Origin of the sequence: Rathayibacter sp. AY1D9 (genome assembly GCF_002932395.1) — a bacterium.
Taxonomy (GTDB): domain Bacteria; phylum Actinomycetota; class Actinomycetes; order Actinomycetales; family Microbacteriaceae; genus Rathayibacter.
Genome location: NZ_PSVQ01000011.1, coordinates 1 through 55434 on the forward strand (window position 1 = coordinate 1; position 55434 = coordinate 55434).

Sequence of the window (55434 nt, forward strand, 5' to 3'; positions counted from 1 at the left end):
AGGCCGGGGTATAAAATTGGCATTGAACATAGTGCACGCTGTTGAGTTCTCAAGAATCGGACACATCCCGCCTCCACACCAGAACGGTGCTTCACAACGGAAGTGATCGAAGAATTTGTTGCTTGCGTCATACGCGTCTTCTCGGTAGACTAGGAGAAGTTTCTTTCTCCCTGTCGCCGTGGCAACTTGTCTAACTTAGCACATCCGCAGGCCGTGTCAAATCCGGCTTCTTCGCGATGTCGTCACGCTCGTAGGCGCTCCGACGTTGCTCGGTTCAGGACCTGAGTCCTGCGCCGGGCGGCGAAGTTGCTGGATCCGAGGGATCCTGCGAAGGCTTTACATCCGTGCGGCAGACCTGCTCCGAAAAGCTGTCTTGCCGAGTGGATGGTCCCGATTGAGGCCGGGACGTAGGAGCTGCTGCTCTTTCCGTTTCCCTGCGGCCTTTGTGGCGACTCGGAATAAGTTACGCAGCGATCGCGGTGCTGTCAAACGACGGGCCGAAATCGCGCATCCCGGGCGTGTCGGGATCGGGGGTCCTCCCCGTCGGCGCCCGGTTCCGCGGGCGGATCCGGGGTCCGAGCCGGCTGCACCGGACCGAGGCGGGCACCCGCGCGCGGGATCCGACTCCACCGAGTGGAAGGACCCTCCCCGGAAACGACGAGGAGCGCGCGGCCCGGATCGCTCCGGTACCGCGCGCTCCTCGAGTGGATGCCGGGACTACGCCCCGATGCCGACCGCCTCGGGGGAGACGTCCGCACCGGGAGCCGAGGGCTCGAGCGCCTCGGCGACGCGCTGCGAGAGCGACGAGTCGACGTTCGCCCAGTACTGGAGCACGCGCTGCCGCAGCTCCGGACGGGTGACCTTCGACACGTGGCCGGCGATGTTCGCGACCAGGCGGGCGCGCGCGTCGTCGTCGAGGACCTCGCGGTAGAGCGTCCCCGCCTGACCGAAGTCGTCGTCCTCCGGGTGGAGGGTCGCCGCGGCGCGCGTCAGCTCGCCGTCGGTCTCCCAGCCGGCCGACTCCGCCGCCCGGGCGGGATCGGCGTGGGCGCCGCCCATCGTGTTCGGCGCGTAGACGGGCACCTCGGACTTCTGGAAGTCGAACCGCATGGGGCCGTCCTTCGAGTACGAGTGCACCGGCGACTTCGGCGCGTTCACCGGCAGCTGCGCGTGGTTGGTCCCCACGCGGTAGCGGTGCGCGTCGGCGTAGCTGAAGATGCGCGCGAGGAGCATCTTGTCGGGGCTGGCCGCGATCCCGGGCACGAAGTTCGAGGGGGCGAACGCCGCCTGCTCGATCTGCGCGAAGTAGTTCTCGGGGTTCCGGTCGAGCGTCATGGTGCCGACCTCGATCAGCGGGTAGTCGGCGTGGGGCCAGACCTTGGTGAGGTCGAACGGGTTGAACCGGTAGCTCTTCGCGTCCTCGTACGGCATGACCTGCACGGACAGCGTCCACGAGGGGAAGTCGCCGCGGTCGATCGCGGAGGACAGGTCGCGGATGTGGAAGTCCGCGTCCTCACCGGCGATCTGGTCGGCCTGCTCCTGGCTCAGGATCTCGACGCCCTGGTCGGTCTTGAAGTGGTACTTGACCCAGAAGCGCTCGCCGGCGGCGTTGATCCACTGGTAGGTGTGCGAGCCGAAGCCGTCCATGTGCCGCCACGAGGAGGGGAGGCCGCGGTCGCCCATGAGCCACGTGACCTGGTGGGCCGACTCGGGCGAGAGGGTCCAGAAGTCCCACTGCATGTCGTGGTCGCGCAGGTGGCTGCCGGGCAGGCGCTTCTGCGAGCGGATGAAGTCGGGGAACTTGATGCCGTCGCGGATGAAGAAGACGGGGGTGTTGTTGCCGACGAGGTCGTAGTTGCCCTCGCTCGTGTAGAACTTCAGCGCGAAGCCGCGGGGGTCGCGCCAGGTGTCGGGCGAGCCCTGCTCGCCGGCGACCGTGGAGAACCGCGCGAGCATCTCGGTCTCGACTCCGGGCTGGAAGAGCGCGGCACGCGTGTAGGCGCTGACGTCGGCGGTGGTGGTGAAGCGTCCGAAGGCTCCGCCGCCCTTGGCGTGGACGACCCGCTCCGGGATGCGCTCGCGGTTGAACTGGGCCAGCTTCTCGACGAGGTAGTGGTCGTGGAGCGCGAGGGGTCCGTCGGCTCCGACGCTCAGCGAGTGGTCGTCGCTCGCGACCGGTGCTCCGGAGTTCGTGGTGGTGAATCGTTCCTCGGTCATGTTCCTCCTGTCGGCGAGGGGCACGGGGCCCGCCGCTGCGGTGTAGCGGATGTCGGTCAGTGGGCGAGGGCCAGGCAGTCGGGGCAGGTGCCCCAGAACGTGACGTCGGCGGTGTCCACGGCGAAGCCGCTCGCGGTCTGCGGATGCAGGCACGGCGCCTCCCCGACGACGCAGTCGACGTCGGCCACGGCCCCGCAGCGCCGGCACACCACGTGGTGGTGGTTGTCGCCGACCCGCAGCTCGAACCGGCGGGGGTGGCCCTCCGGCTCGATGCGGCGGACGATCCCGGCGTCGGTGAACGCCGAGAGCACTCCGTAGACGGCCTGGGCCGAGGCCTCGGGGAGGCCCTCGCGCACTCGGGCCAGGACCGCGTCGACCCCGGAGTGCGGGTGCTCCTCGAGAGCGAGGAGCACCGCGCGCCGGGTGGCGGTGACCTTGAGCCCGGAGGCTCGGAGCCGCTCGTCCACTGTCGTCATGCCGAGGACACTACCCGAGTTGTCTTGAGCGGATCAAAACAACGGGCGGCGTGGCGCGCTCGTCCGGGTGAACGGCCGGGAACGCTCCGGCGGCCCCGCGGAGGCTCCGATCAGGCGACCGGACCCTCGACCAGCACGACCTGGGCGGAGCGGGCGGCGCCCGCGGTGTCGGTCCACGAGATCGTCACCGACTCCCCGGGCTCGCGCTGCGCGAGCGAGGCGGACAGCTGATCGGCCGAGGCGACGGCGACCCCGTCGACCGCGGTGACGACGTCCCCCGCCTCGAGGCCCGCCTGCGCGGCCGGCCCGCCCTCGACGACTCCGCCGATCACGGCGCCGGACGCGGTGGTCGCGAGCGCGCGCGAGGTCGGCGACGCGGTGTCGGAGGAGAGGGAGACGCCGAGGAAGGCCGGGTAGCCGATCTCGACAGTGGCCGTGTCGGCGCCCGCCTCGATGGTGGCCACGATGTCCAGGGCCTTCGAGATCGGGATCGCGAAGCCGGTGATGTCGGCCGTCCCGCTGGAGGCGGCGGTGTCCATCCCCACGACGCGGCCGGCGGAGTCGACGAGCGGGCCGCCGGAGTCGCCGGAGACGATGTCGGCGTCCGTCTGGATCAGCCCGGTCAGCGTCTCGGCGGAGATCCCCGACTCGGAGCGGGTGGTGATCTGCTGATCGAGACCCGTGACCGTGCCGGTGGCGGCGACCAGGTCGCCCGTCCCTCCCGCGTTGCCGACGGCGGTCACGGTGTCGCCCACAGCGACCCCGTCCGTGTCGAGCGAGGCGGGGGTGAGGCCGGAGGCGTCCTCCAGCTGCAGGACGGCGACGTCGTTCGTCGCGTCGGTGCCGACGACGCGGGCGGTGTAGCTGCGGCCCGTCGACTCCACCGTGACCGAGATCGCGGTGGCGCCCTCGACGACGTGGTTGTTGGTGAGGATCACGCCGTCGGAGGTGAGGATCATGCCGGTGCCGGCCGAGCGGGCGCCCTGGTAGGTGAGCTCGGAGGCGATCGTGACGACGCCGGCGGTCTGCGCGGTGCTCGCGGCCACGGCGTCGGTCGCGCCGGTGGCCGGCTCGGCGGCGGAGGAGCCGCCCTGCGTCGAGCCGTACGGGGAGGAGCCGCCCTGCGTCGATCCGCCCCAGGAGGGGACGATCACGTACCCGCCGCCGAAGGATCCCCGCGAGCCGCCGGGGTAGGCGATCGTGGCGGCGCCGGCCGAGGCGGAGGAAGCCGCCTCGGTGCGGCCGGCGGTGGCGACTCCGCCTGCTGTCACTCCGATCAGCACGGCGAGGCCGAGGCCGCCGGCGATCAGCGCCCGACGACGACGACGACGGTCGTCCGCGCGCAGCGCGCGCACCTCGTCGGCGCCCGTCGCCTCGGTGGTGGCGGGCTGGTCGGTGAGCTCTCGCTCGTCGGATTCGTGTCGCTCGTTCATGGTGTCGTCCTCGTGCCGGGGCCGCCCCTGACGGCGACCGGTTCCCATTCCACGCCCGGCCTCCCGGCGCCGCCTGGACGATGCTTATGCGGTTCCTATGAGCGCTCGCCCCTCTGAATGGTTGTAGCTTCAACCAAAAGCGGGTAGCGTCTCCGCCGTGACCACCTCCTCCCCCGACCTGCTCGCTCCCGACACCGCGATGGGCGCGGTGACCCTCCGCGTCGCCGACCTCGACGGGATGATCGCCTACTACCGCGACGCCGTGACGCTCGAGCTGCTCTCGCACGACGGACCGGTCGCGGTGCTCGGCCGCGGCGGAGTGCCGGCCGTGATCCTCCAGCACGCGCCCGAGCTGGTGCACGCCTCGCCGCGCAGCGCCGGCCTCTTCCACACGGCGATCCTCTTCGAATCGGAGGCGGCGCTCGCCGCGGCCGTGTACAGCGTCGCGACCCGGCACCCCGGCTCGTTCACCGGCAGCTCCGACCACCTGGTCAGCAAGGCCTTCTACTTCGACGACCCCGAGCACAACGGCGTCGAGCTCTACTGGGACCGCGACCGCACGCAGTGGTCGTGGACGCACGGGCGGATCGAGATGAGCACGCTCTTCCTCGACCCGAACGCGTTCCTGCAGGAGCACCTCACCGAGGAGTCGATCGCGCAGCCGCGCCTCGGCGGCGCCTCCGTCGGCCACGTGCACCTGAGCGTGGGCGACGTCGCCACCGCGAAGGAGTTCTACGTCGACCGGCTCGGCTTCGAGACGACGATCGCGTACGGCGGGCAGGCGCTCTTCGTCTCGGCGGGCGGCTACCACCACCACATGGCGATGAACACCTGGAACTCGGCGGGCGCCGGACGCCGGCAGCAGGCCCTCGGCCTCGGACAGGTCGAGATCGTGGTGCCCGGCGCCGACGACCTCGGCGCGCTCGGCGAGCGGCTGGCCCGCTCCGGAGTCGCCACCCGCGACGACGGCCGCACCCTCGCCTTCGAGGACCCCTGGGCGAACGCGATCCGCGTCACGACCTCCTGAGCGCCACCGACCGCGGGGACCCCCGCGGGTACGATGGTCGCGCGGAAGACCGCACTCCCCCGAGACTCCGGAGAACACGGTGCCCACGATCGTCGTTGAAGTCATGCCCAAGGCCGAGCTGCTCGACCCGCAGGGGAAGGCCGTCGCCGGCGCGCTCGCGCGGCTGGGCCACTCCGCCCTCCACGGCGTGCGGGTGGGCAAGCGCTTCGAGATCACCGTCGACGAGGTGACCGACGAGGTGCGCGCCTCGGTGCAGCGCATCGCCGACGAGATGCTCTCGAACTCGGTGATCGAGGACGTCGTCGGGATCCACTACCCGGCAGAGGCCGCCCGATGAGGATCGGCGTCATCACCTTCCCCGGCTCGCTCGACGACCGCGACGCCCAGCGCGCCGTCCGGTTCGCGGGTGCGGAGCCGGTCGCGCTGTGGCACGGCGACCACGACCTCGACGGCGTCGACGCGATCGTCCTGCCCGGCGGCTTCTCCTACGGCGACTACCTGCGCTGCGGCGCCATCGCCTCCCACTCCCCGATCATGCGCGAGGTCGTCGACGCGGCGAACGCCGGGACCCCGGTCCTCGGCATCTGCAACGGCTTCCAGATGCTCACCGAGGCGCACCTGCTGCCCGGCGGCCTGATCGCGAACGACATCGGATCCTTCGTCTGCCGCGACCAGCGCCTGATGGTCGCGAGCACCGAGACCGCCTGGACGAACGGCTTCGAGCCCGGCCAGGAGATCACGATCCCGCTGAAGAACGGCGAGGGCGGCTACATCGCCTCGGCCGACACGCTGGTCGAGCTCGAGGCGGAGGGACGCGTCGTCGTCCGCTACCTCGGCCACAACCCGAACGGCTCCATGAACGACATCGCCGGCATCAGCAACCGCCGCGGCAATGTGGTGGGGCTCATGCCGCACCCGGAGCACGCCGTCGAGGAGGGCTTCGGGCCCGACACGGCCGCCGCGATGCGCTCGGGTGTGGACGGGCTGACGTTCTTCACGTCGGCGCTGAAGTCGCTGCTCGCCTCCGCCTGACGCATCCGGTCCGGGCGGCTCCGCCCGCCCGCGACGCACGAGACCCCCGGTTCCGGCCGGGGGTCTCGTGCGTGATGGGCGATGTTCACGGAGCCGCTCAGGGCCCGGTCAGGACCTCGGGCTCGGGGGTCATCGAGATGGTGGGGATCGAGGCGGTGATCACGGTGCCGTCGGAGCGGCGGGTGCCCTCGATGTCGGACGTGGTCGGCGCGCCGTGCAGGCGGCGGCCCTGGTGCGTGAGCGGGACGCGCACGGGGCTGCCGGCAGCGACGTGCACGCGCTCGTCGCGGACGGTGATCGCGGCGGAGTCGCCGGTCTCGACCGTCAGCAGGACCTCGGTCTGCGTCACCTCGACGCGCACGCGCGTGCCGTGGAGGGTGATGCGGAAGGCGAGGCGGTCCCAGTCGTCGGGCAGGCGCGGGTCGAGCGTGATCCGCCCACCGTGGTCGCGCATCCCGCCGAAGCCGTAGACGAGGGCGCTCCAGACGCCGCCCGTCGAGGCGACGTGGATGCCGTCCGCGGTGTTGCGGTGCAGGTCGGCGAGGTCGACGAACAGCGCCGACAGGAAGTAGTGGCGGGCCAGGTCGCTGTAGCCGACCTCGGCGGCGATGATCGACTGCACGACGGCCGAGAGGGTCGAGTCACCGGTGGTCAGCGCGTCGTAGTACTCGAAGTCGGCGCGCTTCTGCTCGGCGGTGAACTCGTTGCCCTGCAGCAGCAGCGCGAGCACGACGTCGGCCTGCTTGAGCACCTGGAAGCGGTAGATCACCAGCGGGTGGAAGTGCAGCAGCAGCGGGCGCTTGCTCGCGGGGGTGTTCTCGAGGTCCCACAGCTCCTTCTCGAGGAAGGCCGCGTCCTGCGGGTGGATGCCCGCCCGCGCGTCGAAGGGGATGTGCATCTTCTCGGCGGCGCGCGCCCACTCGAGCACCTCGCCCTCGTCGAGAGCGAGGCGGTCGGCCATCCGCTCGTACGCGGCGGGCTCGACGGCCTTCAGCAGCTCGACGGCGCGTGCGGCCGAGCGGAGGTTCGCCCGGGCCATGACGTTCGTGTACAGGTTGTCGTTGACGACGGTCGTGTACTCGTCCGGCCCCGTCACTCCGTGGATGTGGAAGTGATCGTCGCCGTTGCTGCGCCAGAAGCCCAGATCGGCCCACATCCGCGCGGTCTCGACGAGGATGTCGATCGCTCCGCGGGCGAGGAAGTCGTCGTCGCCCGTGGCACCCACGTACTGCATGAGCGCGTAGGAGATGTCGGCGTCGATGTGGTACTGAGCGGTGCCGGCGGCGTAGTACGCCGACGACTCCTGACCGTTGATGGTGCGCCAGGGGAAGAGCGCGCCGCGCTGGTTGAGCTCGGAGGCGCGCGCCCGGGCGGCCTCGAGCATGTTCTGCCGGAAGCGCAGGGCGTTCCGGGCGACGAGGGGCGCCGTGTAGCTGAGGAACGGGAGGACGTAGACCTCGGTGTCCCAGAAGTAGTGGCCGCCGTAGCCGGAGCCCGAGACGCCCTTGGCCGCGACTCCGCCGCCGTCGGTGCGGGCGGTGGACTGGGCGAGCTGGAAGAGGTTCCAGCGGGTGGCCTGCTGGATCGCGGGCTGGCCGTCCAGCTGCACGTCGGAGCGGGTCCAGAAGTCGTCGAGCCACTCGCGCTGCTTGACGAACTGCTCCTCGACCGGCGTCTCGCGGGCGCGGTCGAGCGTGCGGTCGCAGCGGTCGGCGAGCTCGCGCACGGGCACGCCGCGGGAAGTGTGGTAGGTCAGCGTCTTGACCAGGCGGACCGGCCGGCCGGCCTTGGCCTTCACGCGGTAGACGTGCTTGGCGAGGTCGTCGTCGATCTGGGAGGTCTGGTCCCACTCGTTCTCGGTCTCGAGCTGGTGCTCGGCGCCGCAGGCGACGGTCATCTGGGAGTTGGTGGTCCGGTAGCCGAGGAGGTAGCGGGTGCCGCTGACGCGCTTGAGGCGCGGCTGGAGCACGCGGTCCTCGAACGACTCCGCCTTGCGCGGGTCGAAGCCGGCCCCCTCGCTGCCGGAGGGGGCGTGGTACTCGTCGACGCCGTCCTGGCGGTTTAGGATCTGGCTCGAGATCAGCACGGACGCGTCGTGGTCGAGCATCTCGACCTCGTAGTCGAGGATCGCGAGGTGCCGGTCGGTGAACGAGACCAGGCGGCGCGAGCGGATCAGGACGCGCTTGCCGGAGGGGGTGCGCCACTCCAGCTCGCGGGTGAGCACGCCGTTCGCGAAGTCGAGGCGGCGCGAGTAGGCGAGGACGTCGGCCTCGCTCAGCACGAAGGGCTCGTCGTCGACGTAGAGGCGGATGATCTTGGCGTCCGGCACGTTGACGATGGTCTGGCCGACGCGGGCGAAGCCGAACGCCTCCTCCGCGTGGCGGATGGGCCAGGTCTCGTGGAACCCGTTGATGAAGGTGCCGTAGGCGTAGCCGTCGCGCCCCTCCTCCACGTTGCCGCGGAGGCCGAGGTAGCCGTTGCCGGTGGCGAAGAGCGTCTCGGTGCGGCCCTGCAGCTCGGAGGCGAACTCGGTCTCGACGAGGGCCCACTCGTCGATCGGGAAGCGGTTCCGGTCGAGCGGGTCGGAGGTGATGGGGTTCATGCGGCGTCCTCGGGGGCGGGAGCGGTGGGGAGGAAGGGGAGCAGCTCGGCCAGGTCGTCCACGACCAGGTCGGCGCCGTGCTCGAGCAGGGTGTCGGCCCCGACTCCGCGGTCGACGCCGACGACGAGGCCGAAGCCGCCCGCGCGGCCTGCCGCGACTCCGGAGTGCGCGTCCTCGAGGACGGCGCACTCGGCGGCCGGGAGGCCGAGGAGCTCGGCCGCGTAGAGGTAGGTGTCGGGCGCGGGCTTGCCGGCGATCGAGCGCTCGGCGGCGAGGAGCCCGTCCACGACGACCTCGAAGCGGTCGCGGAGGCCGGCCGCCTCGAGCACCGGCACGCCGTTGCGGGAGGAGGTGACGACGGCGACCTGCACGCCCGCGGCGATCGCGGCGTCGACGAAGCGGAGCGAGCCCGGGTAGGGAGCGACGCCGGTCTCGGCGAGGGTGCGGTTGAAGGCGTCGTTCTTGCGGTTGCCGAGCCCGCAGACGGTCTCGAGCGACGGGTCGTCCTCGGGCGCGCCCTCGGGGAGGGTGATGCCGCGCGAGGCGAGGAGCGCCCGGACGCCGTCGTACCGCGGGCGTCCGTCGATGTACCGGAAGTAGTCGGCGTCGGTGTAGCCCTCGGCGATCCCGCGCGAGGAGAGGTACTCCGTGAACAGCCGCGACCAGGCCTGCATGTGGACGTCGGCGGTCGGCGTGAGCACGCCGTCGAGGTCGAACAGGAGCGCGCGGACGCCGCGGAGGGCGGAGGCGTCGGGGCGCGTCGGGGATGCAGTCACGGCGGGGAGGACCTCTGATCGGGGGCAGGCGTTCGGCGGTTCCGCCGATGACGGTCGTCCGCCGCGGACTGCAGGTATCGTATACGCCCCCCGGCCGCCGTGTGGAACCGTTTACACGTCCGTCATCTGCGCGCCGCCGGGGGCGTCGATCCGCTCGGGGGCGAGGCGGTGCCGCCCGAGGGGGAGCATCAGCGGAGTGCCCGAGGTCGGGTCGGTGATGATGCGGCTGTCGAGGCCGAACACGGCGAGCACCGTCTCCTCGGTGAGCACCGCGGCCGGGGTGCCGGAGGCGTGCACCGCGCCGTGCGCGATGGCCACGAGGTGGTCGGCGTAGCGGGCGGCCAAGTTGAGGTCGTGCAGCACCATCACCACCGTCGTCCCGCGGGTGCGGTTGAGGTCGACGAGCAGGTCGAGCACCTCGATCTGGTGGCTGACGTCGAGGAACGTGGTCGGCTCGTCCAGCAGCAGCACGTCGGTCTCCTGCGCGAGTGCCATCGCGATCCAGACGCGCTGGCGCTGCCCGCCGCTGAGCTCGTCGACGGAGCGGTCGGCCAGGGCGGCGGTGTCGGTCGCGTCGAGCGCGGTCGCGACGGCCTCGTCGTCGTGCGCGCTCCAGCGGCTCAGCATCCCCTGGTGCGGATGGCGGCCTCGGCCGACGAGATCCGCGACGGTGATGCCCTCCGGGGCGATCGGCGACTGCGGGAGGAGGCCGAGCGTGCGGGCGAGCTGCTTCGCCGGCGTCCGGTGCACGGCCCTGCCGTCGAGCAGCACGGCGCCGGAGCGGGGCGCGAGCAGGCGCGACATCGAGCGCAGGAGCGTCGACTTGCCGCAGGCGTTCGCTCCGACGATCGCGGTGATGCGGCCGGGCGGGACGACGAGGTCGAGGCCGTCGACGACCGTCCGGTCGCCGTAGCCGAGGGTGACCCCCTCGGCCGTCAGTGTGTGCGCGGTGGTCACAGTGAGCCTCCCGCTCTGTTGCTGCGGACGATGAGGTAGACGAGGTACGGCGCCCCGAGGACGCCGGTGACCACTCCGACCGGGTAGCGCAGGCCCAGCCCGAACTGCCCGACGAAGTCGGCGACGAGCACGAGCAGCGCGCCGACGAGGGCCGAGGGGATGAGGAGCGACGCGCCGGGCCCGATCAGGCGGGCGGCGATCGGGCCGGAGAGGAAGGCCACGAACGCGATCGGGCCGGCGGCGGCGGTCGCGAAGGCGATCAGCCCGACCGCCGCGACGATCACGACGAGGCGGTTGGCGTTCACGCGGATGCCGAGCGCGGAGGCGGTGTCGTCGCCGAGCTGCGTGGCGGAGAGATCGCGCGAGCGCGAGAGCAGGACGGGGGTGAGGACGACGACCGCGGCGAGGACCGGCACGACCTCGCTCCAGCTCGCGCCGTTGAGGCTCCCGGTGAGCCAGCGGGACGCCTCCTGCAGGTCCCACGCGGCGGCCTGCGAGAGCACGTAGGCGGTGAGGGAGTCGAGCATGGCGGCGACCCCGATGCCGATCAGGATCAGCCGGGTACCGGCGACTCCGCTGCGGTAGGACAGGGCGTAGACGAGCAGGGCGACCACGAGTCCCGCGACGATCGCGAGGGCCGAGACCTGCGCGGCCCCGAGCGAGAGCGTCACGATCGCGAAGGCCGCGGCGGCGCTCGCCCCGGCGCTGATCCCGATGATGTCGGGGCTGGCGAGCGGGTTACGGAGCATGGTCTGGAAGCTCACTCCGCCGAGCCCGAAGCACAGGCCCACCAGCAGGGCGAGGACGGCGCGCGGGAGGCGGAGGCGCCCGACGGTGAAGCTCGCCCCGGGGACCTGCTCGCCGAGGATCACGCGGAGCACCTCGTCGGGCGAGTAGACGGTCTGGCCGACCAGCAGGGAGACGGCGAGGACGGCCGCGATCAGGACAGCGAGCACGGCGACGACGATCCGGCGGCGGGCCCCGCGGCGGCGGCGGCCGGCCGCGACGGCGCGGGCGGTGGCGGAGGGCGCCTCGACCAGCGCGGTCACAGCTCGCGCACCTTCTGGCGGCGGACGATCGCGATGAACACCGGGGCGCCGACCAGCGCGGTGACGATGCCCACATCGATCTCGCTCGGGCGCGCGACGACGCGGCCGACGATGTCGGCGGCGATCAGGAGCACGGCGCCGGTCACCGCCGAGAACGGCAGCAGCCAGCGGTGGTCGACGCCGACGAGGAGGCGGCAGGCGTGCGGGACGACCAGGCCGACGAAGCCGATCGGCCCGGTGACCGCGGTCGTCGCTCCGCAGAGCACGACCGCGCCCAGGGCGGCCCCGCCGCGCGCGAGGGCGACCCGCTCCCCCAGGCCCGCGGCGAGCTCGTCGCCGAGCGCGAGGGTGTTGAGGCTCTTGGCCGAGAGAACGCAGAGGACGAGGCCGGCCAGGAGGAAGGGGAGCACCTGCGCGATGCTCGCGGACGTCGCGCCGCCCACTCCGCCGATCTGCCAGGAGCGGATGCCGCCCGCGATGTCGGCGCGCGGCAGGACGATCGCGCTGATCACCGAGACGAGCGCGGCCGAGGTGGCGGCGCCGGCCAGGGCGAGCTTGAGCGGAGTCGCGCCGCCGCGCCCGAGCGAACCGACCGTGTAGACGAAGACCGCGGCGACCGCGGCCCCGCCGATCGCGACCCAGACGTAGGCGGCGGAGCTCGTCAGCCCGAAGAAGACGATGCCCGTCACGACCGCGAGCGAGGCTCCGGTGTTCACCCCGAGGATGCCGGGGTCGGCCAGCGGATTGCGGGTCACCCCCTGCATCAGCACGCCGGCGACGCCGAGGGCCGCGCCCGCGATCGCGGCGAGCACGGTGCGCGGGATGCGCTTGGCGACCGCGGCCTGCGCGAACCCGTCCGTGGACCCGCCGAACGCGGCGACCACGTCGCTCCACGCCACCTCCCGGGACCCCACCAGCACCGAGACCACGGCGGCGGCGAGCAGCACGGCCACGGCCGCGAGCAGCCAGAGGGCGCGCAGCCGCCTCGGGCGGCGCACGGCGGCGACGCCCGAGGCGGCGGGAGGAGCGGCGAGGGTCACGCGGGTCGGATCCCGGCTCAGGCGGCCGGAGTGCTCTGCGCGGCCTTGGCGGCGGCCTCGTCGAGCAGGTCCAGGTAGTCGTCGAGGACCCACGAGATCGAGAGCGGCGTCGGGTTGGCGGCGGTGCCGAGCGGGGTGGAGGGCAGGCGCACGATGGCGTCGTCGGCGACCGCGGGGATCTGCGAGAGCAGCGGGTCGGCCTTGAGGGTGCTCACGAGCTCGTCGTCGCCGTAGGTGACGATCACGTCGACGTCGCTGAAGGCGTCGGCCTGCTCGGCGCTCTGCGTGAGCGAGAACTTGTCGGTCGCGGCGGAGGCGGTGGCGATGCTGCCCGGAGTGGCCATGCCGAGGTCCTCGAAGAACGCGGGGCGGGTGTCGTGCGAGGTGTAGAAGCTGACCTGGCTGAGGTCGGTCGGGTCGACGTGGGTGAGGAACATCGCCGAGGTGCCGGCCAGCTGCGGGTGCGCGGCGACCTTCTCCTCGATCTCGCCCTCGAGCTCGGTGATCAGGGCGGCGCCCTCGTCGGCCCTGTCCATCGCCTCGCTGTTCAGCGTGATCATGTCGCGCCAGGAGGTGCCCCAGGCGGTCTCGGGGTAGGCGACGACCGGGGCGATCTCGCTCAGGGTGTCGTAGTCCTCCTGCGTGAGGCCGGAGTAGGCGGCGAGGATGACGTCCGGGTCGGTGTCCGAGACGGCCTCGAAGTCGATGCCGTCGGTCTCGTCGAAGAGGACGGGGGTCTCGGCGCCGAGCTCGTCGAGCTTCTCGCTCACCCAGGGGAGGAGCCCGTCGCCGTCGTCGTCGCCGAAGTTGGCGGCGGCCATGCCCACGGGGACCACGCCCAGCGCGAGCGGGACCTCGTGGTTGGCCCAGTTGACGGTCGCCACGCGCTCGGGCGCCGACTCGATGGTGGTGGTGCCGAGAGCGTGCTCGATCGTGATCGGCGTGAAGCCGCTGTCGGCGGCGGCGTCGTCTCCGGCGGCCGAGCCGCTGCAGCCGGCGAGGCCGATCGTCAGCGCGGTGGCGGCGAGCAGGGCGAGGGGCGTGGTGGCGCGGGGCATGGGTCCCTTTCGAGAGGCTGTGCGGGAGGCGGCGCAGGGTCCGAGTGGACCGGCACTAAGGACAGCCTAACCAAAGAATGTGCGTGCTCTCAGCCCCGATTCCTCGCCTCCCGAGGTCGGAGGCGCCCCGAGGTGCCGCTCGCGGAGCCCGGAGGCGGCCCTGCCACGGCCGCGGACGTCACGCCGTCGCGAGCCTCTCGACGGTGCGCAGGTTCCGGGTCGTCGTGGTGGAGCGGTAGGCGGATCGGGCGAGGATCCGTGCGACCGGCGTGTCCGTCGAGGAGCCGCGCGGGCAGCGCCAGTAGAGGACGCCGGCACCCCGGGCGACGAGCTCGACCGCCGGATCCGGCTCGCCGATCGCGCCCTGCGCGGCGTCGAGCGCCTCCTCGTCCGAGCCGAAGACGACGTACGGATGCGCCTCCTCGTCGATCCGCGGGAACGGGTAGGCGGCGAGCACCGCGGCGAGCGCCTCCTGCGTCACGAGCACGATCCAGGCGTCGTAGCCGAACCGCTCGGCGAGCGCCGCCTCGAGCGCGGGCTTCAGCTCGGCGGCCGGGCGATCGGAGTCGAAGGCCGCGTTGCCGCTCGCGAGGACCGTCCGCACCCGGTCCACGCCGATCCCGGCGACCGTCTCGGCGAGCTCGGCGCTGCGGACGGTGCGGCCGTTCACGTTCACTCCGCGGAGGAGGGCGAGGAACCGGGTCATGCGGCCGACGGTAGCGTGACGGCATGGCACGCGGAAGCGGACGACGACGACCCCGGCGGACCCTCGAGGAGGAGATCCTGCGGGCGAGCGAGCGCGGACCCGGGGCGAGGACGCGGGCGGAGACCGTCCCGCCCTCCGGACGCCGGCTGGTGGCGCCGCCCGCCTCGGGCACCCTGCTCCACGTCGACGTGGACGCGCTGGTGGCGCTCGCCGCGCGGGAGGACCTGCTGATCGCGCTGGAGCGGCGGATCGGCGAGCACGCGGTGGCCGCGGCTCCGGTGCTCTCGTGGTGGTCGGCGACTCCGTCGGTCCCGGGCGAGGAGGAGGAGCGCCGGCTCGACGCGCTCGTGCTGCGGACGGTGGAGCTCGGGGCGGGGCCGGCCGACGACGTGGACTCGCGGCTGCGGGAGCTGGCGCACGAGGGCGATCTGGACGAACTGGGCGCCGCACTGGCGCTGCTCGCGCGGGTCCCGGATCCGCCGGCGGCGTTCCAGGATCCGGACGGGTTCCTGCGCGTGACGGTCCCGGAATCGCCGTTCGAGCGGCGGCTCGAGGTCCTCGCGGAGGCGCAGGGCCGGGCGGGCGAGCTGCTGGTGCTGCTGCGCGACTGCGCGTTCACCGCGACCCTGCCGCGGCGACGCTCGGCGATCGCAGCGATGAGCGGGCGGATCCGCGCGGCCGCGGACCAGGGGCGCCTCGACTCCCGGCGGCTGGACGAGCTCGCGGAGGCGGTGGACGCGGCGCTCGAGAAGCGGTGGACCGTGCTCTGACGGCGGTCCGCGTTACGGGCGCGCCCGTCGCGGTGACCGTTCGCGCACCGGTTCAGCCCCCGCGCACCCCGGGTGAATAGGCTGGACGGATGCCTCTCACCGGTCTCGACCTCCGCCGCTTCCCCGCCGCCCTGAACGACGAGGGCGGTCCCGATGCCGCCACCGCCGCGTGGGCCACCGCGATCAACGCGGGCTTCCACGAGAAGGAGTTCACGCCGGAGAAGCTGCGCGACTGGGCCGAGCACATGGTCGCCGACCAGCGCGTGCTCACCGCGGTCGTCGACTCCTCCGCCCCCGAGGGACTCGACGGCGCGGGCGTGCCGGTCGGCACCTACGCGGCGTTCCCCGGGGCCCTGCAGGTCGGCGGGGGACGCGAGCTGCCGGCGCACCTCGTCTCGCAGGTGACCGTGCGGCCCACGCACCGGCGCCGCGGCATCCTGCGCGCGATGATCACCGAGGACCTGCGCCTGGCGAAGGAGGCCGGCACCCCGGTCGCCGCGCTCACGGCGAGCGAGGCCTCCATCTACCGCCGGTTCGGCTTCGGCCGCTCGGCCTTCACCCGCTCGATCCGCGTCGACACCGGGCCGCGCTTCGGCCTGCAGACCGAGCCCGCCGGCCGCGTCGAGGTGGTCGCGACGAGCTGGCTGCAGCCGCGCATCCCCGCGGTGTTCGCCGCGTTCCAGGCGTCGACCCCCGGCTCGCTGACCCGCCAGTCGCGCTACGAGGCGAACTCCGTCGGCACCGCGTCCGGCGAGACCACGCCCGGCCTCGACGTCCGCTCGGCCGTCCACCTCGACGAGGAGGGGACGCTCGACGGCTTCGTGACCTACCGCGCGGTCGGGCCCGAGGACGACAAGACCCTCGAGATCGTCGACCTCGTCGCCCCCGGCGCCGACGCCTACCTCGCGCTCTGGGGCTACCTCGGCGCGGTCGACCTCGCCTCCGCGGTGACCTGGGACATGGCGCCGGTGGACGATCCGCTGACCTGGGCGCTCCGCGACGCGCGCGTGGTGCAGGTGAGCCACGTGGGCGACCTGATCTGGCTGCGGATCCTCGACGTCGCCGCCGCGTTCTCGGCCCGGCCGTGGACCGCTGACGGCTCGGTCGTCGTCGAGGTGGCCGACGGGCTCGGGCTCGCCGACGGCCGCTACCGCCTCACCGCCTCGGGCGGCTCCGCCACTGTGGAGCGCACCGGGGACGAGGCCGAGCTCGCGCTGGACGTGGCCGACCTGGGCTCGCTGCTGCTGGGCTCGGTGCGGCCGTCGATCCTGGCGAAGGCCGGGCTGGCGCGCGTCACGGGCGAGGCGGGGCGGATGGACCGCCTGTTCGCGCCGATCGCGACGCCGTACTGCATCTCGTTCTTCTAGGAGGCACCGCCCTCCCGGCGGCACCGCCCTCTCGGCGGCAGCGCGCGGCCGGCGGTGTCCGGCTCCCGCGCCGCCGCCGCCGCCCCCGCGCATCCGCGGCCGCCGCGGACTGCCAGCCGCCTCCGGGCGTCCGCGCATCCCGCGTCGGTCATGCTGGAGGACCCGTCCCCGACACCGGCAGGAGTTCCGCGTGGGTGCATCCGTGATCGTCGACGTCATCGTCGTGCTGAGCCTCATCGGCGCGCTCGTCGACGGTCTGCGGCGCGGTCTGCTCCGGACCCTCGGCGGTCTCGCCGGGATCGTCGCGGGCGCGATCGGCGCCTCGTTCGCCGTGCCCGCCGTCTCGTCGTGGGCGGCCGGCAGCGAGTGGCGCCTGCTCGCCGTGATCGGCACCGCCGTGCTGCTGCTGGGCGTCGGCTACGCGATCGGAGCGACGCTCGGCGCGGTCATCGGCCGTGGAGCCGACCGCGTGAAGCTCGGCCTGCTCGACCGGCTCGCGGGCGGCGTCGCCGGCGTCGCGATCTCCGGCCTGGTCTGGATCGCCGTCACCTCGGCCGTCTCCCTCCTCGGCGTCCCCCTCGTCACGACCTCGGTCGCCGGCTCGACGGTCATCCGCACGATCGACGACCTCACCCCCTCCCCCGTCCGCGCCTTCCTCGCCCAGCTGCAGTCGACCGTGGTCGACGAGGGCACGTCGTGGGTCGTCGAGGCGCTCGACGCTCCCACCCAGGCGCCCGCGATCCCGGATGTCTCGACCGACGACCCGGAGGTCGCCGCGGCCACCCGCTCGGTCGTGCGCGTCTCCGGCACGGCCTGGGCCTGCGACGTCGGAGTGACGGGCAGCGGCTTCGTCGTCTCGGACGACCGCGTGATCACCAACGCGCACGTGGTCGGCGGAGTCTCGCAGCCGGTCGTCGAGGCGCCGGGCGAGGCCCCGCGCACCGGCCGAGTCGTCTACCTGGACCCGGCCGCCGACCTCGCCGTGATCGCCGTCGACGGGCTCGACGCCTCCCCGCTCCCGCTCGACGACGCCGTCGCCGCCGGGGACGACGCGGTGGTCGCGGGCTACCCCTTCGGCGGCCCGCTGACCCTCGGCTCGGCCGAGATCTCCTCCGACGCCACGGTCTCGCTGATGGTCGACGGAGCACCGACCTCACGGGAGGTGCTGACCCTCGCCGCCGTCGTCAACCAGGGCAACTCGGGCGGCCCGCTGCTCTCTCTCGAGGGCACCGTGTCGGGCGTCGTCTTCGGCAAGGCCGCCTCCGTCGACAACGTCGGCTACGCCATCCCGCTCTCGGTCCTCACTCCCGTGGTCGAGCGGGCCGCCTCGCTGACGGACGCCGTCGATCCGGGGGCCTGCCGCTCGAAGTGAGCGGTCACGGCAGCGGTCCGTCGACCAGCACGAGGGTGAGGTCGTCGAGCCGCACCGTCTCGGGCCGCGCCGACTCGAGGTAGGCGGACACGCGCGGATCGACGGGGAAGCGCGCCGACCGCTCGATCGCGATGGCGACGATCCCGGCGGACGACGGATCGGTCGTCACTCGGTCGCCGATGTAGGGCACGTAGACGCCCGAGGACATGCCCTGCGCGAGGACCAGGCCGCCGTCGAGGCCGCGCTCGCGCAGCACGTCGGCCACCCGCGCGATCCCGGTCGGCCGCTCCTGGGCGATCCCCGCCGAGGTGGCGATCGCGATCACGAGGGAGGCGGCCAGCAGCACCGCGCCGGCGCCGCGGGCGAGGGGTGCGGGCAGCACGATCCCGCCGCGCAGTGCCTCCGCGATGCCGATGCCCGCCAGCGCGCAGAGGAGCCACGCCCACGCCGCGTAGTAGTGCGGCAGCGCGACCGAGCTGATCGCCAGGTGGAACACGAGGAGGAGCAGCGTCGCGGCGCCCAGGTAGAGCACCAGCGCGCGGCGCCTCGGAGCGAGCAGGGCCAGCAGGGTCCCGAGGAGCAGCACGGCGAGCGCCGCCGGCCCGATGCCGACGACCATGAACCAGAGGTTCGCCCACCACGGAGGGAAGACGTACGCGGTCCCGGCGACCTCGATCAGGTGGCCGTCGGCGTTGTGCTCGGACTGGAACTCGAGCAGGTACCGGATCGCCTCGACCGGGTGCACCGGCAGGTAGGCGAGCACCCCGGTGACGACGAACGCGACGGAGAGGGCGAGGCCGCCCCGCAGAGCCCGGGCCCTGCTCCCCGACCAGAGCAGCGGCAGCAGGAGCACGGGCGCGAGGACCGCGGTGGTCAGCTTCGAGGTGACCGACAGCGCCAGCAGCGCACCGGCCAGTGCGATCAGCCAGCCGCTCCGCCTGCCCGGCGAGGCGCGCGACCAGGTCCACGCCGCCGCCATCGCCGCGACGGCGAAGAGCACCATGAACGGCTCCAGGAGCGCGAGGCGGTCGATCCGGGTGCCGGCTCCCACTGCGGTGCGCGGGAGGAGGAGGAACAGGCCGGCCGGGACGAGCGCGAGCGTCGGGCCGAGCTCGCGCCGGAACCAGAGCCAGAGCACCACCCCGGTGAGGAACGCGGCCGCGCCGGCGGCGATCCTGCCCGCGAGCAGCCCCTCGCCGAGCAGCACCTGCGCGAGCCCGATCAGGTACTTCGCCGTCGGCGGATGCTCGAGGTTCGCGCTCACGTCGCCGTGCAGGTAGTCCCACCCCGCGGCGAGGTACACGGGCTCGTCCGACGAGATGTTCGCCGCTCCGAGGTTCCCGAAGCACTGGTAGAGCCCCCACAGCACGGTCCCGATCAGAGCCGCCCGCTTCACCCGCCCGATCCTAGGCGCCGGTGCCCGCACCGCTCCACCGGAGGACCCGGGCCCCGGCGACCGCGGCGGGTAGGATCGACGCGCATCCCGTCCCCCTCCCCTGGAGCCTCCAGCACATGGCAGACAGCCGCACCGCCGTTCCCGACACCACTGCGAACGCGGAGGCGACGCCCGAGCGGGAGCAGCCCTACGCGGCCCTCGGACTCAAGCCCGACGAGTACGCGAGCATCCGCGAGATCCTCGGCCGCCGCCCCACGAGCGGCGAGCTCGCGATGTACTCGGTGATGTGGAGCGAGCACTGCTCCTACAAGTCGTCGAAGATGTACCTCCGCCAGTTCGGGCAGAAGGTCTCCCCCGCCATGAAGAAGAACCTCATGGTCGGCATGGGCGAGAACGCCGGAGTGGTCGACGTCGGCGAGGGCTGGGCCGTCACCTTCAAGATCGAGAGCCACAACCACCCGAGCTACATCGAGCCCTTCCAGGGTGCGGCGACGGGGGTCGGCGGCATCGTCCGCGACATCATCTCGATGGGCGCCCGGCCGGTCGCGGTCATGGACGCGCTGCGCTTCGGGGCGATCGACGACCCCGACACCGCGCGCGTGGTGCACGGCGTCGTGGCCGGCATCTCCTTCTACGGCAACTGCCTCGGCCTGCCGAACATCGGCGGCGAGACCTACTTCGACTCCGTCTACCAGGGCAACCCGCTCGTCAACGCGCTGGCCGTCGGCGTCCTCCGCCACGAGGACCTGCACCTCGCGAACGCCCGCGGTGTCGGCAACAAGGTCGTGCTGTTCGGGGCGCGCACCGGAGGCGACGGCATCGGCGGCGCGTCGATCCTCGCCTCCGACACCTTCGCCGACGGCGGACCGACCAAGCGCCCCGCGGTGCAGGTCGGCGACCCGTTCGCCGAGAAGGTGCTCATCGAGTGCTGCCTCGAGCTGTTCCGCAAGGACCTCGTCGAGGGCATCCAGGACCTGGGCGCCGCGGGCATCTCGTGCGCCACCTCGGAGCTGGCCTCCAACGGCGACGGCGGCATGTTCATCGAGCTCGACTCGGTGCTGCTGCGCGACCCCTCGCTCACGGCGGAGGAGATCCTCATGTCGGAGTCGCAGGAGCGGATGATGGCCGTCGTCACGCCCGAGAAGCTCGACGCGTTCCTCGAGGTCGTCGGCAAGTGGGACGTCGAGACCAGCGTGCTCGGCGAGGTCACCGACTCCGGCCGCCTCATCATCAACTGGCACGGCGAGGAGATCGTCAACGTCGACCCGCGCACCGTCGCGGTCGACGGCCCGGTCTACGAGCGCCCGATCGAGTACCCCTCCTGGCTCGACGCGCTGCAGGCCGACTCCTCCTCCCGCCTGCCCCGCTCGACCGGCGGCGACGCGCTGCGCGCCGAGACCCTGGCGCTCCTGGGCTCGGCGAACCTCGCCGACAAGAGCTGGATCACCTCGCAGTACGACCGCTACGTGCTCGGCAACACCGCGCTCAGCTACCCCGACGACGGCGGCATGGTCCGCGTCGACGAGGAGTCGGGCCTCGGCTTCGCGGTCGCGACCGACGCGAACGGGCGCTGGTGCCAGCTCGACCCGGCACAGGGCGCCCGCCTGGCGCTGGCCGAGGCGTTCCGCAACGTCGCCGTCACCGGAGCGACCCCGGTCGCCGTCTCGGACTGCCTCAACTTCGGCAGCCCCGAGAACCCCGAGGTGATGTGGCAGTTCCGCGAGGCCGTGGGCGCGCTCGCCGACGCCTGCCTCGAGCTCGAGATCCCCGTCACCGGCGGCAACGTCTCGTTCTACAACCAGACCGGCGACGTGCCGATCTTCCCGACCCCGGTCGTCGGCGTCCTCGGCGTGATCGACGACGTCGCGCGCCGCATCCCCTCCGGCTGGCAGGACGAGGGCGACAACCTCTACCTCCTCGGCACCACCCGCGACGAGCTCGACGGCTCCGCGTGGGCCGGCACCATCCACGACCACCTCGGCGGGCTGCCCCCGCAGCTCGACCTGGCCGCCGAGCGCGCGCTGGCCGAGCTGATCTCGGCGGGCGCGAAGGAGTCGCTCATCGCCTCCGCTCACGACCTCGCCGACGGCGGGCTCGTGGTGGCGCTGGCCGAGTCGGCGCTGCGCTTCGGCGTCGGGGCGCGCATCTGGCTCGACGAGCTGATGGAGCGCGACGGCGTCGACGCGACGGCCGCGCTGTTCTCGGAGTCGACCGGCCGCGTGCTCGTGTCGGTGCCGCGCGAGGACGACGTGAAGTTCCGCGGGCTCTGCGAGGGCCGGGGCTACCCGGTGCTGCGCATCGGCGTGACCGACGCGGCGACCCCCGCGGTCGAGGTGCAGGGCCTCTTCACGCTGCCGCTCGACGAGCTGCGCTCGGTGAACGGCGCCGTGCTGCCGCGCCACTTCGGCTGAGCCTCCGGGCGATCCGAGTCCGCAGGAGTCGCGGTGGTCGAGCTGGACCACCGCGACTCCTGCGGTACCGGTCAGCTCCGGAGTTCCGTGATTACGGAATATTTGCAATAGTGGAGGCATGACCTCCTCCCGAGACCTCGCCGGCGAGGTCGACGAGCTCCGAGCGCGGCTGGACCGCCTCGAGCGCGCCGACACCCCCGCCGCGCCCGCCGCCGACGATCCGCTCTGGGCCCTGACCGCTCTCCGCGAGCGCCTGCCCTCTCCCGGCGGAGTCGTCTTCGCCGGCTCGGTCGCCACTCCGGCCGGCCCCGTCGAGTGGCAGTACGGCCTCAGCACCGACGCGTTCTTCGAGCGCGACTGGGGAGCGAGCCCCGGGCCGACCGCGCTCGCCGCGCTGGGCAGCCCCGTGCGTCTGCGGTTCCTGCAGGCGGTGGCCGGCGGAGTCGAGACCGTCGCGCAGCTCGCCGAGAGCGAGGGCGCGGGCACCACAGGGCAGATCTACCACCACGTCAACCAGCTGGTCGCCGCCGGCTGGCTGGAGGCGCGCGGCCGCGGCCGCTACGGCGTTCCGCCGGAGCGGCTCGTCCCCCTGCTCGTGATCCTGCTCGCCTCCGGAGGACCCCGATGACCCGCCGCCGCCTCGCCCTCGCCGCCGCCTCCGCCGCGGCCGTCGTCCTGCTCGGCGGAGTGCTGCTCCGCCCCTCCGCTCCCACCCTCTCGACCGAGGCGACCGGCGACGCCGAGATCGCCGAGTGGCTCCGGACCGACGTCGGAGACGGCGCGCGGAACCACCTCGTCGCCGCCGTGATCACGCCCGACGGCGTGCGCTATGGCGGACTCGGAGCCGACGAGCGGACCGAGGTCGAGATCGGATCGGTCACGAAGACGATGACCGCGCTCCTCCTCGCCCGGAACGCCTCCGAGGGGACGGTCGGGCTCGAGGACCCCGCCGCGGAGCACGCCGACGTCGGCGGCTTCACCGGGACGCTCGAGGAGCTGGCGACCCACCGCTCCGGCCTGCCGCGCCTCCCCACCGGTGTCGGCGACCTCGCCTCGACGCTGTTCGCCCAGCTGCGCGGCACGGACCCCTACGCGGGCTGGTCGGCCGACGACGTCCTCCGGCAGGCCGCCGAGGCGGACCAGGGCGAGCACGTGCACGCCTACTCGAACCTCGGTGCGGCGGTGCTGGGCCAGACGCTCGCCCGCGCCGAGGGCCGCGACTACGCCGACCTCCTCCGCGAGCGCGTCCTCGCTCCGCTCGGGATGACCGCGACCTCCGTCCCGGAGACCGCGGACGCCCTCCCCGCCGACGCGCCGACCGGCTTCTCGGCGAGCGGGCGGTCCGTCGACGCGTGGACGATGGCGGGCTACGCGCCGGCGGGCGGCGTCCGCTCCACGGCGGCGGACATGGCCCGCTACGCGCAGGCCCTCCTCACCGACGACCCCGCGCTGGGGGTGCCCGCGGCGAGCGTCCTGGATCCGCGGTTCGATGCCGACGGGGCGCGGATCGGCCTCGGCTGGTTCACCTCGGAGTCGGAGGACGGCGGATCCGTCACCTGGCACAACGGAGGGACCTCCGGCTACTCGACGATGCTCGCGATGGACCGGGAGCGCGGCGTGGCCGTGTTCGTCAACGGGGACACGGCGAGCTCGGTCGACGAGCTCGGCCTGCGCCTGCTGGAGCGCGCCGGGGAGGAGTCGTGATGGTCGCCTCGATCCTCGTCCTGCTCGTCGTCGCGTTCACCGTCGGCCGCTTCGCCCTGGGGAGCGTCCCCCAGCGCCGGGCAGCCGGGCTCCTCGACCGCGACCGCGTCCGGACGCTCGCCCGCGGGGTCGAGGCCGTCGCCGTGCTGCTGCTCGGGCGGGCACTCGTCGACTGGTCGGCGCTGACGCTGCTCCCCTGGGCCGTGCTGGTGGCTCTCACCGCGGCCGGGGCGGCCGGCGCCGTGCTGCGCTGGGGCGGGCTGCCGTGGTTCGAGGACCCGGCGCGCCGCCGCTCGCGGACGACCGGGCTCGCGGCGACCGTCGCCGTGTCGGCGGTCCTGATCGGCGTCCTGGGCTGAGCGCCGCGCACGTGCCGTCGGATCCGCGCCTTCCGCGGTGGTCGCGTGCTGCTGCGAGGCGGGAGGAGTGGCGGCGGGCGCGGGCGGGAGCGGCGTCAGCCGGTCTGCGCGGGGAGGTCGTCGGGCTCGGCGTTGTCGAGGACGCGGCCGTTCTGGTCGCCGACGCTCAGGACGGTCGTCGGGCGGAGGTTGAGGGTGTCGCCGCCGTACAGGCTGTCGATGTCGACGCCGTCGCGGCGCACCGAGTTCAGCGCGGAGAGGTAGTCGGAGCTGATGCAGAACCGGTCCGCGATCCGCTCGCTGATGTCGCCCGCTGCCACCAGGTAGGAGGCCGGGGCGCCGTCGGAGGCGGTGCTCGCCGTCCCGGTCGCGCCGACGCGGGTGCCGCGGTCGCGCACGCGCTCGAGGTCGACGCCGTCGAGCGTCCCCTCGTCGAGCGCCTGGACGACGCACTCGCCCGAGACGTCCTCGACGGGTGCGGGAGTGGTCGAGACGCTCGGCACCGGCCGCGGCGTGGACTCGGCTCCGGCGGCGGGCGGTGCGGTGGAGGCGGTCGGCTCGGCGGGTGGGGCGGCGGGGCTCGTCGCCTCCGCCGTGCAGCCGGCGAGCAGGACCACGGCGGAGAGGGCGATCACGAGGCGCTGCGTCGTCCGGACCATTCCGCGACTCTAACCCGGCACCCGGGCGGCCGGGCGCCACCGCGCCCAGCGGGCTGCGGGCGATCCGGTCGAGGCCGCTGGACCCGGCCGACGCGCAGGCCCGAGGCGGGGCGCGGGGTGGCCCCTGGACGGCGCGCCCCCGATTGACCTCCCCCGTCGATCGCACCCATGCCGAGCACCTGTTGGACACGCGGCCCGAACCGGAGTCGACTGGGACCATGCAGTACACGCACCTCGGCCGCACCGGCCTGTCCGTCTCCCGCACCGTCCTCGGCACCATGAACTTCGGCATGCAGACCGAGGAGTCCGACTCGTTCGCGATCATGGACCGCGCGCACGAGCTCGGCGTCAACTTCTTCGACACGGCCAACGTGTACGGAGGCGAGGCCGGCCGCGGCGCCACCGAGGAGATCGTGGGCCGCTGGTTCGCGCAGGGCGGCGAGCGCCGCGAGCGCACCGTCCTCGCGACCAAGGTCTTCGGCGACATGGGCGAGTTCGCCGCTCCCGGAGCCGAGCGCGGCCGCGACTCCTGGCCCAACGGCGGCCGTCTCTCGGCGCTCACCCTGCGCCGCGCGCTCGACGAGAGTCTCCGCCGCCTGCAGACGGACCACATCGACCTCTACCAGTTCCACCACGTCGACCGGACGACTCCCTGGGACGAGATCTGGCAGGCGATGGAGGTCGCCGTCCAGCAGGGCAAGGTCCTCTACGTCGGCTCCAGCAACTTCGCCGGCTGGCACATCGCCCAGGCGCAGGAGGCGGCGCGCGCCCGCCACTTCACCGGCCTCGCCTCCGAGCAGTCGATCTACAACCTGCTCGTCCGCGACGTCGAGCGCGAGGTCCTGCCCGCCGCGCTGCACTACGGGCTCGGCGTCATCCCCTGGTCGCCGCTGCAGGGCGGACTGCTGGGCGGCGTGCTCGAGAAGACCGCGGAGGGCGGGCGCCGCTCCTCCGAGCGCACCCTCGCCGCGATCGAGGAGCACCGTCCCGCGCTCGAGCAGTGGGAGGCGTTCGCCCGCGAGCGCGGCGAGGCGCCCGGCGAGCTGGCGCTGGCGTGGCTCCTCCACCAGCCCGCCGTCACCGGTCCGATCACCGGGCCGCGGACGCTCGAGCAGCTCGAGAGCGCCGTCGCCGCCGTCGACATCACCCTCGACGCCGAGGCCCTCGCGCGCCTCGACGAGATCTTCCCCGGCCACCGGGCAGCCCCCGAGGACTACGCCTGGTGACCACCCACCCCACTGCGAAGGAGCATTCATGAAGCAGCGCACTCTCGGCGACCTCAAGGTCGGCGCGATCGGACTCGGCGGCATGCCGATGTCGATCGAGGGCCGCCCGGACCGCGAGCGCTCGATCGCCACGATCCACGCCGCCCTCGACGCCGGCGTGACCCTGATCGACACGGCCGACGCCTACCACCTCGCCACCCAGGACGACCTCGGCCACAACGAGCTGCTGATCGCGGAGGCGCTGCGCAGCTACGGCGGCGACACCTCCGCCGTGCTCGTCGCCACCAAGGGCGGCCACCTGCGGCGCGAGCCCGGCCCCTGGGACCAGGACGGCCGCCCCGAGTACCTCAAGGAGGCGGCTTGCGCGTCCGCGAAGCGCCTCGGCGTCGACGCGATCGGCCTCTACCAGTACCACCGGCCCGACCCGGCGGTCCCCTACGCCGACTCGATCGGAGCGCTGGCCGAGCTGCTCGACGAGGGCGTCGTCCTCCGAGCGGGCATCTCGAACGCCGACCCGGACCAGATCCGCGAGGCGCACGGCATCCTCGGCGAGCGCCTGGTCTCGGTGCAGAACCAGTTCTCGCCGTCGTTCCGCTCCAGCGAGCCGGAGCTCGAGCTCTGCGCCGAGCTGAAACTGGCGTTCCTGCCGTGGAGCCCGCTCGGCGGCATCTCCTCGGCGGGCGAGCTCGGCTCGCGCTACTCCGCGTTCGCGGCGGTCGCCGAGGCCCGCGGCGTGACGCCGCAGGTCGTCTGCCTCGCCTGGGAGCTGGCGAAGGCCCCGGTCGTTCTGCCGATCCCGGGCGCCTCCCGCCCCGAGAGCATCCGCGACTCCGCCACGGCGGCCGACCTGGATCTCACGCCCGAGGAGTTGGCCTCGCTCGACTGAGCCCGTTCATGACAGAGGAGGGATCCGGTCGAGGCACCGGTCCGACGCGCATCGCGGGATCTCGGCGCTGGTCCCTCCTCCGTTGCGAGCACGATCCGGCTCAGACCGCGTCCTGCAGCGGCTGCGGGAGGGCCGAGACGAACGCGCGGGCCGCGGCGCTCGGCCGTTCCGGCACCGCCACCATCGTCCGCCACACCAGGAGCGGATCGGCGAGCGCCACCGCCCGCAGCCCGGCCGGGCGCTTCTCGGCGAAGTGCGCCGGCACGACCGCGATCCCCATGCCGTACTCGACCAGGTCGAGCAGCGTGTGCACGTCGTTCACCTCGAGCTCGACCTCGAACGCGAGGCCGTGCGCCGCGAACGCCCGCGCCGCGAGGTGACTCGCCGCCCAGTGCTCCTGCAGTCCCACGATCGTCTCGCCCGCCAGGTCCGGGATGCGGCAGCCGACGCGGCTCGCGAGCGGGTGACCCGGGCGCACGAGCACCGCGAAGCCCTCGCTCGCCAGCGGCATCGTCCGCACGCCGCCCGGCACGGCTCCGATGTCGGCGACCAGCGCCAGGTCGAGGCGGCCGGCGGCGACGGAGTCGAGCAGCGTGCCGGACCCCTCGTGGATCAGCCGGAGCGCGACTCCCGGGTGCTGCTCGCGGAAGTTCGCGAGCTCGCGCGGCAGGTGCACGCCGCCGAGGCACTCCTCCGTGCCGACCGCGAGGCTCCCGCGGAGCACCCCCTGCACGGCGAGAACCGCGTCGCGGGCGGCGAGCGCGCTGGCGACCGAGCGCTCCGACTCCGCGAGCATCGCCCGACCGGCCGGCGTCAGCTCGACCCGGCGCGTGCTGCGGGTGAAGAGGGGGCTGCCCAGCTCGCTCTCGAGCGCGCGGATCGACGCCGAGAGGCCCGACTGCGAGATCTGCAGTGCGCTCGCGGCGCGGGTGAAGTGCTGCTCCTTCGCGACGGCGAGGAAGTGTTCGAGCTGACGCAGTTCCATGGGTCCATCCTCGTCGCGCGGGCGGAGGAGCGGGGACCGGACCAGACACTCTCCAGCGGCCGCTCGGCCTGCCTGTGCGGAGCCGGCCGTCGGGTACGGCGGCCGCCGTCGCGAGAGCCGGCCCGGCTCAGGCGTCGGCGGACGAGATCGCGAGGACGATCGCCGTCAGCGTCGCCCGCAGGCGCTCGAGCGACTCGGGCTCCGACTCGTCCTCGAGGATCGACTGCTTGACCGCGTCGTCGTAGCCCGCCACCAGCAGGCGCACGGCCGTCGTCGGCTCGAGGGAGAAGTCGCGGCGCACCTGGCGCAGCGCACCGTGCACGATCTGCACGAGCGAGGCGTCGAAGCCGGCGCGGAAGTCGCGGTACTGCGGAGCGATCCGCGGGTCGCGCAGCGCGAGCAGCTCGAACTCCGACTCGACCACGCACCAGCGGCGGTTGTCGGTGGCAGGACCCTGGAGGAAGTCGAGGATGACCACGGCCAGCGTCTCGGCCGTCAGCGGCTCGTCGGCCGAGACGACGCGCGGGATCGTACGGTCCATCTGCTCGACGAGGGCGGTCACCCGGGCGCCGTTCTCCCGCTCCATGAGCGCGAAGAACAGCTCCTCCTTGGTGGAGAAGTTGGAGTAGAAGGCGCCGCGCGAGAACCCGGCGCGCTCGCAGATCTGCTCGACGGACGCGCTGTGCACGCCGGTCTCGGCGAAGACGTCGTAGGCCGCGTCGAGCAGGCGCTCGCGGGTGCGGCCTCGGCGGGAGGTCTCGGGAGGGGTGGAGTCGATCGCCGTCATCACCAGCCTCCTGCCCGCCCTGTCAACACCTTCGACGCCGTTCACCTTATCCGATACATTCACGTATCGAATACGGTCCTGTATCGGATACGCTCGTGTATCGGAGCCCGGCTCCGCCCTGGTACAGAGACGTATCGCCACCCTCCCCACCCATCGTCAGGAGACCGCGTGTCGTCGCTGCTCTACCGTCTCGGTCGTCGCGTGTACCGCGCCCACCGCCTCGTCGCCGTCCTGTGGCTGCTGATCGTGGTGGCGGGCGGAGGAGGAGCGCTGCTGCTCAACCAGGGCACCGACAACACGTTCTCCATCCCGGGCACGCAGTCGCAGACCGCCCTCGACCAGCTCGAGCGCACCTTCCCCCAGGTCAGCGGCACGTCCGCGCGGTACGTGGTCGTCGCGCCCGACGGAGGCAGCGTCCAGGACGCCGACGTGAAGGGCCCCGTCAGCGACGCGGTCGCCGCGCTCGGCGACGTCGACGAGGTCGCGGCCGTCACGGACCCCTACTCCGACAGCGTGTCCGGCACGATCTCCGACGCTGGGAACGCCCTCGTCATCACCGCGCAGATGGACGGCTCCGCCACCACCACGAGCCCCGAGAGCCGCGACGCGCTGAAGGCCGAGGCGACGACCCTCCAGGACGCGCTGCCCGCCGGCTCCGTGGTCTCGCTCGGCGGCGATCTCTTCGCCCAGAACCTCCCCGGCGTGACCATCACGGAGGCGATCGGCCTCGTGGTCGCCCTCGTCGTCCTCGTGCTCACCTTCGGCTCGTTCCTGGCCGCCGGCATGCCGCTGGTCACCGCACTGCTCGGCGTCGCCCTCTCGATGTCGGCCATCTTCATCGCCACCCGCTTCGCCTCGATCTCCTCGACCACGCCGCTCCTGGCGCTGATGCTGGGCCTGGCGGTCGGGATCGACTACGCCCTCTTCATCATCAGCCGCCACCAGGACCAGCTGAAGCAGGGCATGGACCCGGAGGAGTCGACCGCGCGGGCGACCGCGACCGCGGGCTCCGCCGTCGTCTTCGCGGGCCTGACCGTGATCATCGCGCTCGTCGGCCTCTCGGTCGCGGGCATCCCGTTCCTCACCACGATGGGCGTCGCAGCGGCGGGCGGAGTCGCGATCGCCGTGGTCATCGCGCTCACCCTGACCCCCGCCCTCCTCGGCTTCGCCGGCGCGCGGCTGCGCCCGAAGGAGCGCCGCGCGAAGAAGAAGGCCGCGAAGGCCGCCGCCGCCGCGGGCACCCACGTCGACACCGAGGCGCACGAGGAGGCGGCGACCGCCTCCCCCGGCGGCCACGTGCACGCCGAGGTCCCGCGCGGGTTCTTCCGCGGCTGGGTCCGGGTCGTCACGCGCTTCCCGATCGTGACGATCATCGCGGTGATCGGCGTGCTCGGCGTCGCGAGCATCCCGGCGCTCAGCCTCCGCCTCGCCCTGCCGGACGCCGGCTACCAGGCCGAGGGCACTCCCGCGCGCACCACCTACGACCTGCTCGCCGAGAACTTCGGCGCCGGCTACAACGGCCCGCTCATCGTCACCGGCACGATCATCGGCTCGACCGATCCGCTCGGCCTGATGGACGACCTCAAGGGCGAGATCGAGAAGCTCGACGGAGTCGCCTCGGTGCCGCTCGCGACGCCCAACGAGACCGCCGACACCGGCATCATCCAGGTCATCCCCGAGGGCGGCCCCGACTCCGAGGCCACCAAGGCGCTGGTCGCCGAGATCCGCGACAAGCACGACTACTTCCAGCAGGAGTACGGCGTCGACCTCGCGGTGACCGGCCAGACCGCGGTCGGGATCGACATCTCGGACACGCTCGCCAAGGCCCTCCTGCCGTTCGGCCTGCTCGTCGTGGGCCTGTCGCTGGTGCTGCTGACGATGGTGTTCCGCTCGCTCTGGGTGCCGATCAAGGCGACGCTGGGCTACCTGCTGTCGGTCGGCGCGTCCTTCGGCGCCGTGGCGGCGGTGTTCGAGTGGGGATGGTTCTCGGACGCTCTGCACGTCGACAAGACGGGCCCGATCATCAGCTTCATGCCGATCATCCTGATGGGCGTGCTCTTCGGCCTCGCGATGGACTACGAGGTGTTCCTGGTCTCGCGGATGCGCGAGGACTACGTGCACGGGAGGCCGGCGCGCGCCGCCGTCGAGTCGGGCTTCGTCGGCTCGGCCAAGGTGGTGACGGCCGCCGCGGTCATCATGTTCTCGGTCTTCGCCGCCTTCGTGCCGGAGGGGGACACCAACATCAAGCCGATCGCGCTCGGGCTCGCCGTGGGCGTCTTCGTCGACGCGTTCATCGTGCGGATGACGCTGGTGCCCGCCGTGCTGCACCTGCTCGGCGACCGCGCCTGGCACATGCCGCGCTGGCTCGACCGCGTCCTGCCGTCCTTCGACGTCGAGGGCGAGGGCCTCACGAAGGAGCTCGCGCTGGCCGACTGGCCGGAGCCCGGATCCACCGACGTGATCGCGGCCGAGGACCTCCGCCTCGACGGACCCGACGGTCCCGTCTACAGCGGCGTCTCGCTGCGGGTCGCTCCCGGCTCCTCCCTCGTGGTCCACGGGCCGCACCGCTCCGGCCGCACCGCGCTGCTGCTGAGCATCGCCGGTCGGCTCGCCCCCGACTCCGGGCGCCTGAAGGTCGCGAGCCTGGTCGTGCCGATCCGCTCCGCCGCCGTGCGCGGCCGGGTCGGGCTGGTGCGCCTCGCCGGAGCCGCCGACCCCGTCGCCGACGTCCGGTCGGCCCTGGAGTCGGCTCCGCCGATCCTGGTGCTCGACGACCTCGACACGGTCACCGACCCGCAGCTGCGCGGCGCGATCCGGGCCGAGCTCGACGCCGCCCGCGCCGCCGACGACGCGTTCACCGTGGTCGCCTCCTCCGTCGACGCCGAGGCGCTCGACGACCTCCTCCCCTCCGACCGCGGCGTGCTCGCGGTCTCGCCCGCGGCCGAGCGCCGCGCGATCGCAAAGGTCCTCTGACAGATGGCTCTCCTCTCCCTCGAACGCCCCCGCGGCGTCAAGAAGGTGTCCTGGCTGACCCTTCTCGGGATCGTCCTGGTCCCCCTCGTCATCGGCGGCCTCCTGGTGTGGGCGCTGTGGAACCCGACCGAGCGCCTCGACACGATCACGGCCGCCGTGGTCAACGAGGACACCCCGGTCGAGATCAACGGGCAGACCGTGCCGCTCGGGCGCCAGCTCGCGGCCGGCCTGGTGACCGGCGGCTCCGACTCCGCGAGCTCGGACGCCCCCTCCTCCACCCCCTCGGCGAGCGCGACGCCGTCCGCGAGCACGACCCCGGTGCCCAACGTCTCCGGCTCGGACTCGACGGGCAACTTCACCTGGGTCCTCACGGACAAGGACGACGCCGCGAAGGGCCTCGCCGACGGCAGCTACGCGACCGTCGTGACGATCCCCTCCTCCTTCTCCGCCGCCGCCACCTCGTACTCGGGCGACGCCGCGGAGGCGACGAAGGCGACCATCGACATCGCCACCAGCGAGAAGGCCAAGCTCGTCGACGACGCCATCTCGGCCACCGTGACCAGCACCGCCACGTCGCTGCTCAACACGCAGCTGACCACGGCCTACCTCGAGAACGTCTACGTCGGCTTCAACACCCTCAACGAGCAGATCGGCCAGGCGGCCGAGGGCGCGGGCACGCTCGCCGACGGCGCCGACCAGCTCGGCACCGGCGCCTCCACCCTCGCCGACGGCACCAGCAGCCTCGCCGACGGGATCGACGAGCTCGCCTCCGGCGCCTCCTCGCTCTCGGACGGCGTCGGGCAGATCGGCACCGGAGCCTCGTCCCTCGCCGACGGCGTGGGGCAGCTGGGCACCGGAGCCTCCGACCTCTCCGGCGGAGTCGCGCAGCTGGCCACCGGTGCGCGCGGCCTCTCCGGCGGAGTGGGACAGCTCGCGACGGGCGCCCGCGACTCGGCGACCAAGGCGACCGCGCTGCAGGGCGGCGCCTCCGACCTGGCCGACGGGCTCGACCAGCTGAGGGAGGGAGTGGTGAGGACCGGCGACGGGACCCAGCAGGTCGCCGCCCTCAGCGCCGGCGCCGCCGCCGCCACCGCGGGGACCTTCGAGGCGCTCAGCGCCGCGCTCGAGGGCTGCGAGACGACGCAGTGCCTCGCCGCGCGCGCCGTCATCGCCTCGGCGGACGGACCCACCGGCGCGACCACTCTCGCCACGACGACCGCGGGAGCCGTCGCCGGGATCGACGCGGGCATCCGCCTCGGCGGCGACGGGCAGCCCTCGCTGATCGACGCGGTCGGGCAGTCCGCCACCGGCGCGCGCACTCTCTCGGGGGGCATCGGACAGCTGTCCGGCGGCCTGACGCAGCTCGCCGACGGCGCGGACGACGCCGCGGGCGGAGCGTCACAGCTCGCCGACGGCCTCGACACCACGGCGGCCGGGTCCGCGCAGCTCGCGACCGGCGCCACCACCGCCGCGGCCGGCGCCCGCGACCTCGCGACCGGCGCGACCACCGCCGCGGGCGGTGCCGCCGACCTCGCCACGGGAGCCTCCTCCGCCGCCGACGGAGCCGACCAGCTCGCCGACGGAGCGAGCGGGGTCTCGGACGGCGCCGTGCAGCTCGCCGACGGCACCCGCACGCTCGCGACCGGCCTCGACGCCGCCGTCGCGCAACTCCCGACCTACACCGAGTCGGAGTCGACGAACCTCGCCGACGTCGTCTCGGACCCGGTCGAGAACGCGAGCAGCGCGACCGACCTGTTCGGAGCCTCCAGCGTCCCGTTCTTCGCGACGATCGCCCTCTGGCTGGGCGCCCTCGCGACGTTCCTGGTGCTCGCGGCGTTCTCGCACCGTGCACTCTCCTCGACCCGCTCCTCCGCGGCGCTCGCCCTCTCCTCCTACGTGCCGGCGCTCGTGATCGGCGTGGTGCAGGGACTCGCGGTCGCGATCGTGATGAGCGGGGTCGCGGGCCTGGAGGCGGGCCGCTGGGTCGGCTTCGCCCTCCTGGCGATGCTCACCGGCGCCTCGTTCGCCGCGGTGAACCAGGGGCTGGTCGCCCTGCTCGGAGGGATCGGCCGCTTCCTCGCGATGGTCGCGGCGGTGATCGCGCTCGGCGCGGGCATCATCTCGACGGTCCCCGGGCTGTTCGACGACGTGCTCGGGTTCCTGCCGCTCTCGGCGGCGCAGAACGCGCTGTCCGGAGTGGTCGAGGGCACCGACGGCACGGCCGGCGCCGTCGTCGGCCTGGTGATCTGGCTGCTGTTCGGCCTGCTGCTCACCGTCGCCGCGATCGCCCGCCGCCGGGTCGTCTCGGTCCGCGCCCTGCACCGCACCGCGGAGGCGTAGGCCGCGCCTCGCGCCACTCCTCCCCCGAACCGGGGACGGGTGGCGCGAGGATCGCGCCACCGCCGCGCCTCTCCGGGCGACCGGCCCCGGCCGGGGCTAGCCTGACGCGATGGAGTCGGAACCGATGGCGATCCGGACGCGACGGGTGTACGGCCCGTCGGTCCTGCGGCGCCTCCGCGCCCTCCTCCTGCGGCTCCTCAGCGCCGGCCTCGCGGCCGTGCTCATCCCGTTCGCCGTCCTCGCGGACCGCCGCGGCGTCCTCGACGAGTCGGTACTCGCGCTCGGCCTCCTCGCCCTCACCGTCGTCATCGGACTGGCCTCGGCGGTCTCGCTCTTCGTCGCCTCCCCCACCCGCGTGATGACGACCGAGACGCAGGTCGTGCTGATGCGCGGCCGTCGCCGCCGCGAGCAGTGGCCCCGCCGGTCGGTCCGCTTCCTCGAGTCCGCCGACGGCGACGGCTTCGTCGCCTGGTGCCGCGGCGACGGAGTCGAGGTCCGCTGCGCGCATTTCCGCCCGGAGGACCTCGCCGCCCTGCTCGCCGACCTCGGCGCCGCCGCCCGCGTCCGCGACGCCCTGCCGCCCGCTCTGGCCGGGCCCGCCTCGGCCGTCCGCTTCCGGCCGCACCGCGCTCCGCTCCAGCGCCGGGCGGTCGCCCTGGTCGTCGTCGCCACGGAGGCGTTCGCCGCCGGCGTCCTGGCCGTCGCCCTCGCGGGATCCCCGTCGGGCGACCGCGCGCAGATCGCGCTGGGGGCGGTCGTCGTGGCGCTCTCCCTCCCGCTCGGGCTGGTCGCCGCGCGGCTGGCGCTGCGGCCCGGGCTGCCGGGCTCGATCGTGGTGTCGGAGTCGGCCATCCAGATCGACGGGCTGATCTTCCCGCTCGAGGCTCTGCGCTCGGTCGTCGCCTCGAGCCCGACGGGGAGCCATAGCCTCCGCCTGACCCTCACCGAGACGAACGGCCGCATCACGGAGGTCCCCCTCGGGCTGCGGGTGCCGACGCTGCGGCGCGACCAGCTCTTCCCCGACTACCCGCTGCTGCTCGGCGTGCTGCGCGAGCGCACGGCGGGGCTGCTGCGGATCGAGGGCTGAGCCTCAGTCCTCGGCGCCGTCGGCGATGCGCTGGTGGTGGTGGATGACCTCGGCGACGATGAACCCGAGGAACTTCTCGGCGAACGCCGGGTCGAGGTGCGACTCCTCGGCGAGCGCCCGCAGCCGCGCGATCTGGCGGGCCTCGCGCTCGAGGTCCGCGGCGGGCAGCCCGTGCGCGGCCTTCAGCCGGCCGACCTTCTGCGTGAACTTGAAGCGCTCGGCGAGCAGGTGGATCAGCGCCGCGTCGATGTTGTCGATGCTCTGACGGATCTGCACGAGCTCGGCCCGCGCCAGGGACTCCTCGTGCGACGGCTCCTCGTGCGACAGCTCCTCGGTCATGCCCCGACCCTAACGGACCGCCCCCGGACACGACGACGGCCCCTGCCCGGAGTCCGGGAGGGGCCGTCGAGAGGGCCCGGTCAGTCGACCAGGTTGATCTGCACGGGGATGTTGCCGCGGGTGGCGTTGGAGTACGGGCAGAGCTGGTGCGCCGCATCGGCCACCTTCTGCGCGTCCTCGGAGCTCGCCTTCGGCACGTAGACGTCGAGCTCGACCGAGAGGCCGAAGCCGTCGGAGTCGTTCTTCCCGATCGAGACGCTGGCCGAGACGGCCGCGTCGGTCGTGTCGATCTTCAGCTGGCGACCGGCTCCGTGCAGGGCGCTGAGGAAGCAGGCGGAGTAGCCGGCCGCGAACAGCTGCTCGGGGTTGGTCCCCTCGCCGGAGCCGCCGAGCTCCTGCGGGGCGCGGGTGTCGAGGTCGAGACGGTCGTCCTCGGTGCGGACGTGGCCGTCGCGTCCTCCACCGGAGGCGTGGGCGATGGCGGTGTAGAGAGCATCCATCCCCCCATCCCACCACTCGACCGCCGTGAGTCGGGTGAACGCGGGATGCACGTCCGTGCGTTCTCCAGGGAATCCCCCTCGGGAACGCTCCGGGGAGCGTCAAGCCCCTCCCCCTCGGCGCCCTCCGGGTGTGCGGTGGAGGGACACCGACCCCGACCGGCGCGAGCCGGAGAACGGACACGAGCATGCGAGCACTCACCTGGCAGGGCATCGAGAAGGTCTCGGTCGAGACCGTCCCCGACCCCCGCATCCAGCAGCCGACCGACGCGATCGTCCGGATCACCTCGACCGCGATCTGCGGCTCCGACCTGCACCTCTACCGCCTCCTCGGGCCCTACATCGACCGCGGGGACGTGCTCGGCCACGAGCCCATGGGCGTCGTCGAGGAGGTGGGCTCCGGAGTCACCACCCTGAAGCCCGGCGACCGGGTCGTCGTGCCCTTCACCATCGCCTGCGGCGAGTGCTTCATGTGCCGCCGAGGGCTGCAGTCGCAGTGCGAGACGACGCAGGTCACCGAGTACGGCTCGGGAGCGGCGCTCTTCGGCTACACGAAGATGTACGGCCAGGTCCCCGGCGGGCAGGCCGAGCTGCTCCGCGTGCCGCTGGCCGACTACAACACGATCGTCGTCGGCACGGACCTGCCGGACGAGCGCTACCTCTTCCTCAGCGACATCGTGCCCACCGCGTGGCAGGGCGTGGAGTACGCGCAGGTGCCCGACGGCGGGACCCTGGTCGTCTTCGGACTCGGCCCTGTCGGCCAGTTCGCGGCGCGGATCGGCGCCCACCGCGGCTACCGCGTCCTCGCCGTGGAGCCCGTCGCCGAGCGGCGCGCGATGGCCGAGCGGTACGGCGTGGAGACGTTCGACCTGTCCGACGACATCGCCGCGCAGCTGCGCGACCTCACGGACGGGCGCGGCCCCGACTCCGTCGTCGACGCGGTCGGCATGGAGGCGCACGGCTCGCCGGTCGGCTCGTTCGCTCAGTCGATGGCGGGGCTCCTGCCCGACCCGATCGCCCGCAAGGCGATGGACACGGTCGGCGTCGACCGCCTCGCCGCAGTGCACGCCTCCCTCGACCTGGTGCGCCGCGGCGGCACCGTGTCGCTGAGCGGGGTCTACGGCGGAGAGGCCGACCCGATGCCACTGAAGTCGATGTTCGACAAGCAGGTGACGGTGCGGATGGGCCAGTGCAACGTGAAGCGCTGGATCGACGACCTGCTGCCGCTGGTGGAGGACTCCTCCGATCCGCTCGGCGTGATGGACCTCGTGACCCACCGGGCGCCGCTCGAGGACGCTCCGGCCCTCTACGAGACCTTCCAGAAGAAGGAGGACGGCTGCATCAAGGTCGTCCTGCACCCCTAGCCGGGGAACAGCGAAGGCGGCGCCCCCCCGAGGGGAGCGCCGCCTTCGCGGTACTGCCGAGACCTACTTGAAGACGTCCTTGACGTCCTCGCCGGCCTTCTTGGCCGAGGCCGCGGCCTGGTCCTTCTGGCCTTCGGCCTTCAGGCTGTCGTCGTTCTTGTGGTCGCCCAGGGCTTCCTTCGCCTTGCCGGCGATGTCCTGAGCGGCGTTCTTGATCTTGTCATCGAGCCCCATGGTGGTGCCTCCTTCGCTGATCGTTGGCACGACCGTAGGACCGGGAACTGCCCGCTTCCTGGGAGCGGGAAGGGGCTTGCCCGGGCGCCCGCTGGACTGCGATGATTCGCACCCTCGACCGGTGCCGGCCGGTCGAGGGCGCGGGATCAGGTCGCCGGGGTGGCGGACTCGGACGGAGCGGACTGCGAGGGCGCGTTCGTGGGCGTCTGCGACGATCCGTCGTCGGCGCTGGTGGGCACCGCGCTCCCCGACTGGTACGGCGTCTGGGCGTCGCCGGTGCAGCCGGCCAGCAGGCCGATCGTCAGGGCGGAGGCGCTGAGCGCCCCGAGGACCCGTGCGGCGCTCACTTGCCCGTCACCGCGTCCTTGACGGCCCCCACTGCCTTCTCGACGATGTTCGGCTTCGGGTCGGTGCCGTAGAGGCGCTCGTCCGGCTGGGTGGGCGGGGGCATCGGGACGTTGCCGCCGGGCTCCGCGACGCGGTAGCTGAACTCTCCCTTGCCGTCCGGGGTCGGGCCCGAGGCCCAGCTGCCCTCGGAGGCCGCTGCTCCGTCCGAGAAGTTGATGTACTCGTACGACACGGAGCGCTCCTCCTTCGAGATCGGGAAGTTCGAGGGCACGGGCAGGTCCTCCCGGCCCTCCGCGCGCAGCTCGGCGGCTGCCGCGATCCACTGGTTCTGGTGCATGGTGTCGCGGGCCAGGAGGAACGACAGGAGGTCGCGCACGCCGTGGTCGTCGGTCATGTGGTAGAGCCGGGCGACCTGGAGCCGGCCCTGCATCTCCGCGTTCGCGTTGGCGGTGAAGTCGGCCAGCAGGTTGCCGCTGGCGGTGATGTAGGAGCCCTGCCACGGGTTGCCCATGCTGTCGACGGGGCGCGCGCCGGCGCCGGCCACGATGGCGTGCTGCACGTCGGAGCCGCCGATGACCGCCGCGAGCACGGGGTCCTTCTTCATCGCGTCCTCGGACTGCTCGACCGGGGCCTTCTCGAGCAGCTGGGCGATCATCACGGCGATCATCTCGACGTGGCCGAACTCCTCGGCGCCGATGCCGAAGAGCAGGTCCCGGTACTTGCCCGGGTCGTGGGCGTTCCAGGCCTGGAAGCCGTACTGCATCGCCACGGTGATCTCGCCGTACTGGCCGCCGAGCACCTCCTGGAAGCGGCGGGCGAAGACCGCGTCGGGCTTCGAGGGCGTGGACGTGAACTGGAGTTCCTGACGGTGGAAGAACATGACTGGTTGCCTTTCCGGGGTAGCCGGGCGGATCCGGGTGCGGACGTCCGATGTCTGTCCTCTCGACGGTAGGGAGCCCTGTTCGCGGGTCAGAAGGGGCTTGACGCGGTGGCGGAGCAGTCGATTCACGGGCTCTCGGGCCCCGCCCTCGTGGGCGCGGGATGGTAGCCCCATCGGGGGGTCAGCCGCTATGCCCTTCCCGGTACTCGAGGGCCCGAACAGACTGGCGACGCCGGCACGCATTCATTCCCCACTCGATCCTGGAAGGGACAGACGATGTCGAACATCGATCCCGCTTCACCTCCGTTCGGAGACGGCGCCGCGAACTTCGGCGCGACCGAGACCCCCATCGACAGCGGGGCGCCCGTCGCCTCCACGGACACGTCCTCCGGCTCCTCCACGGGCGGTGCAGCCGACTCCGCGAAGGAGAAGGCGAGCGCCGCCGCGGGCACCGCCAAGGACCAGGCCGGCGCCGTCGCCGGCGACGCCAAGCAGGCCGCGAGCGAAGTGCTCTCGACCGGCAAGGACGAGGCCGCCAACGTGGTCCAGGAGGCCAAGGTCCAGGTCAAGGACCTCTACGACCAGAGCCGCACCCAGCTCACCGAGCAGGCCCACGCCCAGAAGGAGAACGCCGCCAAGGGCGCCCGCGCCTTCAGTGACGACCTGACCGCGCTGGCCAACGGCGAGGGCGGCAGCGACAACGCCGCCGCGAAGCTCGTCTCCCAGGCGGCCACCCGCGTGCAGGGTGTGGCCTCGTGGCTCGAGAACCGCGACCCGTCCGAGCTCCTCGACGACGTCCGCGCGTTCGCCCGCCGCCGCCCGGGTGCCTTCATCCTCATCGCCGCGGCGACGGGACTCGTCGGCGGGCGCCTCATCCGCGCCCTGACCGCCGAGGCGAAGGACGAGAAGGAGGCGACGAGCACCCGCACCGACGGGCCCGAGTTCGACGCCCCCGCCTCGACCACCGCGCACTCCGACGCCTCCGCGTACGACGCGCCCGTCGCGTCCGCCTACGGCACCGTCGGATCGAGCTCCCTCGAGCGCGACTACGCGCCGACCGAGCCCGTCGCCGACCCGCTCGACGGCGGCTTCCCGAACGGCGGCCGGCTGTGACCGACCCGACGGGCGTCCACCGCTCGACGGAGACGCCCGACCAGCGGGCCGGGTCGACGTCGCTGGGCGATCTGCTCGGCGAGGTCTCGCGCGACCTCTCCACCCTGATCCGCCAGGAGATGGCCCTCGCCAAGGCCGAGCTCAAGGAGTCCGCCGGCAAGGCGGGCAAGGGAGCGGGCCTCCTCGGCGGGGCGGGGTACGCCGCGCTGATGGCCGTGCTCTTCCTCTCGATCGCCCTCTGGTGGGGCCTGGGCACTCTGATCGGCAACGGCTGGTCCGGAGTGGTCGTGGCCGTCATCTGGGCGATCGTGGCCGCGATCCTCTACGCGGTGGGCCGCAAGAGCCTGAAGCAGGTCGACGGCGCTCCCGAGACGGTCGACTCCCTCAAGAAGATTCCCGACACCCTCAAGCCGAACGGGGCAGGACGATGACGTACGACGCAGGACAGAACAAGACACCCGAGGAGATCCGGGCAGACATCGAGCGCACGCGCCTCGAGCTCGGCGGAGACGTCGACGCGCTGGCCGAGAAGGTCAGCCCGTCCGCCATCGCGCAGCGTCAGACCGACAAGGTCAAGTCGGCCGTGGGCTCCGTCCGCGACCGGGTGATGGGCTCGGCGCACGACGCCTCCGACTCGCTCTCGAGCGGTGCGGGCTCGGCGAAGGCCAAGGCCGAGGGCAACCCGTTCGCCGTGGGGCTGATCGCCCTCGGCGCCGGACTCCTCGTCGCCTCGCTCATCCCCGCCTCCAGCAAGGAGAAGGAGGCGGCGAGCCGCGTCAAGGAGCAGGCCCAGCCGGTCGTCGATAAGGTGACCGACGCGGCCAAGGAGGCGGCGAGCGAGCTCCGCGAGCCCGCGCAGCAGGCCTTCGCCTCCGTCAAGGAGACCGCGACCGACGCCGCGCAGAACGTCAAGGAGGCGGGCACCTCCGCCACCGACGACGTGAAGGACTCGGCCCGCGAGGCCAAGCACGCCGTCCAGGAGGACGTGCAGCACTGATCCGTCGGCGCTGACAGGGCGGTGGGCCTCCGGGCCCGCCGCCCTTCGTCGTGCCGCCGGGAATACACCGCCGCCCGCGCTCCTTGCCCTCCGTATGCGATCGATCGTCTACTCCCGCACCGGTGACTCCTCCGTCCTCTCCCTCGTCGACCGGGAGGAGCGGGCGCCGGGCGCCGGCGAGGTCCGCGTCCGCGTCCTGGCATCGGGCGTGAATCCGACCGACTGGAAGGCGCGCGCAGACGGCGACCTCGCGTTCGACGAGGTCGTGCCGAACCAGGACGGCGCCGGTGTCGTCGAGGCGGTCGGCGAGGGCGTCGAGGGCCTGGCCGTCGGCGACCGGGTCTGGATGTACCTCTCCGCGCACCGCCGCCCCACCGGTACCGCGCAGGAGTCGGCGGTGCTCGCCGCCGAGCACGTCGTGCGCCTGCCCGAGGGCGTCGGCACCGACGTCGCCGCGAGCCTCGGCGTCCCCGCGATGACCGCCCACCGCGCCCTCACCGTGCACGAGCACGGCCCCTCCCGCCTCGCGCCCGGCACCCTCGCCGGCCGCACCGTCCTGGTCCAGGGCGGCGCCGGAGCCGTCGGCCACGCCGCGATCCAGCTCGCGGTCTGGGCCGGGGCGACCGTCATCGCGACGGTGAGCAGCGACTCCAAGGAGCGGCTCGCCCGTGCGGCCGGCGCGCAGCACGTGCTGCAGTACCCGGACGACGCGCTCGCCGACCGGATCCGCGAGCTCGCCCCCGAGGGCGTCCAGCACGTGGTCGAGGTCGCCCCGGCTCAGAACGCCGCGCTCGACGTCGAGGTGCTCGCCAACCACGGCAGCATCGGGTACTACGCGAACAACAACGGCGACGAGTTCACCGTGCCGATCGTCGCGAGCTTCGCGAAGAACGCCCGCTGGCAGGGCCTGCTGCTCTACACCGTGGGCGAGGAGGCACTGCAGGCCGCGGCCGAGGACATCACCGCGGCGCTCGTCGACGGCGCGCTCCCGGTGGGCGAGGAGGCGGGCCTCCCGCTGACTTGGTTCCCGCTCGAGGAGACCGCGGCCGCCCACGACGCGGTCGAGCAGGGCGCGACGGGAAAGGTGCTCATCCGCGTCGCCGACTGACCGCGAGGGCTCGCCTCTGATCGACTCCCGGCCGGATCAGCCCCGGAGCGGGGGCGAGCCCGGGACGGTCGAGCGGTCGGCCAGGCCGGCCACGAGCTCGGCGAGCGCCTCCTCCGCCGTGCGGGTCGGCGCCCAGCCGAGCTCGGCGCGGGCGCGCTCGGTCGACATGACCGGGACGTTGCCCGCGATGTCGAGCCAGCCCGCGTCGGTGCGCTGCAGGCGCAGGTGCCAGGTCGCCGAGACGACGGAGCGGAGCAGCCCGAACGGCACTGTGACCAGGCGGGTGCCGAAGGCGTGCGCCAGCCGCTCTGGAGTGAGGACCGGCTCGGCCGCGATGTTGAAGGCCCCGCCGGCGCGCCGGTCGAGCGCGCGCCAGAAGGCGTCGGCCACGTCGTCGGCGTGCACGCCCTGGAAGACGATGCTCCGCGGCAGCGGCAGGACCGGGATCCGGACCGCCTTCAGCCACCGCGTCGGGTAGTGGGGACCGGCGAAGAGCCCGGCGATCTCCGTCGCCGCTCCGCGCTGGAAGACGAGCCCCGGGCGCAGGCGCGTGACGACGATCTCGGGGTGCCGCTCCTCGAAGGCGTCGAGCTGCCGCTCGTTCGCGGCCTTGTGGCGGCTGTAGGTCGAGGTGTGCAGGCCGCCCGTGGGCCAGTCCTCGGTCACCCGGATCGACTTCGGCGCGGCGCTGTAGGCGCCCACGGACGAGGCGACGGCGACCTGGCCGACTCCCGCGGCGGCGACCGCCTCGAGCACGGCCGCAGTGCCTCCGACGTCGACCAGCCGCTGGAACGGCTCGTCGTGGCTGGGCTGCAGCGCCCAGGCGAGGTGGACGACGGCGTCGACGCCGGCGAAGGCCTCGCGGAGCCGCCGCGGGGCGACGCTCGACGCGAGGTCGATCTCGACCCAGCGCACGTCGCGGTACTCCTCCGAGCGGAGCCGAGGGGCCCGGCGGGCGATGCCCACGATCTCCTCCACCCCGGCCTCGCCGTGCAGGCGCCGCAGCAGCGCCGTCCCCAGGTTGCCGGTCGCCCCGACGATCGCGATCCGCATGGCGTCATCCCTCCGGGAGCGGCGCACGCCGGCCCCCTCCTCCGAGGCTAGGCAGGGGCGCCGCCGCGGAGGAGCCGCTTGACAGCGCCCACACGTCCGGCGCTGCAGGCCCAGCTCCAACGAGGACCATGAGCACTCAACCCATATGGCCCCGCTCGAGCCCGCGCGCCGCGCCGTATACTCGCGCGTCCTGCGACTCTCCTGGCGGAGGGCCGATAGGGTGCGGGAGAGTCCACCCGCGAACAGAACGGTGCCTGCATGCCCTCGACCATCGAACGACTCCGCGTCAACGACTTCACCGTATTCTCCGGCCTAGATCTTCCGATGGCTAGCGGCATCAATGTATTCGCGGGTGAGAACGGGGCTGGGAAGTCTCACCTCCTCAAGGCGATGTACTCAGTACTCTCCGCGGACGAGACGCCACGAGACTCGCTTTCCGCGAGCCTAGGTAATCAGCTCGCCGCGAAACTGGTTAGCGTCTTCAGGCCGGAAAGTCTGGGGCGCCTCGTCCGTCGACGTGTAGGGCGCGGTCGCGCGGAAGTCGAGCTGCAGTTCTCGGGAGCCCGTCAACGCATCGCCTTCTCGTTTGCAACGAACTCGCAATCAGAGGTCAAGGTTGAGCACCGACTCGCCGCGCCCCTTCAAGGCACGCCCGTCTATCTGCCCACGCGGGAACTACTGACGATCTACCCCGGGTTCGTGTCACTGTACGAAAGGACTTCCTTGGAGTTCGAGGAGACGTGGCGTGACACGTGCGTCCTTCTAGGTCTTCCACTCAGCCGCGGTCCTCGTCAGGAACGCGTGAAAGAGTTACTCGCACCTCTTGAGGACTCCTTGGGCGGTAGCGTCGTCGAAGAAGGAGGTCGTTTCTATCTCAAGGTCTCGGGCGGCGGCAAGTATGAGATGCCGCTTGTCGCCGAGGGAATGCGGAAACTGGCGATGCTTGCTAGGCTCATCGCCAATGGAACCCTGTTTGACAGTGGTTTCCTCTTTTGGGACGAACCGGAAGCGAATCTGAACCCGCGGGTGCTTCGTCACGTCGCGCGCACGATAGCGCAGCTCGCCCGCTCGGGCGTCCAGGTCTTCGTCGGGACGCATAGTCTTTACCTGATGAAGGAACTCGAGATCCTTAAGCGCACCGAAGGCGACACGTTCCCGGCCATGCAGTTCGTCACTCTTTCCAGAGGTGAAGACGGGGTCAGGACAGACGCAGGTCAGTTCCTCGACGAATTGGAGAGTCTCGCTGTCCTCGATGAGTCGCTCGCCCAGTCGGATCGTTACCTCGACGCCATGAGCGAAGCATGATCCTCGACGTAGATGGCGCCGACTTCTCGTTTCCCGAGAACTGGGACGTCCTTAAGTACGACGAGTCCGACTTCTTTCGGAATATTTTCCTTCGAGTTCACGACGGCATCAAGGCAGTCGACGTTGTCGCCATTGAGCGCAATCCCGACGGTATCGATCTCCGCCTGGTCCTGATAGAGGTCAAAGACTATCGGCACGCAAATGCAAGAGGATTGCATCCGACCGAGCTAGCCGTGACCGTCGCGAAGAAAGTTACCGCCACCCTCGCCGGACTAGCTGCCGCGACTCGGAAGGCGGAGGACTCGGCCGAGAAGAATCTCGCGATCCGCTCCGGTCAGGTCCTTTCCGTGAAGATCGTTCTCCATTGCGAGGACCGGGCCGTTCCGATCGTCGACCCGTCCGAGTTGCTCATCAAGTTACGGCAACGGCTCGGCCCGATCGCCGACGTCGTGACCGTCGGGTCGTCCCGGAACACCCGAGGAGAGTGGGCTGTGCGCATGCCGATTCTTTCGTGAGATCCGCAAGAGGCAAGCTCCCTTTGTTCTCTGTGCGTTCGACCAGGGCCTCGCCGCCTTAAGTCACAGAATCGATGGGCGAATCGCACCACGTCGACTGTCGAATCTCTAGCCTGGGGAAGTGCTCCTGAAACGACTTCGCCGCTCCGGCTTCATCCAGCACTCCGTCGACGGCGTCACGCTGCGGACGGTCGACACCGGTCCGGCCGGAGCGGGCGCGGTGTTCGTCCTGATCCACGGGATCGGGATGTCGCACCACACCTTCTCGCCGCTCGCCGCCCGCCTGAAGCGGCACGGCCGGGTGATCGGCGTCGACCTCGCCGGCTTCGGCGCGAACGCGCGCCCGCGGCGGAGGGTCGGCCTCGAGGACCACGCGCGGCAGGTCGAGCAGGTCCTCCGCGGACTGGGCGTCTCGCGCGCGGTCGTCGTCGGGCACTCGATGGGGTCGCAGGTGGCGGTCGAGCTGGGGCTGCGCGCGCCCGGCCTGGTCGACGGCGCGGTGCTGATCGGGCCGGTGGTGGATCCGCAGCGGCCCGGAGCGGTCCGCCAGGGGCTCGCGCTGCTGCGGGACTGCCTCGGCGAGCCGGTGGGCGTCGACGCGATCCTGCTGGCCGACTACCTGCGCGGCGGCCTGCGCTGGTACCTGCGCCAGCTGCCCGAGATGCTGAGGCATCCGGTGCAGGAGCGCGTCGCCCGGCTGGAGGTGCCGGTCCTCGTCGCCCGCGGCCGCGACGATCCGATCGCCACCCGTGACTGGTGCGAGCGGCTCACGGCCCACGCGCGCGAGGGGCGGCTCGTCGAGTTCGCCGGCTCGCGCCACGTCGTCCCCCGCACCGAGCCCGGAGCGCTCGCCCGCGAGATCCTCCGCTTCGCCGCTGCGCTCGGCGAGAGGCCCGCCGCCCCGCTCCCCCTCCGGTCGGAGCCGGCCGCATGAGCCGGCTCCGAAGCCTTGTCCGCGACGCCGTCTGGTGGATCCGCGACTACGCCTACGCCGTCGCCTGGCAGGTACGCGGCGTCCTCTCGCGCCGCGCCCCGGACGACTACCTCGACGGCGACCGGCGTCCCGTCGTGGTCCTCCCGGGGATCTGGGAGACCTGGTCCTTCCTCCGCCCGATCATCGATCCGCTGCACGAGCGCGGGCACCCTCTCCACGTGCTGACGAGCCTCGGCCGCAACGGCCGCCCGGTCGCCCGGACCGCGGAGGACGTGGCCGCCTACCTCGCCGAGCACGGGCTCCGCGACGTGGTGATCGTCGCCCACAGCAAGGGCGGACTGATCGGCAAGTACGTGATGACCGAGCTCGACCCGGACGGCCGGGTCGACCGGATGGTCGCCGTGGCGACCCCGTTCGGCGGCTCCCGCTACGCGCCCTACCTGGTCCTCCGGAGCCTGCGCGCCTTCTCGCCGCGCGACGCCACGACCCTGCTGCTGTCGAGCCGCTCCGGAGCGAACGCGCGGATCACCTCCGTGTTCGGCCTCTTCGATCCGCACATCCCCGAGGGCAGCATGCTCGAGGGCGCGGTCAACGTCCGGATCGAGACCGGCGGGCACTTCCGCATCCTGAGCGACCCCGAGACGCTCACCGCGGTCGTCACGGCGGTCTCGGCGGAGGAGCGCGCCGACGGAGAGGCGCCCTGACGACGGCGGAACCCCTGACGACTCCGTAGCAACCCGCGTCGACGCGGCGGAACCCCCTGGCGCCTCCGGCCCGCGAGGCGGAGCGTGGAGCCATGCCCGCCTCCTCCACCGGCCCGACCGAGCTCCTCCTCGTCCGTCACGGCGAGAGCCTCGCCAACATCGCGGCGAGCGCCGCCGAGGCCTCGGGGGCGCACGAGATCGCCGTCGACCGCCGCGACCCCGACGTCGAGCTCTCCCCCGCCGGCGAGGAGCAGGCCCGCGCGCTCGGCCGCTGGCTGGCCGAGGAGGCGCGGCCCGCCTCCGCCTGGACGTCGCCCTACCGCCGCGCCTCCGCGACCGCGCGTCTCGCCCTCGGCGAGGCCGGCATCGACCTGCGGCTGCGCCCCGACGAGCGCCTGCGCGACCGCGACCTCGGCGTCACCGACCGCCTCACCTCCGCCGGCGTGCGGGCCCGGATGCCCGAGGAGGCGGCGCGGCGCGAGTGGCTCGGCAAGTTCTACTACCGGCCGCCGGGAGGCGAGGCCTGGACGGACCTCGCGCTCCGCGTCCGCGCTTTCGTCGACCACCTCGCCGTCGCCGCGCCTCCCGGGCCGGCGATCCTCTTCTGCCACGACGCGGTCGTCCTCGTCCTCCGCTACGTCCTCGAGGGCCTCTCCGAGCACGAGCTGCTCGACATCGGCGCCTCGACGCCCGTCGCCAACGGCTCCGTCACCCGTCTCGTCCGCGACGGCGACGCGTGGCGCCTCGAGCTCTTCAACCGCACGTCCCACCTCGAGCGCTCCGGCGCCCCCGTCACCCGGCACGACGACCGCGCGGACGGAGAAGGAGACCCTCATGAGTGACCTCGTCTCCCGCGCCCTGCTCGAGCAGCGCTGGCCCCTCCCGGAGCCCGGAGGCTCGAAGCACTCCCGCGGCGACGTGGTCGTCGTCGGCGGCGCCCGCAAGACGCCCGGCGCCGCGATCCTCGCGGGGATCGCCGCGCTGCGGACCGGCGCGGGTCGCATCACGCTCTGCGTCGCCGAGTCGGTCGCGTCGGCCACCGCGGTCGCGCTGCCCGAGTGCGGAGTGGTCCCGCTCGCGGAGACGCGCACCGGCTCCGTCTCGGGCCGCGGGCTCGACGTCCTGGCCGGCGAGCTCTCCTCCGCCGACGTCGCCCTGATCGGACCCGGCCTGGACGACCCGCGCGCGACCGCCGCGACCCTCCGTGCCCTCGCTCCGCTCCTCGACGACGTGCCGGCCGTGCACCTCGACGCCTTCCCGCTCGGAGTCCTGCCCGGGCAGCGCCGTCTCGCACGGAGGCTCGCGGGCCGGCTCCTGCTGACCCCGAACTCGGAGGAGGCGTCCCGGCTCCTCGGCGAGGAGGTCGACGACGTCGAGCGGGCCGCCCTCGCGGTCGCCGAGCGCTACGGCGCGGTGGTGAGCCTGTTCAACACGATCGCCTCGCCCGACGGCGACGCGGTGCGGATCGAGGGCGAGCACCCCGGGCTGGCCACCGCGGGCAGCGGCGACGTGCTCGCCGGAGCGACGGCGGGCCTGCGCGGGCGCGGCGTCGATCCGATGGGCGCGGCCGCGTGGGGCGCGTTCCTGCACACGGAGGCTGACACGCGCCTCTCCGCGCGCATCGGCCCGGCCGGGTACCTCGCGAGCGAGATCCCGGGGGAGTTCCCGCGCGTGCTGGCGGGCTGAGCGGGGCGGGTGCGCTGAGGACGGCAGTCGTTCCGGACCGAGCCGGCGGCGTGAGCGGCGGCGATCACCGTGACCGCGGCGTCGACCTCAGTGCGCGACGTCGGCGACCGAGAACGCCACTCCCGGCGTGATCAGGATCGAGGTCTCGCGAGGCTCGCCCTCGCCCTGGTTCACCGTGATCCAGCGCGACGCGGAGCCGTCCAGGGCGCGGTCGATGCTCTCGCGCACCTCCGCGGCCGACGTCTCGCTCAGGCTGAACGGCGCTCCGCCGTAGATGATCTCGACGCGCTTCACAGCATGCTCTCCTCGCTCTGACGGGCGGTCCCGTGGGGCTCCTCGCTGATCCGCAGCCCGTGCGCCGTGTGCGAATCGGCGAGCAGCTGGCGGATCCAGTCCGGGTTGATGTTCGGGGCACGGCCGCCGTGGTACTTGAAGCGCAGCGGGATGGCGGGGTGCAGCCAGATCGAGGTGCGTCCGTCGCCGACCGCCTGCGAGTCCTTCCACGAGAAGTAGAAGGACTCGTTGCGCGCGAGCTTCGAGCCGATCACGATCTGCAGGTGCGCCAGCAGACGGTCGTCGAAGTCGGCCTCGAGGGTCGAGTCGTAGATCAGTCGCCCCATCAGGCGGTTCTCCGTTCGGGAAGTCGCCCGTCCGCGAAGGATCGGGCGGAGTCGTGAGTGTCGATCCTACCGGCGCCCCGGATGCTCACCAGGAGTCGTCCTCGCCGTGGAAGTGCGGGATCTCGGTGTCGACGGCGGAGAGGGGCCCGGCGCCGCCGTCCTCCTCGGCCACGGGGTGCGAGACGCCCAGGCGGGCCGTCTCGCGGGTGAAGCGCTCGACGAGCTCCTCGTCGAGCAGCTCCTCGGCTCCGTCGTCCTCGGACTCCGAGAACAGCTGGCTCGCCGGTCCGATCAGCAGCGCCGCCCGTCCGGGCCGGCCGGACTCCTGGCGGATCGGGATGTCGACCGTGATCGACCCCTTGGTGAGCGCCAGCGCCTCCGCGTAGGCCAGCAGCGACCGCGCGATGGCGGTACCCGTCAGCACGGAGCTGCCGGCGTAGTGGATGCGTTCCATGCCTCCTTCCTACTCCTCGGGCGGCCGCCCGGTCAGCGGTTGCGCGGTCGAGGGAGGGAGCGCTAGCGCCGCGTCGATCCGGCGGTCGAGCGCGTCGCGGACGGCCGGCCACTCGGCCGCGAGGATCGAGTGGACGGCCGTGTCGCGCCACGAGCCGTCGGCCCGGCGCTGGTCGTGGCGGAGCACCCCCTCGAACACGGCGCCGAGGCGGAGGATCGCGGCCCGCGAGCGCGCGTTCACCGCATCCGCCTGGAGCTTCACCCGCTCGTAGCCGCTGTCGAAGGCGAGCCCGAGCACCAGCCGCTTCGCCTCCGGGTTCACGACGGTGCCCCACGTCTCGGGCGCGTAGGCCGTCCAGCCGAGGTGGGCCGCCTCGCGCGTCTCGTCGAAGTCGGCCAGCGAGGTCGTGCCGACGACGCGCCCCTCCTGCAGCACAGCGAACGGCAGGCCCGTGCCCCAGGGGTAGTAGCGGTCGACGAAGGCGCGGAACTCCTCCGGGGTGCCGGGGAGGCCGGCGGGTCCTCCTCCGTAGCCGCCGGCGAACACCTCCGGACGCCCGATCGCCCGCCCGAGCGGCTCGACGTGCTCGGCGGCGAGCGGCTCGAGGACGATCGAGCGGCCGACGAGCGTGACGGGACCGGGGCGGCGGGGACTGCTCATGCGATCAGTGTGGGGCACCGTGCCAGCATGGCTCCATGAGCACCGCCGCGCTGTTCGAGTCCGCCGCCGCCGCCCTCATCGGCCTGCTCGCGCAGGTGCGGGAGGACCAGTGGGAGCAGCCGGGGCTCGGTGTCTGGGACGTCCGCGGCCTCGCGGGCCACGCGTCGCGAGCGGTGCTGACGGTCGAGGCGTACCTCCTCGCTCCGGAGCCGCCCGAGCCGACCATCGAGGACGCGCTCGACTACTACGCCGCGCTGGCCGGGAACGTCGCCGACCCCGCGGCGGTGGCGCGGCGCGGGGTCGAGGCGGGGCTGCTGCTCGGCGACAGGCCGGCTCAGGCGCTGGCGGAGGCGGCGGGCCGCGCGGTCGAGCTGGTCGCCGCCCAGCGTCCCGGCCGCCTCGTCGCCGTGGGCGGCCACGCGATCGAGCTGGACGAGTACCTCCGGACCCGGCTGCTCGAGCTGGTCGTGCACACGCTCGACCTCTCGCGGGCCACCGGGATCCCGCACGTGCTGCCCGCCGAGGCCGTCGAGGCGTGCTGCGCGCTGACCGGCGGGCTGGCCGCTCGAGCCGGACGCGGCGAGGAGCTCCTGCTCGCGCTGAGCGGGCGGGAGCCCCTCGCCGCGGGGTTCTCGGTGGTGTGAGGGCGCCGATCCTCAGGCCGCGGGTTCGGCGTGGTGCCGGCTCTCAGGCCACGGCGAGAGCGGCGACCGGTGACACCTTCGTGGCGCGGCGGGCGGGCAGCACGGCCGAGACGACCGTGATCACGACACCGACCACGAGCACCGCCACCAGGATCGGCACCGGGACGGTCGGCGGGATCAGTCCGATGCCCGGCAGCGAGCCGAACACCGAGATCGCGCCGCACCAGCCGTAGACGATCCCGAGCACGATGCCGAGCACCGCGGCAGCGATGATCATCTGCGCCGCCTCGAGCACCACCATCGACCGCACCTGCGAGCCGGTGAAGCCGAGCGCGCGGAGCAGGCCCAGCTCGCGCCGGCGCTGCAGCACGCTGAGCGACAGCGTGTTGACCATGCCGACGGCGGCCAGCACGACCGAGAAGCCGAGCAGGACGCTCATCACCGCGGTGCTCACCTGGATGAACTGCTCGAACGCCGCGATCACCTCGGGATTCGTCTCACCCGAGCGCTCCATGATCGTGCCGAAGGTGGCGGCGGCGACCGCGAACATCGTGACCAGCGACACTCCGATGACCAGTCCGATCACAGCCCGAGCGCTGCGTGCCGGATTGCGGACGGCGTTGGCGGACGCCAGGCGGGCGACGGGGCCCCGGCCGAAGGCGCGGCCCACGAGGGCCGTGAGCGGAGGGAGCAGGACGGGCGCCCCGAGGATCACGCCGGTGAAGGACGCCATGCCTCCGACGAGCCCGAGGAGGACGCCGCCGGGGTTGGCGAGTCCGAGGACGACACCGGCGGCGAGCAGCAGCGCGCCGACCACGACGAAGACGATCGCCGTGACGTTGCGGGCGGTGCGGCCGCGCAGCTCCTCGTAGCGGGGCTCGGCGGAGGATCCGGCGGCCTGCGACGGCGCGACCGCGAGCACGCGGCGCGATCCGGACCACGAGGCGATGACCGTCGAGGCGACCACGGCGATCAGCGGCAGCACGAGGCCGGGCGAGACGAGCGGGTAGTCGAAGCGGGGCAGGGTGCCGCTCCGGATGGCGAGCTCCGCGGCGAGCGCCACGAGAGCGACGCCGGCGACCAGGCCGATCGCCGCTCCGAGGAGCCCCTGCAGGAGGCCCGTGCGGACGATCCCGCTGCGCAGCGACCGGCCGGAGGCGCCGAGCAGGCGGAGCAGGGCGATCTCGCGGGTGCGCCCGGCGATGACGGTCGAGACCGCATTGGCCGTGACGATCCCGCCCACGAACACCGCGATGCCGAAGAAGACGGCGCCGACCATCCCGAGCATGAGGGCGACCTGGCCGATGCCGTCGATCCCCGCTGCCGCGAAGGCCGCGACCATGTCGGCGATGACCTGCACCAGCACGGCGCCGAACGCCGCGGCGAGTGCGGCGACGGTGACGATGGCGCCCCCGCCCTGGCTCGAGCCCGTGCGCACGCCGCTCACGCCGCGCCCTCCATCGTGAGCATCGCGCGCGAGATCTCCTCGGCGCTCATCCCGCGGCGGTCGTCGACGACGGCCCCGTCGCGGAGGAAGACGATGCGGTCGGCGTAGGCCGCCGCGATCGGGTCGTGGGTGACCATGGCGATCGACTGGCCGTACTCGCGGGTGGAGGCCCGGAGCAGGCTGAGGACCTCGCGGCCGGTGCGCGAGTCCAGGTTGCCGGTGGGCTCGTCGGCGAAGATCAGCTGCGGCCGGGTGGCGAGGGCGCGGGCGATCGCCACACGCTGCTGCTGCCCGCCCGAGAGCTCGTGGGGCCGGTGCGTGAGGCGCTCGCGGAGCCCGAGGGACTCGATCAGCCGGGCGATCCACTGCTCCTCGTCGCCGGTCACGGAGCGGCCGTCGAGCTCGAACGGGAGGCGGATGTTGCCGCGCACGTCGAGCGTGGGGACGAGGTTGAAGGCCTGGAAGACGAAGCCGACGCTGCGGCGGCGGAGCACGGTCAGCTCGGCGTCGCTCATCGAGGTGATCTCGGCGTCCCCGAGGAACACGCGGCCGGAGGAGGCGGTGTCGAGGCCGGCGAGGACGTGCATGAGCGTCGACTTGCCGGATCCGCTGGGGCCCATCACCGCGGTGAACTCGCCCCGCTCGATCGAGAGCGTGACGTCGTCGAGGGCGACGACGGGCGGCGTGCTGCCGTAGAGCTTGCGCACGCCCTCGACGCGCGCCACGACGGAGGAGGTCTGGTTCTGCATGTCCTCGACGCTACGGAGGCACCCGTGTCGCCGGCGTCGTCCGCAGTGGCTCGCGGCATCATCCCTCCGGCGGACCCGCGATGGTCCTGCGGGGTCAGCGGGGCCGGAGTCCCGCCCGGCGGAGGGCGAGGGCCGCCAGCGCGGCGGTGACGGCGGGGTCGCCGGTCCGCCAGCCCGCGGCGGCGTCCGGGTGCGCGGCGAGGATGTCGCGGGGGGACGCCTGGGTGAGCGCGCGCAGGGCCAGCAGCTCGGTGCCGCCGCCGGTCGAGCCGAGGGCGCGCAGCTCGGCGGTCCGGCGGGCGAAGCGGAGCCGGGGCCGGAGCCAGAGCACGGCCAGGAGCAGGAGCGGGAGGCCCCCGACGGCGAGCCCGGCGACCACGGCCAGGGCGCTCGCGAGCTGCTGCTGGTCGCGTCCGGCGGCGGCCAGCACGGAGCCGGCCCCGCTCGCCTCGTCGAACGGCGCGCGCACGGCGTCGCCGAGCAGGGGGATGCCGCCGAGGGTGGTCCCGGCGTCGCTCATGGTCGAGCCGAAGCCGCTGCCGGCGCTCTCGAGCCGCCGGCCGATCTCGGCCAGGCCGGCGATCAGCGAGCCGACCGCGATCCCCGCGGCGATCGCCACGACGGCCACGCCGAGAGCGAGGGCGTCGGCCAGGATCTGCCGCGCGCGGACGGCCGGGAGGTCGGCGTAGATCTGCATGCGCCGATTATCCGGCGCGCTCGGCGGCGGTCGTGTCCACACCGGAGGAAGGATTCGTCGAGAGGGCCCGGGATCCGCGTCACTCCGCGAGGTCCCCGACGTTCTTCCTCCGTTGTGACCACGTCGGCCGCCTCCGAGAGGTCTGCCCGACCCGGCTCCTCGCCGCTTCTAGTCGAGCAGGTCGTGCAGCACGACGACCTGCTCGCGCTCCGGCCCGACGCCGATCGCCGAGAACCGGGCGCCGCTCATCGCCTCGAGCGCGCGCACGTAGTCCTGCGCGGTCTGCGGCAGGTCCGAGAACTCGCGGCAGCCGGAGATGTCCTCCTGCCAGCCGGGGAACTCCTCGTAGATCGGCTTCGCGTGGTGGAAGTCGCTCTGCGAGACCGGGACCTCGTCGTGGCGCACGCCGTCGACGTCGTAGGCGACGCAGACGGGGATGGTCTCGAGGCCCGAGAGCACGTCGAGCTTGGTGAGGACGAAGTCGGTGACCCCGTTGATCCGCGCCGAGTAGCGGGCGATCGGGGCGTCGTACCAGCCGCAGCGGCGCGGGCGGCCTGTCGTGGTGCCGAATTCGAAGCCCTGCCGGCGGAGGTACTCGCCCCACTCGTCGAAGAGCTCGGTCGGGAACGGGCCGGCGCCGACGCGGGTCGTGTACGCCTTGATGACCGCGATGACGCGGTCGATGCGGTTCGGTGCGACTCCGGAGCCGGTGGCCGCTCCTCCCGAGGTCGCGTTGGAGGAGGTGACGAACGGGTAGGTGCCGTGGTCGACGTCGAGCATCGTGGCCTGGCCGGCCTCGAACAGCACCGTTTTGCCCGCGTCGAGCGCCTGCGAGAGGACGAGCGACGTGTCGGCGACCATCGGGCGGAGGCGCTCGGTGTACTGCAGCAGGTCCTCCAGCACCTGCTCGACCAGGATCGCGCGGCGGTTGTAGACCTTCACCAGCAGGTGGTTCTTCTGGTCGAGGGCGCCCTCGACCTTCTGGCGGAGGATGTTCTCGTCGAAGAGGTCCTGGATGCGGATGCCGACGCGGTTGATCTTGTCGGCGTACGCCGGGCCGATGCCGCGGCCGGTGGTGCCGATCTGGCGCTTGCCGAGGAAGCGCTCCGTCACCTTGTCGAGGGTGCGGTGGTAGCTGGTGATGACGTGCGCGTTGGCGCTGACGAGCAGCTTCGACACGTCGACGCCGCGCGCGCTCAGCGCCTCGAGCTCGTGGAACAGCACCTCGATGTCGACGACGACGCCGTTCGCGATGACCGGGACGACGCCCGGGGTGAGGATGCCGGAGGGGAGCAGGTGCAGGGCGTACTTCTCGTCGCCCACCACGACGGTGTGCCCGGCGTTGTTGCCGCCGTTGAACTTCACGACGTAGTCGACGCGGCTGCCGAGGAGGTCGGTGGCGCGTCCCTTGCCCTCGTCGCCCCACTGGGCGCCGGTGATGACGATTGCTGGCATGGCGTGTCCTTCTCGACGGGAGGGGCGGGGGTGGGCCGGTGCGGCGCGGCAGTCGTGCCGCCTCCGCGCGACCAGCCGCTCGATTCTAGCGGAGGGGCCGGAGGACGGCTCCAGCGCTCGGGGTCGGCCCCGCGGACTCGACCGGCTCCGGGCCGGCACCGCGGACGCATCGCCGAGCAATGCTCTCGATCCCGTCATGCGCAGTTCACACGCGGCGCATAGATTCGAGGACGTTCACACTCCACTCATCACGCGAACAGGACCACGATGCGCAGACTCCGCGCCGCAAGCCTCCTCGCCGTCGTCGCACTCGGAGCCGCCACCGCCGCTCCGATCGCCTCGGCCGCCCCTCTCGACGACGGCGTCGAGCTCACCCTGGTGTCGACGACCGACACGCACGGGCACGTCTACGACTGGGACTACTTCGCGAACGCGCCGTACCCGGCCGACGGTGCGCTCGGCCTCACCCGCGTCGCGACCGAGGTCGACCGCCTCCGCGCCGAGAAGGGCGAGGAGTCCGTGCTCGTCATGGACAACGGCGACGCGATCCAGGGCACGCCGCTCACCTACTACTACGGCCTCGGCGACGGCGCCGCGGGCGTCCTCTCCGGCGAGACGACGCACCCGATGGCCACCGCGTTCAACACCATCGGCTACGACGCGCAGGTCGTCGGCAACCACGAGTACAACTACGGGCTCGACATGCTCAGCGCGTACGAGGGCGACCTGAACGCCCCGCTGCTGGGCGCGAACGTCGTCGACGTCGCCACCGGCAAGCCGTACCACGACCCCTACACGCTGATCGAGCGCGAGATCGACGGGAAGACGGTCACCGTCGGCGTCCTCGGCCTCGTCACCCCCGGCGTCCGCGTCTGGGACAAGCAGTACGTCGACGGCGTCCTCGAGTTCCAGGACATGGTCGCCGCCGCGAAGCAG

The 55434-nt window shown here is 72.9% G+C and carries 56 protein-coding genes (1 of these 56 only partly in view); 28 read left to right on the forward strand and 28 right to left on the reverse strand.

All coding sequences use genetic code 11. The annotated features are described in order from the left end of the window. Positions 1-717: 717 nt before the first annotated feature. The 3 genes from C5C50_RS06580 to C5C50_RS06590 form a co-directional block, all read right to left on the reverse strand. Entirely contained in the window at positions 718-2217 is a 1500-nt protein-coding gene (locus C5C50_RS06580) for a catalase (RefSeq protein WP_104269005.1), read from the reverse strand. A gap of 56 nt (positions 2218-2273) precedes the next feature. After that, positions 2274-2693 (reverse strand): Fur family transcriptional regulator, encoded by a 420-nt coding sequence (locus C5C50_RS06585; protein WP_104222735.1) that lies wholly within the window; start codon positions 2691-2693, stop codon positions 2274-2276. Between the two features lie 110 nt (positions 2694-2803). Beyond that, a complete protein-coding gene (locus tag C5C50_RS06590; RefSeq protein ID WP_104273137.1) occupies positions 2804-4126 on the reverse strand; it encodes a S1C family serine protease in 1323 nt (440 codons plus the stop codon). A gap of 199 nt (positions 4127-4325) precedes the next feature. Here C5C50_RS06590 and C5C50_RS06595 point away from each other — a divergent pair, with 199 nt between their 5' ends. From C5C50_RS06595 to purQ, 3 genes are all read left to right on the forward strand, one after another. Continuing rightward, complete coding sequence (locus C5C50_RS06595) at positions 4326-5153, forward strand: VOC family protein (RefSeq protein WP_104239376.1); 828 nt, start codon at positions 4326-4328, stop codon at positions 5151-5153. A gap of 79 nt (positions 5154-5232) precedes the next feature. Continuing rightward, a complete protein-coding gene (gene purS, locus C5C50_RS06600) occupies positions 5233-5490 on the forward strand; it encodes a phosphoribosylformylglycinamidine synthase subunit PurS (protein ID WP_104222736.1) in 258 nt (85 codons plus the stop codon). Continuing rightward, positions 5487-6185, forward strand: coding sequence for a phosphoribosylformylglycinamidine synthase subunit PurQ (purQ, locus tag C5C50_RS06605; protein ID WP_104247459.1), 699 nt, complete (start codon positions 5487-5489; stop codon positions 6183-6185). The genes purS and purQ overlap by 4 nt, the downstream gene beginning before the upstream one ends. Positions 6186-6282: 97 nt before the next feature. On the opposite strand, the gene C5C50_RS06610 is transcribed toward purQ, so the two are convergent. The 7 genes from C5C50_RS06610 to C5C50_RS06640 form a co-directional block, all read right to left on the reverse strand. After that, positions 6283-8787, reverse strand: a complete 2505-nt coding sequence (locus C5C50_RS06610) for a glycoside hydrolase family 65 protein (RefSeq protein WP_104222738.1) — start codon at positions 8785-8787, stop codon at positions 6283-6285. Beyond that, the gene (locus C5C50_RS06615; RefSeq protein ID WP_104222739.1) at positions 8784-9563 is read right to left on the reverse strand and encodes an HAD family phosphatase; all 780 of its coding nucleotides are present in this window, start codon (positions 9561-9563) and stop codon (positions 8784-8786) included. The genes C5C50_RS06610 and C5C50_RS06615 overlap by 4 nt, the downstream gene beginning before the upstream one ends. A gap of 111 nt (positions 9564-9674) precedes the next feature. After that, positions 9675-10520, reverse strand: coding sequence for an ABC transporter ATP-binding protein (locus tag C5C50_RS06620; protein ID WP_104273138.1), 846 nt, complete (start codon positions 10518-10520; stop codon positions 9675-9677). Further along, entirely contained in the window at positions 10517-11569 is a 1053-nt protein-coding gene (locus tag C5C50_RS06625) for an iron ABC transporter permease (protein ID WP_258067692.1), read from the reverse strand. The genes C5C50_RS06620 and C5C50_RS06625 overlap by 4 nt, the downstream gene beginning before the upstream one ends. Then, positions 11566-12609 (reverse strand): iron ABC transporter permease, encoded by a 1044-nt coding sequence (locus C5C50_RS06630; RefSeq protein WP_104222742.1) that lies wholly within the window; start codon positions 12607-12609, stop codon positions 11566-11568. Before C5C50_RS06630 ends, C5C50_RS06625 begins: the two co-directional genes overlap by 4 nt. Positions 12610-12626: 17 nt before the next feature. After that, positions 12627-13667, reverse strand: coding sequence for an iron-siderophore ABC transporter substrate-binding protein (locus C5C50_RS06635; RefSeq protein ID WP_104273139.1), 1041 nt, complete (start codon positions 13665-13667; stop codon positions 12627-12629). Between the two features lie 178 nt (positions 13668-13845). Next, positions 13846-14373 carry a DUF1697 domain-containing protein gene (locus tag C5C50_RS06640; RefSeq protein WP_104273140.1) on the reverse strand — a complete coding sequence of 176 codons (528 nt, stop codon included), beginning with the start codon at positions 14371-14373 and terminating at the stop codon, positions 13846-13848. 23 nt (positions 14374-14396) lie between these two features. Here C5C50_RS06640 and C5C50_RS06645 point away from each other — a divergent pair, with 23 nt between their 5' ends. From C5C50_RS06645 to C5C50_RS06655, 3 genes are all read left to right on the forward strand, one after another. Then, positions 14397-15143 carry a DUF2254 family protein gene (locus C5C50_RS06645; protein ID WP_104273141.1) on the forward strand — a complete coding sequence of 249 codons (747 nt, stop codon included), beginning with the start codon at positions 14397-14399 and terminating at the stop codon, positions 15141-15143. Between the two features lie 89 nt (positions 15144-15232). After that, the gene (locus C5C50_RS06650; RefSeq protein ID WP_104222746.1) at positions 15233-16510 is read left to right on the forward strand and encodes a GNAT family N-acetyltransferase; all 1278 of its coding nucleotides are present in this window, start codon (positions 15233-15235) and stop codon (positions 16508-16510) included. A gap of 190 nt (positions 16511-16700) precedes the next feature. Beyond that, the gene (locus tag C5C50_RS06655; RefSeq protein ID WP_258062192.1) at positions 16701-17882 is read left to right on the forward strand and encodes a MarP family serine protease; all 1182 of its coding nucleotides are present in this window, start codon (positions 16701-16703) and stop codon (positions 17880-17882) included. Between the two features lie 4 nt (positions 17883-17886). Here C5C50_RS06655 and C5C50_RS06660 read toward each other — a convergent pair whose 3' ends face one another. Then, on the reverse strand, positions 17887-19278 hold the full coding sequence (locus C5C50_RS06660) for a glycosyltransferase family 39 protein (protein WP_181133898.1): 1392 nt from the start codon (positions 19276-19278) through the stop codon (positions 17887-17889). A gap of 116 nt (positions 19279-19394) precedes the next feature. On the opposite strand from C5C50_RS06660, the gene purL reads away from it, so the two are divergent. The 4 genes from purL to C5C50_RS06680 all read left to right on the forward strand — a co-directional run bounded on the left by purL (position 19395) and on the right by C5C50_RS06680 (position 23752). Then, positions 19395-21689, forward strand: coding sequence for a phosphoribosylformylglycinamidine synthase subunit PurL (gene purL / locus C5C50_RS06665; protein ID WP_104234263.1), 2295 nt, complete (start codon positions 19395-19397; stop codon positions 21687-21689). A gap of 118 nt (positions 21690-21807) precedes the next feature. Further along, positions 21808-22317, forward strand: a complete 510-nt coding sequence (locus C5C50_RS06670) for a helix-turn-helix transcriptional regulator (RefSeq protein WP_104222749.1) — start codon at positions 21808-21810, stop codon at positions 22315-22317. Continuing rightward, positions 22314-23393 (forward strand): serine hydrolase, encoded by a 1080-nt coding sequence (locus C5C50_RS06675; protein ID WP_104273143.1) that lies wholly within the window; start codon positions 22314-22316, stop codon positions 23391-23393. The genes C5C50_RS06670 and C5C50_RS06675 overlap by 4 nt, the downstream gene beginning before the upstream one ends. Beyond that, positions 23393-23752, forward strand: a complete 360-nt coding sequence (locus C5C50_RS06680) for a hypothetical protein (RefSeq protein WP_104273144.1) — start codon at positions 23393-23395, stop codon at positions 23750-23752. The genes C5C50_RS06675 and C5C50_RS06680 overlap by 1 nt, the downstream gene beginning before the upstream one ends. Before the next feature lie 95 nt (positions 23753-23847). Here C5C50_RS06680 and C5C50_RS06685 read toward each other — a convergent pair whose 3' ends face one another. Further along, on the reverse strand, positions 23848-24411 hold the full coding sequence (locus C5C50_RS06685; RefSeq protein WP_104273145.1) for a hypothetical protein: 564 nt from the start codon (positions 24409-24411) through the stop codon (positions 23848-23850). 218 nt (positions 24412-24629) lie between these two features. Here C5C50_RS06685 and C5C50_RS06690 point away from each other — a divergent pair, with 218 nt between their 5' ends. Beyond that, on the forward strand, positions 24630-25637 hold the full coding sequence (locus tag C5C50_RS06690; protein WP_104273146.1) for an aldo/keto reductase: 1008 nt from the start codon (positions 24630-24632) through the stop codon (positions 25635-25637). Positions 25638-25665: 28 nt separating this feature from the next. Next, positions 25666-26523: an aldo/keto reductase gene (locus tag C5C50_RS06695; protein ID WP_104273147.1), complete on the forward strand. Its 858-nt coding sequence runs from the start codon at positions 25666-25668 to the stop codon at positions 26521-26523. Between the two features lie 100 nt (positions 26524-26623). On the opposite strand, the gene C5C50_RS06700 is transcribed toward C5C50_RS06695, so the two are convergent. Together C5C50_RS06700 and C5C50_RS06705 are read right to left on the reverse strand one after the other, a co-directional pair. After that, on the reverse strand, positions 26624-27508 hold the full coding sequence (locus tag C5C50_RS06700) for a LysR family transcriptional regulator (protein ID WP_104247471.1): 885 nt from the start codon (positions 27506-27508) through the stop codon (positions 26624-26626). Positions 27509-27635: 127 nt separating this feature from the next. Beyond that, positions 27636-28295, reverse strand: coding sequence for a TetR/AcrR family transcriptional regulator (locus tag C5C50_RS06705; RefSeq protein WP_104247472.1), 660 nt, complete (start codon positions 28293-28295; stop codon positions 27636-27638). Between the two features lie 168 nt (positions 28296-28463). Here C5C50_RS06705 and C5C50_RS06710 point away from each other — a divergent pair, with 168 nt between their 5' ends. The 3 genes from C5C50_RS06710 (at position 28464) to C5C50_RS06720 (ending at position 34695) form a co-directional block, all read left to right on the forward strand. Continuing rightward, complete coding sequence (locus C5C50_RS06710; protein WP_104273148.1) at positions 28464-31268, forward strand: MMPL family transporter; 2805 nt, start codon at positions 28464-28466, stop codon at positions 31266-31268. 3 nt (positions 31269-31271) lie between these two features. Further along, positions 31272-33608, forward strand: a complete 2337-nt coding sequence (locus C5C50_RS06715; RefSeq protein ID WP_104273149.1) for a YhgE/Pip domain-containing protein — start codon at positions 31272-31274, stop codon at positions 33606-33608. Positions 33609-33717: 109 nt separating this feature from the next. Then, positions 33718-34695, forward strand: a complete 978-nt coding sequence (locus C5C50_RS06720; protein WP_146085868.1) for a hypothetical protein — start codon at positions 33718-33720, stop codon at positions 34693-34695. 3 nt (positions 34696-34698) lie between these two features. Here the strand turns inward: C5C50_RS06720 and C5C50_RS06725 are convergent, their stop codons facing one another. Continuing rightward, the gene (locus tag C5C50_RS06725; protein WP_104222760.1) at positions 34699-35034 is read right to left on the reverse strand and encodes a chorismate mutase; all 336 of its coding nucleotides are present in this window, start codon (positions 35032-35034) and stop codon (positions 34699-34701) included. Positions 35035-35114: 80 nt separating this feature from the next. Continuing rightward, positions 35115-35534, reverse strand: a complete 420-nt coding sequence (locus C5C50_RS06730; protein WP_104222761.1) for an organic hydroperoxide resistance protein — start codon at positions 35532-35534, stop codon at positions 35115-35117. Positions 35535-35719: 185 nt separating this feature from the next. Here C5C50_RS06730 and C5C50_RS06735 point away from each other — a divergent pair, with 185 nt between their 5' ends. After that, complete coding sequence (locus C5C50_RS06735) at positions 35720-36895, forward strand: zinc-dependent alcohol dehydrogenase (protein WP_104222762.1); 1176 nt, start codon at positions 35720-35722, stop codon at positions 36893-36895. 63 nt (positions 36896-36958) lie between these two features. Here C5C50_RS06735 and C5C50_RS06740 read toward each other — a convergent pair whose 3' ends face one another. The 3 genes from C5C50_RS06740 to C5C50_RS06750 form a co-directional block, all read right to left on the reverse strand. Continuing rightward, positions 36959-37129, reverse strand: coding sequence for a CsbD family protein (locus C5C50_RS06740; RefSeq protein ID WP_104222763.1), 171 nt, complete (start codon positions 37127-37129; stop codon positions 36959-36961). Positions 37130-37275: 146 nt separating this feature from the next. Next, positions 37276-37476: a hypothetical protein gene (locus C5C50_RS06745; RefSeq protein WP_104273151.1), complete on the reverse strand. Its 201-nt coding sequence runs from the start codon at positions 37474-37476 to the stop codon at positions 37276-37278. Beyond that, positions 37473-38357, reverse strand: a complete 885-nt coding sequence (locus C5C50_RS06750; protein ID WP_104222765.1) for a manganese catalase family protein — start codon at positions 38355-38357, stop codon at positions 37473-37475. Before C5C50_RS06750 ends, C5C50_RS06745 begins: the two co-directional genes overlap by 4 nt. Positions 38358-38633: 276 nt before the next feature. Between C5C50_RS06750 and C5C50_RS06755 the strand changes: the two genes are divergently transcribed. The 4 genes from C5C50_RS06755 to C5C50_RS06770 all read left to right on the forward strand — a co-directional run bounded on the left by C5C50_RS06755 (position 38634) and on the right by C5C50_RS06770 (position 41575). Then, the gene (locus tag C5C50_RS06755; RefSeq protein ID WP_104273152.1) at positions 38634-39470 is read left to right on the forward strand and encodes a hypothetical protein; all 837 of its coding nucleotides are present in this window, start codon (positions 38634-38636) and stop codon (positions 39468-39470) included. Further along, complete coding sequence (locus tag C5C50_RS06760) at positions 39467-39901, forward strand: phage holin family protein (protein WP_104222767.1); 435 nt, start codon at positions 39467-39469, stop codon at positions 39899-39901. Before C5C50_RS06755 ends, C5C50_RS06760 begins: the two co-directional genes overlap by 4 nt. Then, positions 39898-40467 (forward strand): DUF3618 domain-containing protein, encoded by a 570-nt coding sequence (locus C5C50_RS06765; RefSeq protein WP_104222768.1) that lies wholly within the window; start codon positions 39898-39900, stop codon positions 40465-40467. Before C5C50_RS06760 ends, C5C50_RS06765 begins: the two co-directional genes overlap by 4 nt. Before the next feature lie 94 nt (positions 40468-40561). Beyond that, positions 40562-41575 (forward strand): NADPH:quinone reductase, encoded by a 1014-nt coding sequence (locus C5C50_RS06770; protein WP_104273153.1) that lies wholly within the window; start codon positions 40562-40564, stop codon positions 41573-41575. Between the two features lie 36 nt (positions 41576-41611). Here C5C50_RS06770 and C5C50_RS06775 read toward each other — a convergent pair whose 3' ends face one another. Next, positions 41612-42628, reverse strand: coding sequence for an NAD-dependent epimerase/dehydratase family protein (locus C5C50_RS06775; protein WP_104273154.1), 1017 nt, complete (start codon positions 42626-42628; stop codon positions 41612-41614). A 258-nt stretch (positions 42629-42886) separates the two neighbouring features. Between C5C50_RS06775 and C5C50_RS06780 the strand changes: the two genes are divergently transcribed. From C5C50_RS06780 to C5C50_RS06805, 6 genes are all read left to right on the forward strand, one after another. After that, positions 42887-43933 (forward strand): ATP/GTP-binding protein, encoded by a 1047-nt coding sequence (locus tag C5C50_RS06780; RefSeq protein WP_104273155.1) that lies wholly within the window; start codon positions 42887-42889, stop codon positions 43931-43933. Then, positions 43930-44448: a hypothetical protein gene (locus tag C5C50_RS06785; protein WP_104255994.1), complete on the forward strand. Its 519-nt coding sequence runs from the start codon at positions 43930-43932 to the stop codon at positions 44446-44448. The genes C5C50_RS06780 and C5C50_RS06785 overlap by 4 nt, the downstream gene beginning before the upstream one ends. A 121-nt stretch (positions 44449-44569) precedes the next feature. Next, positions 44570-45382 (forward strand): alpha/beta fold hydrolase, encoded by an 813-nt coding sequence (locus C5C50_RS06790; protein WP_104273156.1) that lies wholly within the window; start codon positions 44570-44572, stop codon positions 45380-45382. Beyond that, complete coding sequence (locus C5C50_RS06795) at positions 45379-46086, forward strand: triacylglycerol lipase (protein ID WP_104273157.1); 708 nt, start codon at positions 45379-45381, stop codon at positions 46084-46086. The genes C5C50_RS06790 and C5C50_RS06795 overlap by 4 nt, the downstream gene beginning before the upstream one ends. A 92-nt stretch (positions 46087-46178) precedes the next feature. Then, on the forward strand, positions 46179-46928 hold the full coding sequence (locus C5C50_RS06800; RefSeq protein WP_104247480.1) for a histidine phosphatase family protein: 750 nt from the start codon (positions 46179-46181) through the stop codon (positions 46926-46928). Then, entirely contained in the window at positions 46921-47772 is an 852-nt protein-coding gene (locus C5C50_RS06805; protein WP_104273158.1) for an NAD(P)H-hydrate dehydratase, read from the forward strand. The genes C5C50_RS06800 and C5C50_RS06805 overlap by 8 nt, the downstream gene beginning before the upstream one ends. 87 nt (positions 47773-47859) lie before the next feature. Here C5C50_RS06805 and C5C50_RS06810 read toward each other — a convergent pair whose 3' ends face one another. The 4 genes from C5C50_RS06810 to C5C50_RS06825 form a co-directional block, all read right to left on the reverse strand. After that, the gene (locus C5C50_RS06810) at positions 47860-48066 is read right to left on the reverse strand and encodes a hypothetical protein (protein ID WP_104222775.1); all 207 of its coding nucleotides are present in this window, start codon (positions 48064-48066) and stop codon (positions 47860-47862) included. After that, positions 48063-48392: an ATP-dependent DNA ligase gene (locus C5C50_RS06815; RefSeq protein ID WP_104222776.1), complete on the reverse strand. Its 330-nt coding sequence runs from the start codon at positions 48390-48392 to the stop codon at positions 48063-48065. Before C5C50_RS06815 ends, C5C50_RS06810 begins: the two co-directional genes overlap by 4 nt. Positions 48393-48477: 85 nt before the next feature. Continuing rightward, on the reverse strand, positions 48478-48846 hold the full coding sequence (locus C5C50_RS06820) for a hypothetical protein (protein WP_104222777.1): 369 nt from the start codon (positions 48844-48846) through the stop codon (positions 48478-48480). Positions 48847-48855: 9 nt separating this feature from the next. Next, a complete protein-coding gene (locus C5C50_RS06825; protein WP_104258044.1) occupies positions 48856-49506 on the reverse strand; it encodes a GNAT family N-acetyltransferase in 651 nt (216 codons plus the stop codon). A 35-nt stretch (positions 49507-49541) separates the two neighbouring features. Here C5C50_RS06825 and C5C50_RS06830 point away from each other — a divergent pair, with 35 nt between their 5' ends. Continuing rightward, positions 49542-50150, forward strand: a complete 609-nt coding sequence (locus C5C50_RS06830; protein ID WP_104250674.1) for a maleylpyruvate isomerase N-terminal domain-containing protein — start codon at positions 49542-49544, stop codon at positions 50148-50150. Positions 50151-50193: 43 nt separating this feature from the next. On the opposite strand, the gene C5C50_RS06835 is transcribed toward C5C50_RS06830, so the two are convergent. The 4 genes from C5C50_RS06835 to C5C50_RS06850 form a co-directional block, all read right to left on the reverse strand. Then, the gene (locus C5C50_RS06835) at positions 50194-51597 is read right to left on the reverse strand and encodes an FtsX-like permease family protein (RefSeq protein ID WP_258063296.1); all 1404 of its coding nucleotides are present in this window, start codon (positions 51595-51597) and stop codon (positions 50194-50196) included. Further along, positions 51594-52346 (reverse strand): ABC transporter ATP-binding protein, encoded by a 753-nt coding sequence (locus C5C50_RS06840; RefSeq protein WP_104222781.1) that lies wholly within the window; start codon positions 52344-52346, stop codon positions 51594-51596. The genes C5C50_RS06835 and C5C50_RS06840 overlap by 4 nt, the downstream gene beginning before the upstream one ends. A 94-nt stretch (positions 52347-52440) precedes the next feature. Next, positions 52441-53043, reverse strand: a complete 603-nt coding sequence (locus tag C5C50_RS06845) for a hypothetical protein (protein WP_104234281.1) — start codon at positions 53041-53043, stop codon at positions 52441-52443. Positions 53044-53211: 168 nt separating this feature from the next. Then, the gene (locus tag C5C50_RS06850) at positions 53212-54498 is read right to left on the reverse strand and encodes an adenylosuccinate synthase (protein ID WP_104250676.1); all 1287 of its coding nucleotides are present in this window, start codon (positions 54496-54498) and stop codon (positions 53212-53214) included. A gap of 267 nt (positions 54499-54765) precedes the next feature. Between C5C50_RS06850 and C5C50_RS06855 the strand changes: the two genes are divergently transcribed. Continuing rightward, positions 54766-55434: the beginning of a bifunctional UDP-sugar hydrolase/5'-nucleotidase gene (locus tag C5C50_RS06855; RefSeq protein WP_104273159.1), read on the forward strand. 1356 nt of this gene lie beyond the right edge of the window; the window shows 669 of its 2025 coding nt (coding positions 1-669); it begins with the start codon at positions 54766-54768; its stop codon lies beyond the right edge, outside the window.

Excerpts from the sequence above, each read along its gene's own strand:
- C5C50_RS06580 (WP_104269005.1), bottom strand. The coding sequence starts at position 2,217 with ATGACCGAGGAACGATTCACCACCACGAACTCCGGAGCACCGGTCGCG.
- C5C50_RS06585 (WP_104222735.1), bottom strand. The coding sequence starts at position 2,693 with ATGACGACAGTGGACGAGCGGCTCCGAGCCTCCGGGCTCAAGGTCACC.
- C5C50_RS06590 (WP_104273137.1), bottom strand. The coding sequence starts at position 4,126 with ATGAACGAGCGACACGAATCCGACGAGCGAGAGCTCACCGACCAGCCC.
- C5C50_RS06595 (WP_104239376.1), top strand. The coding sequence starts at position 4,326 with ATGGGCGCGGTGACCCTCCGCGTCGCCGACCTCGACGGGATGATCGCC.
- purQ (WP_104247459.1), top strand. The coding sequence starts at position 5,487 with ATGAGGATCGGCGTCATCACCTTCCCCGGCTCGCTCGACGACCGCGAC.
- C5C50_RS06610 (WP_104222738.1), bottom strand. The coding sequence starts at position 8,787 with ATGAACCCCATCACCTCCGACCCGCTCGACCGGAACCGCTTCCCGATC.
- C5C50_RS06635 (WP_104273139.1), bottom strand. The coding sequence starts at position 13,667 with ATGCCCCGCGCCACCACGCCCCTCGCCCTGCTCGCCGCCACCGCGCTG.
- C5C50_RS06640 (WP_104273140.1), bottom strand. The coding sequence starts at position 14,373 with ATGACCCGGTTCCTCGCCCTCCTCCGCGGAGTGAACGTGAACGGCCGC.
- C5C50_RS06645 (WP_104273141.1), top strand. The coding sequence starts at position 14,397 with ATGGCACGCGGAAGCGGACGACGACGACCCCGGCGGACCCTCGAGGAG.
- C5C50_RS06650 (WP_104222746.1), top strand. The coding sequence starts at position 15,233 with ATGCCTCTCACCGGTCTCGACCTCCGCCGCTTCCCCGCCGCCCTGAAC.
- purL (WP_104234263.1), top strand. The coding sequence starts at position 19,395 with ATGGCAGACAGCCGCACCGCCGTTCCCGACACCACTGCGAACGCGGAG.
- C5C50_RS06670 (WP_104222749.1), top strand. The coding sequence starts at position 21,808 with ATGACCTCCTCCCGAGACCTCGCCGGCGAGGTCGACGAGCTCCGAGCG.
- C5C50_RS06675 (WP_104273143.1), top strand. The coding sequence starts at position 22,314 with ATGACCCGCCGCCGCCTCGCCCTCGCCGCCGCCTCCGCCGCGGCCGTC.
- C5C50_RS06680 (WP_104273144.1), top strand. The coding sequence starts at position 23,393 with ATGGTCGCCTCGATCCTCGTCCTGCTCGTCGTCGCGTTCACCGTCGGC.
- C5C50_RS06685 (WP_104273145.1), bottom strand. The coding sequence starts at position 24,411 with ATGGTCCGGACGACGCAGCGCCTCGTGATCGCCCTCTCCGCCGTGGTC.
- C5C50_RS06690 (WP_104273146.1), top strand. The coding sequence starts at position 24,630 with ATGCAGTACACGCACCTCGGCCGCACCGGCCTGTCCGTCTCCCGCACC.
- C5C50_RS06695 (WP_104273147.1), top strand. The coding sequence starts at position 25,666 with ATGAAGCAGCGCACTCTCGGCGACCTCAAGGTCGGCGCGATCGGACTC.
- C5C50_RS06700 (WP_104247471.1), bottom strand. The coding sequence starts at position 27,508 with ATGGAACTGCGTCAGCTCGAACACTTCCTCGCCGTCGCGAAGGAGCAG.
- C5C50_RS06705 (WP_104247472.1), bottom strand. The coding sequence starts at position 28,295 with ATGACGGCGATCGACTCCACCCCTCCCGAGACCTCCCGCCGAGGCCGC.
- C5C50_RS06715 (WP_104273149.1), top strand. The coding sequence starts at position 31,272 with ATGGCTCTCCTCTCCCTCGAACGCCCCCGCGGCGTCAAGAAGGTGTCC.
- C5C50_RS06720 (WP_146085868.1), top strand. The coding sequence starts at position 33,718 with ATGGAGTCGGAACCGATGGCGATCCGGACGCGACGGGTGTACGGCCCG.
- C5C50_RS06725 (WP_104222760.1), bottom strand. The coding sequence starts at position 35,034 with ATGACCGAGGAGCTGTCGCACGAGGAGCCGTCGCACGAGGAGTCCCTG.
- C5C50_RS06730 (WP_104222761.1), bottom strand. The coding sequence starts at position 35,534 with ATGGATGCTCTCTACACCGCCATCGCCCACGCCTCCGGTGGAGGACGC.
- C5C50_RS06735 (WP_104222762.1), top strand. The coding sequence starts at position 35,720 with ATGCGAGCACTCACCTGGCAGGGCATCGAGAAGGTCTCGGTCGAGACC.
- C5C50_RS06740 (WP_104222763.1), bottom strand. The coding sequence starts at position 37,129 with ATGGGGCTCGATGACAAGATCAAGAACGCCGCTCAGGACATCGCCGGC.
- C5C50_RS06750 (WP_104222765.1), bottom strand. The coding sequence starts at position 38,357 with ATGTTCTTCCACCGTCAGGAACTCCAGTTCACGTCCACGCCCTCGAAG.
- C5C50_RS06755 (WP_104273152.1), top strand. The coding sequence starts at position 38,634 with ATGTCGAACATCGATCCCGCTTCACCTCCGTTCGGAGACGGCGCCGCG.
- C5C50_RS06765 (WP_104222768.1), top strand. The coding sequence starts at position 39,898 with ATGACGTACGACGCAGGACAGAACAAGACACCCGAGGAGATCCGGGCA.
- C5C50_RS06770 (WP_104273153.1), top strand. The coding sequence starts at position 40,562 with ATGCGATCGATCGTCTACTCCCGCACCGGTGACTCCTCCGTCCTCTCC.
- C5C50_RS06775 (WP_104273154.1), bottom strand. The coding sequence starts at position 42,628 with ATGCGGATCGCGATCGTCGGGGCGACCGGCAACCTGGGGACGGCGCTG.
- C5C50_RS06780 (WP_104273155.1), top strand. The coding sequence starts at position 42,887 with ATGCCCTCGACCATCGAACGACTCCGCGTCAACGACTTCACCGTATTC.
- C5C50_RS06785 (WP_104255994.1), top strand. The coding sequence starts at position 43,930 with ATGATCCTCGACGTAGATGGCGCCGACTTCTCGTTTCCCGAGAACTGG.
- C5C50_RS06795 (WP_104273157.1), top strand. The coding sequence starts at position 45,379 with ATGAGCCGGCTCCGAAGCCTTGTCCGCGACGCCGTCTGGTGGATCCGC.
- C5C50_RS06800 (WP_104247480.1), top strand. The coding sequence starts at position 46,179 with ATGCCCGCCTCCTCCACCGGCCCGACCGAGCTCCTCCTCGTCCGTCAC.
- C5C50_RS06805 (WP_104273158.1), top strand. The coding sequence starts at position 46,921 with ATGAGTGACCTCGTCTCCCGCGCCCTGCTCGAGCAGCGCTGGCCCCTC.
- C5C50_RS06815 (WP_104222776.1), bottom strand. The coding sequence starts at position 48,392 with ATGGGGCGACTGATCTACGACTCGACCCTCGAGGCCGACTTCGACGAC.
- C5C50_RS06820 (WP_104222777.1), bottom strand. The coding sequence starts at position 48,846 with ATGGAACGCATCCACTACGCCGGCAGCTCCGTGCTGACGGGTACCGCC.
- C5C50_RS06825 (WP_104258044.1), bottom strand. The coding sequence starts at position 49,506 with ATGAGCAGTCCCCGCCGCCCCGGTCCCGTCACGCTCGTCGGCCGCTCG.
- C5C50_RS06830 (WP_104250674.1), top strand. The coding sequence starts at position 49,542 with ATGAGCACCGCCGCGCTGTTCGAGTCCGCCGCCGCCGCCCTCATCGGC.
- C5C50_RS06840 (WP_104222781.1), bottom strand. The coding sequence starts at position 52,346 with ATGCAGAACCAGACCTCCTCCGTCGTGGCGCGCGTCGAGGGCGTGCGC.
- C5C50_RS06845 (WP_104234281.1), bottom strand. The coding sequence starts at position 53,043 with ATGCAGATCTACGCCGACCTCCCGGCCGTCCGCGCGCGGCAGATCCTG.
- C5C50_RS06850 (WP_104250676.1), bottom strand. The coding sequence starts at position 54,498 with ATGCCAGCAATCGTCATCACCGGCGCCCAGTGGGGCGACGAGGGCAAG.